General features: G+C 70.4%; 52 protein-coding genes and 1 tRNA gene (1 of these 53 only partly in view). 39 read left to right on the forward strand and 14 right to left on the reverse strand.

All coding sequences use genetic code 11. From position 1 onward, the window contains the following. Positions 1 to 2 precede the first annotated feature (2 nt). The 3 genes from ACFWFI_RS04590 to ACFWFI_RS04600 all read right to left on the reverse strand — a co-directional run bounded on the left by ACFWFI_RS04590 (position 3) and on the right by ACFWFI_RS04600 (position 4239). Positions 3 to 1685: a thiamine pyrophosphate-binding protein gene (locus ACFWFI_RS04590; protein WP_387385403.1), complete on the reverse strand. Its 1683-nt coding sequence runs from the start codon at positions 1683 to 1685 to the stop codon at positions 3 to 5. Beyond that, positions 1682 to 2650: an agmatinase gene (speB, locus tag ACFWFI_RS04595; RefSeq protein ID WP_387385405.1), complete on the reverse strand. Its 969-nt coding sequence runs from the start codon at positions 2648 to 2650 to the stop codon at positions 1682 to 1684. The genes ACFWFI_RS04590 and speB overlap by 4 nt, the downstream gene beginning before the upstream one ends. A gap of 128 nt (positions 2651 to 2778) precedes the next feature. Continuing rightward, a complete protein-coding gene (locus ACFWFI_RS04600; RefSeq protein WP_387385408.1) occupies positions 2779 to 4239 on the reverse strand; it encodes a sodium:solute symporter family protein in 1461 nt (486 codons plus the stop codon). A gap of 120 nt (positions 4240 to 4359) precedes the next feature. On the opposite strand from ACFWFI_RS04600, the gene ACFWFI_RS04605 reads away from it, so the two are divergent. Then, positions 4360 to 5853 carry a PucR family transcriptional regulator ligand-binding domain-containing protein gene (locus tag ACFWFI_RS04605; protein ID WP_387385411.1) on the forward strand — a complete coding sequence of 498 codons (1494 nt, stop codon included), beginning with the start codon at positions 4360 to 4362 and terminating at the stop codon, positions 5851 to 5853. 76 nt (positions 5854 to 5929) lie between these two features. Here ACFWFI_RS04605 and ACFWFI_RS04610 read toward each other — a convergent pair whose 3' ends face one another. Continuing rightward, a complete protein-coding gene (locus tag ACFWFI_RS04610; RefSeq protein WP_387385414.1) occupies positions 5930 to 6490 on the reverse strand; it encodes a hypothetical protein in 561 nt (186 codons plus the stop codon). A gap of 172 nt (positions 6491 to 6662) precedes the next feature. On the opposite strand from ACFWFI_RS04610, the gene ACFWFI_RS04615 reads away from it, so the two are divergent. After that, positions 6663 to 7298, forward strand: coding sequence for a TetR/AcrR family transcriptional regulator (locus ACFWFI_RS04615; protein WP_387385416.1), 636 nt, complete (start codon positions 6663 to 6665; stop codon positions 7296 to 7298). Positions 7299 to 7379: 81 nt separating this feature from the next. On the opposite strand, the gene ACFWFI_RS04620 is transcribed toward ACFWFI_RS04615, so the two are convergent. Then, on the reverse strand, positions 7380 to 7589 hold the full coding sequence (locus ACFWFI_RS04620; RefSeq protein ID WP_387385419.1) for a hypothetical protein: 210 nt from the start codon (positions 7587 to 7589) through the stop codon (positions 7380 to 7382). A gap of 252 nt (positions 7590 to 7841) precedes the next feature. Between ACFWFI_RS04620 and ACFWFI_RS04625 the strand changes: the two genes are divergently transcribed. From ACFWFI_RS04625 to ACFWFI_RS04650, 6 genes are read left to right on the forward strand one after another with little or no spacing between them, the layout of a single operon-like run. Then, entirely contained in the window at positions 7842 to 9134 is a 1293-nt protein-coding gene (locus ACFWFI_RS04625; protein ID WP_387385421.1) for an ABC transporter substrate-binding protein, read from the forward strand. Positions 9135 to 9165: 31 nt separating this feature from the next. Beyond that, on the forward strand, positions 9166 to 10107 hold the full coding sequence (locus ACFWFI_RS04630) for a carbohydrate ABC transporter permease (RefSeq protein ID WP_387385424.1): 942 nt from the start codon (positions 9166 to 9168) through the stop codon (positions 10105 to 10107). Positions 10108 to 10120: 13 nt separating this feature from the next. Continuing rightward, entirely contained in the window at positions 10121 to 10948 is an 828-nt protein-coding gene (locus ACFWFI_RS04635) for a carbohydrate ABC transporter permease (protein ID WP_387385426.1), read from the forward strand. After that, a complete protein-coding gene (locus tag ACFWFI_RS04640; RefSeq protein WP_387385428.1) occupies positions 10945 to 11997 on the forward strand; it encodes a LacI family DNA-binding transcriptional regulator in 1053 nt (350 codons plus the stop codon). The genes ACFWFI_RS04635 and ACFWFI_RS04640 overlap by 4 nt, the downstream gene beginning before the upstream one ends. Before the next feature lie 51 nt (positions 11998 to 12048). Beyond that, a complete protein-coding gene (locus tag ACFWFI_RS04645) occupies positions 12049 to 13983 on the forward strand; it encodes a cellulase family glycosylhydrolase (RefSeq protein WP_387385431.1) in 1935 nt (644 codons plus the stop codon). Positions 13984 to 14036: 53 nt separating this feature from the next. Continuing rightward, on the forward strand, positions 14037 to 16391 hold the full coding sequence (locus ACFWFI_RS04650; RefSeq protein ID WP_387385434.1) for a glycoside hydrolase family 3 N-terminal domain-containing protein: 2355 nt from the start codon (positions 14037 to 14039) through the stop codon (positions 16389 to 16391). Positions 16392 to 16461: 70 nt separating this feature from the next. Here ACFWFI_RS04650 and ACFWFI_RS04655 read toward each other — a convergent pair whose 3' ends face one another. From ACFWFI_RS04655 to ACFWFI_RS04665, 3 genes are all read right to left on the reverse strand, one after another. Next, on the reverse strand, positions 16462 to 17796 hold the full coding sequence (locus tag ACFWFI_RS04655) for an MFS transporter (RefSeq protein ID WP_387385531.1): 1335 nt from the start codon (positions 17794 to 17796) through the stop codon (positions 16462 to 16464). Positions 17797 to 17967: 171 nt separating this feature from the next. Further along, positions 17968 to 19275, reverse strand: a complete 1308-nt coding sequence (locus ACFWFI_RS04660; RefSeq protein ID WP_387385436.1) for a glucarate dehydratase family protein — start codon at positions 19273 to 19275, stop codon at positions 17968 to 17970. Beyond that, positions 19272 to 20252: a 5-dehydro-4-deoxyglucarate dehydratase gene (locus ACFWFI_RS04665; protein ID WP_387385439.1), complete on the reverse strand. Its 981-nt coding sequence runs from the start codon at positions 20250 to 20252 to the stop codon at positions 19272 to 19274. Before ACFWFI_RS04665 ends, ACFWFI_RS04660 begins: the two co-directional genes overlap by 4 nt. Before the next feature lie 88 nt (positions 20253 to 20340). Between ACFWFI_RS04665 and ACFWFI_RS04670 the strand changes: the two genes are divergently transcribed. Together ACFWFI_RS04670 and ACFWFI_RS04675 are read left to right on the forward strand one after the other, a co-directional pair. Further along, positions 20341 to 21135, forward strand: a complete 795-nt coding sequence (locus ACFWFI_RS04670; RefSeq protein ID WP_387385441.1) for an IclR family transcriptional regulator — start codon at positions 20341 to 20343, stop codon at positions 21133 to 21135. A gap of 14 nt (positions 21136 to 21149) precedes the next feature. Further along, positions 21150 to 21314, forward strand: a complete 165-nt coding sequence (locus ACFWFI_RS04675) for a hypothetical protein (RefSeq protein ID WP_387385443.1) — start codon at positions 21150 to 21152, stop codon at positions 21312 to 21314. A 78-nt stretch (positions 21315 to 21392) separates the two neighbouring features. On the opposite strand, the gene ACFWFI_RS04680 is transcribed toward ACFWFI_RS04675, so the two are convergent. Further along, complete coding sequence (locus ACFWFI_RS04680) at positions 21393 to 21830, reverse strand: Asp23/Gls24 family envelope stress response protein (RefSeq protein ID WP_387385445.1); 438 nt, start codon at positions 21828 to 21830, stop codon at positions 21393 to 21395. A gap of 279 nt (positions 21831 to 22109) precedes the next feature. Here ACFWFI_RS04680 and ACFWFI_RS04685 point away from each other — a divergent pair, with 279 nt between their 5' ends. The 4 genes from ACFWFI_RS04685 (at position 22110) to ACFWFI_RS04700 (ending at position 26522) form a co-directional block, all read left to right on the forward strand. Next, positions 22110 to 23267, forward strand: coding sequence for an acyl-CoA dehydrogenase family protein (locus ACFWFI_RS04685; RefSeq protein ID WP_387385447.1), 1158 nt, complete (start codon positions 22110 to 22112; stop codon positions 23265 to 23267). Positions 23268 to 23287: 20 nt separating this feature from the next. Continuing rightward, a complete protein-coding gene (locus ACFWFI_RS04690) occupies positions 23288 to 24163 on the forward strand; it encodes an acyl-CoA thioesterase (protein WP_387385449.1) in 876 nt (291 codons plus the stop codon). 28 nt (positions 24164 to 24191) lie between these two features. After that, positions 24192 to 25163 carry a cation diffusion facilitator family transporter gene (locus ACFWFI_RS04695; RefSeq protein WP_387385451.1) on the forward strand — a complete coding sequence of 324 codons (972 nt, stop codon included), beginning with the start codon at positions 24192 to 24194 and terminating at the stop codon, positions 25161 to 25163. A 126-nt stretch (positions 25164 to 25289) separates the two neighbouring features. Further along, positions 25290 to 26522: a cytochrome P450 family protein gene (locus tag ACFWFI_RS04700; RefSeq protein WP_387385454.1), complete on the forward strand. Its 1233-nt coding sequence runs from the start codon at positions 25290 to 25292 to the stop codon at positions 26520 to 26522. Positions 26523 to 26540: 18 nt separating this feature from the next. Here ACFWFI_RS04700 and ACFWFI_RS04705 read toward each other — a convergent pair whose 3' ends face one another. After that, positions 26541 to 27695 (reverse strand): epoxide hydrolase family protein, encoded by a 1155-nt coding sequence (locus ACFWFI_RS04705; protein ID WP_387385456.1) that lies wholly within the window; start codon positions 27693 to 27695, stop codon positions 26541 to 26543. A 63-nt stretch (positions 27696 to 27758) separates the two neighbouring features. Here ACFWFI_RS04705 and ACFWFI_RS04710 point away from each other — a divergent pair, with 63 nt between their 5' ends. Beyond that, positions 27759 to 28745 (forward strand): helix-turn-helix transcriptional regulator, encoded by a 987-nt coding sequence (locus ACFWFI_RS04710; protein WP_387385458.1) that lies wholly within the window; start codon positions 27759 to 27761, stop codon positions 28743 to 28745. Here the strand turns inward: ACFWFI_RS04710 and ACFWFI_RS04715 are convergent. Both ACFWFI_RS04715 and ACFWFI_RS04720 read right to left on the reverse strand, forming a co-directional pair. Beyond that, positions 28697 to 29494, reverse strand: coding sequence for a phosphatase (locus ACFWFI_RS04715; protein WP_387385460.1), 798 nt, complete (start codon positions 29492 to 29494; stop codon positions 28697 to 28699). The genes ACFWFI_RS04710 and ACFWFI_RS04715 overlap by 49 nt on opposite strands. A gap of 155 nt (positions 29495 to 29649) precedes the next feature. Next, positions 29650 to 30264 carry an SACE_7040 family transcriptional regulator gene (locus ACFWFI_RS04720; RefSeq protein ID WP_387385462.1) on the reverse strand — a complete coding sequence of 205 codons (615 nt, stop codon included), beginning with the start codon at positions 30262 to 30264 and terminating at the stop codon, positions 29650 to 29652. A 110-nt stretch (positions 30265 to 30374) separates the two neighbouring features. Between ACFWFI_RS04720 and ACFWFI_RS04725 the strand changes: the two genes are divergently transcribed. The 12 genes from ACFWFI_RS04725 to glmS all read left to right on the forward strand — a co-directional run bounded on the left by ACFWFI_RS04725 (position 30375) and on the right by glmS (position 45947). After that, the gene (locus tag ACFWFI_RS04725; protein WP_387385464.1) at positions 30375 to 31991 is read left to right on the forward strand and encodes a carboxyl transferase domain-containing protein; all 1617 of its coding nucleotides are present in this window, start codon (positions 30375 to 30377) and stop codon (positions 31989 to 31991) included. Positions 31992 to 32004: 13 nt separating this feature from the next. Continuing rightward, positions 32005 to 34053, forward strand: a complete 2049-nt coding sequence (locus ACFWFI_RS04730; RefSeq protein WP_387385465.1) for an ATP-binding protein — start codon at positions 32005 to 32007, stop codon at positions 34051 to 34053. Positions 34054 to 34070: 17 nt separating this feature from the next. Next, positions 34071 to 35000: a hydroxymethylglutaryl-CoA lyase gene (locus tag ACFWFI_RS04735; protein ID WP_387385533.1), complete on the forward strand. Its 930-nt coding sequence runs from the start codon at positions 34071 to 34073 to the stop codon at positions 34998 to 35000. Positions 35001 to 35006: 6 nt separating this feature from the next. After that, a complete protein-coding gene (locus tag ACFWFI_RS04740) occupies positions 35007 to 36173 on the forward strand; it encodes an acyl-CoA dehydrogenase family protein (protein ID WP_387385467.1) in 1167 nt (388 codons plus the stop codon). Between the two features lie 283 nt (positions 36174 to 36456). Beyond that, positions 36457 to 37485, forward strand: coding sequence for an ABC transporter substrate-binding protein (locus ACFWFI_RS04745; RefSeq protein WP_387385470.1), 1029 nt, complete (start codon positions 36457 to 36459; stop codon positions 37483 to 37485). Positions 37486 to 37555: 70 nt separating this feature from the next. Then, positions 37556 to 38407: a siderophore-interacting protein gene (locus ACFWFI_RS04750; protein WP_387385473.1), complete on the forward strand. Its 852-nt coding sequence runs from the start codon at positions 37556 to 37558 to the stop codon at positions 38405 to 38407. A gap of 162 nt (positions 38408 to 38569) precedes the next feature. Beyond that, positions 38570 to 40018 carry a pyridoxal phosphate-dependent decarboxylase family protein gene (locus ACFWFI_RS04755; RefSeq protein ID WP_387385476.1) on the forward strand — a complete coding sequence of 483 codons (1449 nt, stop codon included), beginning with the start codon at positions 38570 to 38572 and terminating at the stop codon, positions 40016 to 40018. After that, positions 40002 to 41288 carry a lysine N(6)-hydroxylase/L-ornithine N(5)-oxygenase family protein gene (locus ACFWFI_RS04760; RefSeq protein ID WP_387385478.1) on the forward strand — a complete coding sequence of 429 codons (1287 nt, stop codon included), beginning with the start codon at positions 40002 to 40004 and terminating at the stop codon, positions 41286 to 41288. Before ACFWFI_RS04755 ends, ACFWFI_RS04760 begins: the two co-directional genes overlap by 17 nt. Beyond that, entirely contained in the window at positions 41285 to 41860 is a 576-nt protein-coding gene (locus ACFWFI_RS04765) for a GNAT family N-acetyltransferase (RefSeq protein ID WP_387385480.1), read from the forward strand. The genes ACFWFI_RS04760 and ACFWFI_RS04765 overlap by 4 nt, the downstream gene beginning before the upstream one ends. Then, the gene (locus ACFWFI_RS04770; protein WP_387385483.1) at positions 41857 to 43638 is read left to right on the forward strand and encodes an IucA/IucC family protein; all 1782 of its coding nucleotides are present in this window, start codon (positions 41857 to 41859) and stop codon (positions 43636 to 43638) included. Before ACFWFI_RS04765 ends, ACFWFI_RS04770 begins: the two co-directional genes overlap by 4 nt. 146 nt (positions 43639 to 43784) lie before the next feature. Beyond that, positions 43785 to 44060, forward strand: a complete 276-nt coding sequence (locus tag ACFWFI_RS04775; RefSeq protein ID WP_031092215.1) for a hypothetical protein — start codon at positions 43785 to 43787, stop codon at positions 44058 to 44060. Between the two features lie 57 nt (positions 44061 to 44117). Then, positions 44118 to 45947, forward strand: a complete 1830-nt coding sequence (gene glmS / locus ACFWFI_RS04780) for a glutamine--fructose-6-phosphate transaminase (isomerizing) (RefSeq protein WP_387385535.1) — start codon at positions 44118 to 44120, stop codon at positions 45945 to 45947. 92 nt (positions 45948 to 46039) lie between these two features. Here glmS and ACFWFI_RS04785 read toward each other — a convergent pair whose 3' ends face one another. Further along, positions 46040 to 46561 carry a universal stress protein gene (locus tag ACFWFI_RS04785; protein ID WP_383114559.1) on the reverse strand — a complete coding sequence of 174 codons (522 nt, stop codon included), beginning with the start codon at positions 46559 to 46561 and terminating at the stop codon, positions 46040 to 46042. An 823-nt stretch (positions 46562 to 47384) separates the two neighbouring features. Here ACFWFI_RS04785 and ACFWFI_RS04790 point away from each other — a divergent pair. From ACFWFI_RS04790 to ACFWFI_RS04800, 3 genes are all read left to right on the forward strand, one after another. Then, entirely contained in the window at positions 47385 to 48617 is a 1233-nt protein-coding gene (locus tag ACFWFI_RS04790; RefSeq protein WP_387385486.1) for a helix-turn-helix domain-containing protein, read from the forward strand. Between the two features lie 10 nt (positions 48618 to 48627). After that, positions 48628 to 49233 carry an oligoribonuclease gene (orn, locus tag ACFWFI_RS04795; protein WP_387385489.1) on the forward strand — a complete coding sequence of 202 codons (606 nt, stop codon included), beginning with the start codon at positions 48628 to 48630 and terminating at the stop codon, positions 49231 to 49233. Positions 49234 to 49358: 125 nt separating this feature from the next. Further along, positions 49359 to 49431: transfer RNA gene (locus ACFWFI_RS04800), tRNA-His, on the forward strand. 103 nt (positions 49432 to 49534) lie between these two features. Here the strand turns inward: ACFWFI_RS04800 and ACFWFI_RS04805 are convergent. Further along, positions 49535 to 50284 carry a GbsR/MarR family transcriptional regulator gene (locus ACFWFI_RS04805; protein ID WP_387385492.1) on the reverse strand — a complete coding sequence of 250 codons (750 nt, stop codon included), beginning with the start codon at positions 50282 to 50284 and terminating at the stop codon, positions 49535 to 49537. A gap of 224 nt (positions 50285 to 50508) precedes the next feature. Between ACFWFI_RS04805 and ACFWFI_RS04810 the strand changes: the two genes are divergently transcribed. From ACFWFI_RS04810 to ACFWFI_RS04850, 9 genes are all read left to right on the forward strand, one after another. After that, entirely contained in the window at positions 50509 to 51177 is a 669-nt protein-coding gene (locus tag ACFWFI_RS04810) for a DUF4097 family beta strand repeat-containing protein (RefSeq protein ID WP_387385495.1), read from the forward strand. A gap of 374 nt (positions 51178 to 51551) precedes the next feature. Continuing rightward, positions 51552 to 51851 (forward strand): gas vesicle protein GvpO, encoded by a 300-nt coding sequence (locus ACFWFI_RS04815; RefSeq protein ID WP_387385497.1) that lies wholly within the window; start codon positions 51552 to 51554, stop codon positions 51849 to 51851. A gap of 57 nt (positions 51852 to 51908) precedes the next feature. Next, complete coding sequence (locus tag ACFWFI_RS04820) at positions 51909 to 52355, forward strand: gas vesicle structural protein GvpA (RefSeq protein WP_387385500.1); 447 nt, start codon at positions 51909 to 51911, stop codon at positions 52353 to 52355. Positions 52356 to 52358: 3 nt separating this feature from the next. Continuing rightward, entirely contained in the window at positions 52359 to 53072 is a 714-nt protein-coding gene (locus ACFWFI_RS04825; protein ID WP_387385502.1) for a GvpL/GvpF family gas vesicle protein, read from the forward strand. A 30-nt stretch (positions 53073 to 53102) separates the two neighbouring features. Beyond that, positions 53103 to 53360: a gas vesicle protein GvpG gene (locus tag ACFWFI_RS04830; RefSeq protein ID WP_387385504.1), complete on the forward strand. Its 258-nt coding sequence runs from the start codon at positions 53103 to 53105 to the stop codon at positions 53358 to 53360. A gap of 25 nt (positions 53361 to 53385) precedes the next feature. Next, entirely contained in the window at positions 53386 to 53997 is a 612-nt protein-coding gene (locus tag ACFWFI_RS04835; RefSeq protein ID WP_387385507.1) for a hypothetical protein, read from the forward strand. Next, a complete protein-coding gene (locus tag ACFWFI_RS04840; RefSeq protein WP_387385509.1) occupies positions 53990 to 55159 on the forward strand; it encodes an SRPBCC family protein in 1170 nt (389 codons plus the stop codon). Before ACFWFI_RS04835 ends, ACFWFI_RS04840 begins: the two co-directional genes overlap by 8 nt. 37 nt (positions 55160 to 55196) lie before the next feature. Then, positions 55197 to 55664, forward strand: coding sequence for a gas vesicle protein (gene gvpJ, locus ACFWFI_RS04845; protein WP_387385513.1), 468 nt, complete (start codon positions 55197 to 55199; stop codon positions 55662 to 55664). Continuing rightward, on the forward strand, positions 55661 to 56457 hold the 5' portion of the coding sequence (locus ACFWFI_RS04850; protein WP_387385516.1) for a GvpL/GvpF family gas vesicle protein. The gene runs 28 nt beyond the window's last position; the window shows 797 of its 825 coding nt (coding positions 1–797); the start codon lies at positions 55661 to 55663; the stop codon falls past the right edge of the window. Before gvpJ ends, ACFWFI_RS04850 begins: the two co-directional genes overlap by 4 nt.

Below are 56457 nucleotides of genomic sequence, written 5' to 3' on the forward strand. Positions count from 1 at the left end.
GCTCAGAGGTGCGTCGGCTCGAACATCTTCAGCAGTGCGGGGAGCACCACCACCGACGGACCGGGGGCCGCGAGGGCCTTGCCGAGGTCGGCGGCCAGGGATCCCGGGGTCGTACGGACCGCGGGGACGCCGAAGGACTCGGCGAGGGCGACGAAGTCCGGGCGGGAGAGCTCGGTCGCCGTGGCCTCGCCGAAGGCACCCGTCATGTACTCCCGCAGGATGCCGTAGCCGCCGTCGTCGACGATCAGCCAGGTGACGGGCAGGTCGTACTGCCGGGCGGTGGCGAGCTCGGCGATCGAGTACATCGCGCCGCCGTCGCCGGAGACCGCGAGCACCGGCTTCGTACGGTCGGCCGCCGCTGCGCCGATCGCGGCCGGGAAGCCGTAGCCGAGACCGCCCGCGCCCTGCGCCGAGTGCATCGTGTTGGGGTGGCGGGCGTCGAAGGCGGACCAGGCCCAGTAGGCCAGGATCGTCATGTCCCAGAAGCTGGGCGAGGTGTCGGGCAGCGCCTCGCGGACCGAGGCCAGCACCTGCTGCTCCAGGGTGAGGTCCTGGGCCGCGATCCGGTCGTGGACCTTCCCCAGCACCGTACGGACGCGGTCCGCAGCGCCCTCGTCCTCGCGGGTCTCCACGGCGTCCAGGAGGTCGTCGAGGGCCTCGCGGGCGTCGGAGTGGATGCCGAGCGCGGGGTGGTTGGACTCCAGCTTCCCGGCGTCGGCCTCGATCTGGATGACCCGGCCGCGCGGGGCGAACGTGTGGTAGTTCGAGGAGAGCTCACCGAGTCCGGAGCCGACGACCAGCAGTACGTCCGCGGACTCCAGGAAGTCCGTGGTGTAGCGGTCCTCGAGCCAGGACTGGAGCGACAGCGGGTGTTCCCAGGGGAAGGCGCCCTTGCCGCCGAAGGTGGTGACGACCGGGGCGCTGATCTTCTCCGCGAGCGCGCGCAGCTTGCCGGCCGCGTCGGAGCGTACGACTCCGCCGCCCGCGATGATCGCCGGACGCTCGGCGTTCGACAGGAGGTGGGCGGCCGCGAGGGTCAGCTCGGGGCGCGGGTACAGCTCACGCGGGGTGGCGTCGAGGGCGCTGACGACGGGCAGGACCGTCTCGGCGAGCAGCACGTCCTGCGGGATCTCCACCCAGACCGGGCCGTGCGGGGCGGTCAGCGCGGACTCCCAGGCGGCGGCGATCGCGGACGGGACCTGTGAAGCCGTGCGCACGGTGTGCACGGACTTCACGACGCCCCGGAAGGACGCCTGCTGGTCGCGGAGCTCGTGCAGATAGCCGTGGCGTCCGCCGCCGAGCCCGGCGGTGGGGATCTGGCTGGAGATCGCCAGCACGGGTGCCGATGCGGCCGCCGCCTCCTGGAGCGCGGCCAGGGAGGTCAGGGCGCCCGGACCGGTGGAGAGGAGCAGGGGCGCCACCTCACCGGTGATCCGGCCGTAGGCGTCCGCGGCGAAGCCCGCGTTGTTCTCGACGCGCAGTCCGACGTACGAGAGCGAGGAGCGGCGCAGCGCGTCGAACATGCCGAGCGCGTGCTGGCCGGGCAGCCCGAAGACGGTGGTGGCGCCGAGGCCCTGAAGGGTCTCGACGACCAGGTCGCCGCCGTTGCGGCCGGGCGGCGGGTTCAGCGCCGCCTCGGCCTGTGCGGCGGTGAGCTGCGGCCGGTCGTCGTGGTCGTGGCTCACTTGGTGCGGCCCTCCGCGATCTGGCGGGACATGATCGTCGTCAGCTCGTACGCCGTGTGCGAGGCGGCGACGGACGTGATCTCCGCGTGGTCGTACGCCGGGGCGACCTCGACGAGGTCTGCCGAGACGAGGTGGCAGGAGGAGAGCCCGCGCACGATCTCCAGGAGCTCTCGCGAGGTGAGGCCGCCGGCCTCGGGGGTCCCGGTGCCGGGGGCGTGCGCCGGGTCGAGCACGTCGATGTCGATGGAGATGTAGAGCGGCCGGTCGCCGATGCGCTGGCGCAGCTGGTCGGTGATCTCGTCGACGCCGCGCCGCATCACGTCGGCGGAGGTGACGATGCCGAAGCCCATCTTGGCGTCGTCGGTGAGGTCCTGCTTGCCGTAGAGCGGGCCGCGGGTGCCGACGTGGGACAGCGCCTCCGTGTCGAGGATGCCCTCCTCGACGGCGCGGCGGAACGGGGTGCCGTGGGTGTATTCGGCGCCGAAGTAGGTGTCCCAGGTGTCCAGGTGGGCGTCGAAGTGGAGCAGGGCGACGGGGCCGTGCTTCTTGGCGACGGAACGCAGCAGGGGCAGCGCGATCGTGTGGTCGCCGCCGAGCGTCATGAGCCGGGCGCCGGTGCCGAGCAGGTCGTCGGCGGCGGCCTCGATGGTCTCGACGGCCTGGTTGATGTCGAAGGGGTTCGCCGCGATGTCACCCGCGTCGGCGACCTGGGCGAGGGCGAAGGGAGAGGCGTCCTGCGCCGGGTTGTAGGGGCGCAGGAGGCGTGAGGCCTCCCGGATCGCGTTGCCGCCGAAGCGGGCGCCGGGGCGGTAGGAGACACCGGTGTCGAAAGGCACGCCGACGACGGCGACGTCGGCGGTGCCGACCTCGTCGAGCCGCGGCAGCCGGGCGAACGTCGCGGGTCCGGCGTACCGCGGGACGCGGGAGGAGTCGACGGGGCCGCGCGGCGTTTCGTTGCTGCTCATGGGTGCGGGTGCCTTTCGTTCAGCCATGCACGCCTTGTGGGCGTTCATACGGTATTCAGTCTGTCAGGGGCCGAATCGTGGTCCGGACGGCGGTCGGACCACGATTCGGCGGGGTCGGGCCCGGACGGTCAGACGGTGACCGGGTCCGGGGTGGCCGGATCGTCGGCGCCCCGTCCGGCGAGCCTCTCGCGCCAGGCCGTCAGTACGGCCGCGTCGGTCGGCTTCGTCGCCAGCGAGACGATGACGTACACCGCGAGCGAGGCGATCAGTCCGTAGTAGACCGGCTCGTTGGCGAGGATTCCGTAGCCCGCCATCAGCCCGATCACCGACGCACCGCCGACTGCCACGGCGGCCAGCGCGCCCGGCGCCGTGCCCCGGCGCCAGAGCAGACCGCCGAGGATCGGCACCAGCAGCCCGCCGACCAGCAGGTTGTAGGCGACGGTCAGTGCCTCGACGACGTTGTTGAGCGCGATGGCGATCACGATGACGGCGACGCCCATGATGAGGATGAAGGCCCGGTTGCCCTTCACCTCGTCCCGCTCCTCGCCGTCCTTGGAGACCACGCCCCGCAGCCGCGACCAGATGTCGTTGTTGGCCACGGTCGCGCAGGCGATCAGCGCACCGGAGGAGGTGGACATCACCGCGGCGAGCGCCGCGGCCAGCACCAGTCCTCGTACACCGACCGGCAGTTCGTCCTTCACGATCGTCGCGAACGCCGCGTCGGCGCTGGGCAGCTTCGGGTACATCACCTTGGCGGCGGTGCCGATGACGGCACCGGCGAGCGCGTACACCAGGCAGTACGTGCCGGCGACGGTGCCGCCCCAGCGTGCCGTGCGGTCGCTGCGGGCGGTGAACACGCGCTGCCAGATGTCCTGGCCGATCAGCATGCCGAAGGTGTAGATCAGGACGTACGTGAAGATCGTCTCGCCGCCGATGCCCAGCGGGTCGAAGTACTCCGTGGGCAGCTTCGCCTTCATCTCGCTGAAGCCGCCGGCCTTGACGACGGCGATCGGCAGGAGGAGGAGAAGGACACCGATCGTCTTCACGACGAACTGCACCATGTCGGTGATCGTGATCGACCACATGCCGCCGAGTGTCGAGTACGCGACGACGATGGTGCCGCCCAGGATGATCGCGACGGTCCGGTCCACGTCGAACAGGACGTCGAAGATGGTGGCGTAGGCGATGGTCGAGGTGACCGCGAGCATCAGTGTGTACGCCCACATGACGACACCGGAGATGACTCCGGCCCGGCCGCCGTAGCGCAGGTCGAGCATCTCGGAGACGGTGTAGACCTTCAGCCGGGCGATGCGGGCCGAGAAGAAGACGGACAGGGCGAGCAGCCCGAGGCCGATGGTGAAGACCATCCAGGCGCCGGAGAGCCCGTACTGGTAGCCGAGGCCCACGCCGCCGATCGTCGAGGCACCGCCGAGGACGATCGCGGCCATGGTGCCGGAGTACATCCAGGGGCCGAGCCGCCGCCCGGCGACCAGGAACTCGCTCTTGGACTTGGCGCGGCGCATGCCCCACCAGCCCATGGCGAGCATGCCGGCCAGATAGACGACGATCACCGCGTAGTCGACAGCCATGGGCTTCCTCCGTCTCGTTTCCACTCAGGGGGTGTGGTGATGAAGACGGTAGGTGGCCGGAAGCCGACGCTGAAGTGTACGTTTCCTCCATCCTCAACCCACGAAGTGGATGGACCATCCATGCCGGACTCCCCCGCCGGGCCTCCCGCCCCTCCCATCCCCCTGGCCGAACTGCTGGGCCGTGAGGAGCTCGGGCTGCGCCGGATCGCGGGCCCGGAGCACGCGGACCTCCTCTGGGTGCACACCTCGGAGATGGCCGACCCGTATCCGTATCTGCTCGGCGGTGAGCTGCTGCTGACCGCCGGGGTCCAGCTCGCGGACGCGGACACCTATGTCGCCCGGCTCGTCCAGGCGGGGGCGGCCGCGCTCGGCTTCGGGGTGGCTCCGGTGCACGACACGGTGCCGGCGGCCCTGGTGGAGGCGTGCGACCGCCACGGGCTGCCCCTGCTGGAGGTGCCTCCCGAGACCCGCTTCACGGCGGTCGCCCGGGCGGTGTGGCGGCTCATGGCCGAGGCACGGCACCGCGAACTGCGCCGGGTGACCCGGGCGCAGCAGGCCCTGGCGACGGCGGCGGCCCGACCCGACCCGGTGCCCGCGGTGCTGCGGCAGCTCGCCGTACAGCTGGAGGGCCGGGTCGCGCTCCTCACGGCGGACGGCGGGGTGCTGCACGCGGCGGGCGGGCGCTCGGCACCGGATGTACAGACGGCACTGGCCCGGCTGGCCCGGATGGTGACCCCCGCCGTGCCCTCCGGCGGCGCGGGCTCCGCCCCCGGCCGGAAGCCGAGCCCTTCGTCGGCGACCGACACCCGGGGCGGCACCCATCTGTTCGCGTACGCCCTCGGCGGCGGGCAGGGGCTGGCCCTCGCCCTGGCGACACCCAGGCGCGATCTCGGCGACCACACCGTCGCGGGAATCGCCGTCGTGCTGCTCTCGCTGCTGACCGCCCCGCACCAGGGCGCCGACGCGGCGGGCCGTTCGGCGGCGCTCGTACGGCTCCTGCTGGGCGCGGCCCCGCAGGACGTGGCCCCGCTGCTGAGCGACGGCGACGACTGGACGGTGGTGCACGCCCGCCGCGCCGACGGCGCCCCGGCGGACCCGCTGAACGCCGGGGCCCTCGGCGCGGCACTGGGCTCCGCACTGTCGGACGTGGACCGCGAGACGGTACGGGTCCTGATCCCCGGCCGCCACGAGGCGGTGGGCCCGCAGCCCGGCTGGACCCTCGGCGTCTCCGGACCCGCCCCGGTCACCGCCCTGCCCGACGCCGACACCCAGGCATCCCGCGCCCTGGGCCACGCCGAGGCGACCCGCACCCCGCTGACCGCACACCGCCCCGGCATCGGAGGCCTGGCCGGCCTGATCCCGGCCGACCGCGCCGAGGCCCACGCCCGCGCCCTGCTGGCCCCGCTCACCGAACCGCTGGCCGATACCCTGCGCTGCTGGCTGAGCCTCCACGGCAGCTGGGACCGCACGGCGGTGGCACTCAAGGTCCACCGCAACACGGTCCGCCAGCGCATCGCCCGCTGCGCGACGCTGCTGGACATGGACCTGGACGACATGGACGTGCGGACGGAGCTGTGGTTCGCGCTGCGGGACCGCAGGCCCTCACCGAGGTGACAGGGCGTATCCGCCCGGCAGTTGCACCAGCACCGACGCGCCCCGGTTTCCAGGACGGAGCGCGTGAGCGGTGGGGTCATGCCCCGCGGCGGGCGCGGTTCAGCCGGAGTGCCGAGACGAGGAAGAACACGCCTCCGAGGAAGGCGTAGCCGGCGAGGTTCACCAGCGTGGGGTCGTCGCTGCCGGCCTGCGTGAAGAAGGACGTGCCCGCGAGAACGGAGATGGCGCCACTGATGATCATCGGCCATTGGCCGCCCAGTTCCCGGCGAACGGCGCCCGCGACGAGCTGGACGAGCCCGGAGGCGACAGCCCAGGCTCCCCAGATCCGGAGGACGTCCGGGATACCGGACGTGACGGCGACCGCCAGGCCGATGACCGCCAGCGAGCTGATCGCGATGTTCACGTAGAGGGCTGGAGCCGTACCGCCGTTCGCCTTGGCGGACCGGACGTCGACGATCGCGGCCGCCACGTCGAACAGGGGGTAGACGACCAGCAGCGTCACGCCGATCGGTCCCAGCGTGCCGGCGGTCGCGAAGAGGAGTCCGGCCCACACGGCGGCGAACGCGAAGCGCACGAAGTACAGCTTTCGCAGGGTCACGGGAACGCTGGGGGACGGAGCGCTGACGAGGGTGTCCACAGGAGTGCCTTTCGGTGGCGGCGTGCGGGATGCGGAACGGTCAGGACATCGCGTGCCGTAGTCCGCTCCCACCCGATGGAGGGAGAACGTTCGGTCTCATTTGATTAAGGCCCTTGCCTCGGACCTTGTCAAGACCGAACGTTCTACCTCCAGGACTTGGTAGCCTGGCAGCATGAGCCGGAGCCCAGAAGGCCGCAGCACGTCCGAAGCGCGGGCGCGGCTGCTCAGCACAGCGACCAGGATTTTCTACGCCGAGGGGATCCACTCCGTCGGCATCGACCGGATCACCGCGGAGGCGCAGGTGACCCGGGCGACGTTGTACCGGCACTTCTCGGGCAAGGAAGAACTCGTCCTCGCGTATCTGGACCAGGCGGACCAGGGAATCCGGGGGCAGATCGCCGCCGCGCAGGCCGGCGACCCGTCGGCCGCCGACAGGGTCCGGGCCACGGCCAGGGCCATCACCGAGGGCATCCGGTCCCCCGGTTTCCGCGGCTGCGCCTTCCTCAACGCGGTAGCCGAATACCCCGATCCCGCCCACCCGATCCACCAGGCCGTCCTGGCCCACCGGCAATGGTTCCTGAACACCGTCACGGACCTGCTGGCACGGACCGGCGACGCCCCCGCCGGCCCGGACGCCCGGCATTTCGTCATGCTCCGGGACGGAGCCATGGCAGCCGGCTGCCTCTTCGACCCCGGGCTGGTCTCCGAAACCTTCCTGCGGGGCGTCGAAGGAATCCTCCACGCGCGCACCGGCTCAACTCCCGTGCCGGACACGACCGTCTCCGACACCACGGGCACCGCACCCTGAGCGCCCGCGTATCCGGCACGCGCAGGTTCGCCGTTCGGGCGCGCGCGTCGTACTGCGGGCAGAGCCCGGAGACTCCACGGTTCAGGCGGCGTACGCCGCGGTGAACCGCTCGGCGGCGTCCCAGAGTTCGCCTTCGCGCGTGGAGTACGCGGTACGCCCGCCGACGGCGGTGTCCGGCTCGGGGAAGGCGCCCGGACGGGCGAGGACGTCCGGGGACTTCCATGCCGGACCGGGCACCATGCCGATGTCGCGCTTGAACCTCCTGCGCGTCACCGGCGGCCGTACCGCCACCGCACGCCCCTGACACCGGTCCCGGCACCGGCACCGGCACCGGCACCGGCACCGGCGAGACGCCGTACGTCATCGCCTGCGGGTACGGAATCCACCGTGACATTCCCGGCCCGCGGCGAGGGCGAAATGTCCGCCTATTCAGCATGCGCAACCAGGGGTTGACCATTTCCTCCCCCGCCCCTAAGTTTCTCGCAACCCGCTGGTACATCGATTAACCACTCTGGTTAACGTCCTGGTTGGAGACATCCCGCTGTGCGCTCACCCCTGAGTCGGCGCGGTTTCCTTGCCGCTGGTTCCGGCCTCGCCGCCGCTACCGCGCTGCCCGCCCTGTCCGGCTGCTCCACGCTCGCCTCGGCCGATTCCGACCCCGGCTCGCTACTCGTCCACACCCAGCTCGGGACCACCGCGCCGGGCTCCCCCACCTACACCGCCGTCGTCAAGGCCTTCGAGAAGGAGAACCCGGGGATCCGGGTCAAGAACCTCGTCAACGGCGACGACCTCCCCCAGGTGTACGAGACCTCCCGGCTGGCCCGTAAGGAGCCGGACGTGGTCATGGTCAACCTGTACGACAAGACGCTCGCCTGGACCGACGTCGGTGCCACCGTCGACGTCAAGGGCTACCTCGACGACTGGGGGCTGCGCGACCGCGTCCTGCCCGCGGCCCTGACCGAGTGGACCGACGACAAGGGCAGGCTCCGTGCCTTCCCCTACTTCGCCACCAACTGGCCCGTCGCCTACAACACCCACCTGCTCGACCGCGCCGGCATCGGCTCCGTCCCCACCACCGGGGACCAGCTCATCGGTGCAGCACGGAAGTTGCGGGCCAAGGGCATCGCACCCGTCACCGTCGGCGGCAACGACTGGACGGGGCAGAAGCTGCTGGCCCAGATCATCCAGACCTTCCTCACTCCCGAGGAGGCCCGGAAGGTCTACACGACCGGCGACTTCAGCGGCAGCCGGGGCGCCCGCGAGGGCATCGACTACTTCGTGACGCTGCGGGACGCCGGTGTCTTCGCCGACAAGGCGCAGGGGCTGACCTCCGACACGATGACCACGCAGTACAACACCGAGGCGGCGGCCATCCAGTCCGCGATGTCCTCCGCACTGGCGAAGGTGCCGGCCAAGGCTGCCGGGCACACCGAGATCGGTGGCTGGCCGCTCGCGCCGGGGGCCGCTCACGAGAGGCCGACAATCCTGCGCTCGTACACCCTCATCGGCTTCTGGATCAGCCCCAACGGCGTCAAGAAGCTGTCCTCCGTCGAGAAGTTCCTCCGCTTCATGTACCGCCCCGACGTGGTGTCGCGCTTCATCACCGAGAGCGGCCGGGACATGGCGCTGGTGACCGACACGGTCAGCAAGGACTTCCCTCTGGTGGCCAAGGCCCAGCAGCTCGGCGACCGGGTCGGCCAGGCGCTCCTGCCCGACCTCTACGTCCCGCCGACCGCCACCCAGCCGCTGATCACCGCGACCAGCACCGCCTTCACCCGGGGAACGAGCGCGGCCTCCGTGCGCTCCGCCCTGGAATCCGCCTACCGCACGGCCTGATCCGCGCGCCCGAGCCTTTGCGAGTCCTCCCATGACGATGCTCTCGTCCGCCCCGGGCGGCGCCTCGGTCCGCGGACCGGTCCCTCCCCCGCCGTCCGCCTCCACCACGAAGCGCCGTACGCAGGGCGGGGTCATCCTCGCCGTGCCCGCGCTGGTCTGGTACCTGGTCTTCATGGTCGGCCCGCTGGTCGCCATCTTCGTCATCGCCGCCCTGCACTGGCCCGGCATGCTCCAGCCGGTCTCCTTCGCCGGCACCGGCAACATCAGTGCGGTCCTGGACGACCCGGTCTTCTGGGACGCGGTGCGCAACACCGCCGTACAGCTCGTCGTGGCCGTACCCCTGATGATCATCGGGGCGTACATGCTCGGGTACTACGTCGCACAGAAGCCACCGGGGCACCGCGTCCTGCGGTATCTGCTCTTCATCCCCGGGCTGATCTCCACCCCCGCCAAGGCGATGGTGTTCTACGCGGTCCTCTCCCCGGACGGCCTCCTCAACGGCGCTCTGGACAAAGTCGGTCTGGGCTCGATGACCGACGCCTGGCTCGCCTCGCCCTCCACCGCGCTCGGCTCCCTCATCCTCCTCGACGTGTGGAGCGGCATCGGGTTCACCGCCGTGCTGTTCGCGGCCCGGCTCGGCAGCGTCCCGGACGAGATCGGTGAGGCCGCGCAGCTCGACGGCGCCGGCCACTGGCGCGCCATGTGGCGCATCCACTTCCCCGTCATCCGCGACTTCGTCGGCGTCGTGACGATGCTTCAGTTCCTCTGGACGCTGTTCGGCTCCGCGCAGAACGTCCTGCTGCTGACCCAGGGCGGCCCGGGAAGCTCGTCGACAACGTTGTCCTTCCTCGTCTACCAGAAGGCGTTCATCGCGGCCGACCTCGGCTACAGCCAGACAGTCGGCGTGGTCCTCTTCCTGGTCGGCCTGGCCGGGCTGCTGACCATCCGTCGAGTCTTCCGCCAGAACTACTGATCGGAGCGGTTCCATGAAATTCGGAAGGTCCTGGCTGCCGGCGCACATCTTCGCCTGGCTTTACATGGTGCTGCTGGTCGTCCCCCTCTACTACCTGCTGGTCTCGGCGTTCAAGACGAACGATCAGATCTTCGGGAGCCCGTTCTCCCTGCCGACCTCGCTCTCCACGGCCAACTTCACCGAGTCGTTCTCCTCCGCGCACCTCGGGCCGGCCGTCCTCAACTCGATGCTCGTCACCGTACTGGCGCTGGTCCTCACCCTGGCGCTCGCGGTACCGGCGGCCTTCGCCATCGCCCGCACCGAGGGACGCCTCGGGGCCCTGGTGGAGCGGGTGTTCTCGCTGGGCTTCCTGGTCCCCACGTTCGCCGCGCTCTTCCCCACCTTCCTGCTCGCCGCCGCCACCGGGCTGTTCCACACCCGCGCGTTCATGGTGCTGTTCCTGCCGGCGACGGCGATGCCGCTGTCCGTCGTGATCCTGGTGCAGTTCATGCGGACCATCCCGCGCGAGATGGAGGAGGCGGCACGGATGGACGGGGCGTCCACCTTCGCCGTCCTTCGGCACGTCTACACACCGATGTGCATGCCGGGGATCGCGACCATCCTGCTGCTGAACTTCCTGACCTTCTGGAACGAGTACCTCTACTCGCTCGTCATCATCGGCCCCGACCCCGACCAGCGGACCGTGCAGGTCGCCCTGCCCACGCTCAAGTCCCTGACCGGTACGGACTACGGCATCCTTACGGCGGGCACGGTGCTGACCCTGGTCCCGGTCTGGGTGGTCTACACCGTGCTCCAGAAGCGGATGCAGCAGGCTCTCGTCAGTGGGGCGGTAAAGATGTGAACAAGCGTCTCGAAGGGCGTACCGCAGTACGCCCCACGATCAAGGCCGTGGCCGCCGCGGCCGGGGTGTCGACCGCGGCGGTCTCCCAGGCCGTCAACGGCACCGGCCGGATCTCGGAGGCCACCCGCCGCCGGGTCCTGGACGCGGCCACGGAGCTCGGCTGGTCCCCCAGCGCCTCCGCGACCGCGCTGCGCCGGGCCCGTACCCGCACGATCGCGCTCGTCGTCCGGCGGCCCACCGATGTGCTCGGCTCCGACCCGCACTTCAGCGAGCTGATCACCGGTCTGGAGGGCGAGCTCGCGCCCCGCGGCTACGGTCTGCTGCTCCACCTGGTCGCCGACATGGCGCAGGAGAACGCGCTGTACGAACGTCTGGTCGCCGAGGGCCGCATAGACGGCGCCGTCCTCACCGACGCCCGCGCCGACGACCCGCGCCCGGACCTGCTGCGCGGCCTCGGGCTGCCAGCCGTCCTGCTGGGCGCCCCCGACCCCGGATCGCCCGTGCCCCGGGTGGGCCTCGGTCAGCAGGGAGCGGGCATACGGGAGGCGGTCGGCCATCTGCTGGAGCTCGGCCACCGGCGCCTCGCCTACGTCGCGGGCCCGGCCGAACTGCTGCACACCCGGCTGCGCCTGGCCGCGTTCGAGGAGGCGCTCGCCGAGGCGGGGCTGAGTCCCGTAGCCGTACGGCACAGCGACTTCACCGAGCAGGCGGCCGTCGACGTCACCGAGGAGCTGCTCTCCCTGCCCGACCGGCCGACCGCTCTCGTGTTCCCCAACGACTCCATGGCCGTCTGCGGCATCGGCACGGCGCAGCGCGCCGGACTCCGGGTGCCGGGCGACCTGTCGGTGGTCGGTTACGACAACCTCTCGCTCGGCCGCTGGGTCCATCCCCGGCTCACCACCGTCGACCAGCAGGTGCAGCGCGTCGGCGCGGCCGCCGCCCGCACCCTGCTCGCCGGCTGCGGCGAGGACGTACCCCCACCCGTGCTGGACGGCCGCCCCCGTCTGGTCGTACGGGAGTCGACCGGCCCCCTGCCGTCCCCGACCTGAACCGCCGCACCACCCCTGCACCCCCGCACATCGAAGAGGACCTGTAGAACCATGCGACGCCACAGCGCCCAGCTCTCCCACGACTCCGCCGTCCTCCCGTGGCTCGGCGCCAACTTCTGGTCCCGCACCGGTGGTCCGCTGATGTGGCGGAACTACGAGCCGAAGACGGTGCGCGAGGAGCTGGCCGTGCTCCGGGAGCACGGTCTGAACATGACGCGGTCCTTCTTCTACTGGCCCGACTTCCACCCCGAGCCCGGACGCATCGACGAGGAACTCTGCGACCGGTTCCGGGACTTCCTGGACGCCCACCACGAGCTGGGCATGGGCACGGTCCCCACCTTCATCGTCGGTCACATGTCGGGCGAGAACTGGGACCCGGCCTGGCGCGGTGACCGGGACCTCTACGAGGACGTGTGGCTCGTCGGCCGGCAGGCGTGGTTCGTCTCCCAGATGACCCGCCGCTTCAAGGACCACCCGGCGGTCACGGGCTGGCTGATCACCAACGAGATGCCCGGCTACGGCCGGATCTACCAGGTCGACCCGCCCTCCAGCGATGTCGTCACCGCCTGGGCCCAGTTCATGTGCGACGCCGTGCGCGCGGCGGGCGGCACCCAGCCGGTGTCGCTCGGCGACGGCGCGTGGGGCATCGAGGTGACCGGCCGCGACAACGGCTTCTCGCTTCGGGAGACCGCCGAGTACGTCGACTTCGTGGGGCCGCACGTCTACCGCTCCGACACCGACCGGCCGCGCCAGCACTACCGGGCCGCGTTCGAGTGCGAACTCGCCGCCGTGACCGGTCAGCCGGTCGTCCTGGAGGAGTTCGGGCTCTCCACCGACACGGTCTCGGCCGCGAACGCGGGGATCTTCTACCGGCAGACCCTGCACAACTCGCTGCTCGGCGGGGCCACCGGCTGGATGGCCTGGAACAACACGGACTACGACGACCTGTGGGAGCAGTCGCCGTACGACCACCACCCCTTCGAGATGCACTTCGGGATCACCGACAGTGCCGGACGCCCGAAGGAGCCGCTGCGTGAACTGGCGTCCTTCGCGAAGGTCCTGGAGCAGGTCGACTTCCCGCGCTGCCGCCGCACCGACGCGGACGCGGCTCTCGTCGTGCCCGCCTTCCTGGAGCGCGGATACCCCTACAGCCGTCCCGCCGACCGCCCGCTGATCTTCACCTCGCTGCACCAGGGCTATGTGGCGGCGCGCGGCGCCGACCTGCCGGTGGCGTTCGCGCGGGAGGCGGACGGGCTGCCGGAGGACGCCTCGCTGTATCTGCTGCCCTCGACGCGTCAGCTGACCACCCGCACCCGCCGCGCGCTGGAGCACAGGGCCAGGGAGGGGGCCACGGTCTATCTGTCGTTCTGCTCGGGTGAGTACCCGACGACCCGCGGCCCGTGGTTCCACGACCTCGACGGGCTGTTCGGGGTGGAGCTCCAGTTGTCCTACGGGGTCGCCGAGCCGATCGAGGACGACGTCCTGGAGATGACGTTCACCGAGGACTTCGGCTCGATAGCCGCGGGCGAGGTCCTGACGTTCCCGGTCGCGGGCAACGAGGACAGCCGCGCCTATCTGCCCGTCGTCCCGGACGGCGCACGGGTCGTCGCCACCGACGCGCACGGCCGCCCGGCGCTGCTGCGCCACGAGACGGGCGCGGGCCGCACCGTCCTCGCCACGTATCCGCTGGAGCACATGGCCGCCCGTACGGCCCGCGCCAACCCTGAGCAGACCCACCGGCTGTACGCGGCGCTGGCCGAACTCGCGGGAGCGGCAAGGCCGGTGACCGTCGACACCCCGTACGTCAGCGCCGACACCCTGGTGCGCGAGGACGGCACGCGCTTCCTGTGGCTGGTGAGCCAGTCCGGCGAGGAGCTGACCGTGTGCCCGGCGGCGGACGGGGAACTGCGCGAGCTGGCAGGCGGGGACCCGGTGCGGGACGTGACCCTGCCCCCGTACGGCGTGCGCGTGCTCGAACTGCGCTGACCGCACACCGTCCCCTCCGCCCCCTTGCAGCCGACCCCGAGGTGGTCCACCCGATGTCCGAGCCACTGTTCCGCGACCCCGAGGCGCCTGTCGCCGAACGGCTACGCGATCTGCTGTCGCGGATGACGCTCACCGAGAAGGTGGGCCAGGTCAACCAGCGGATGTATGGCTGGGACGCGTACGAGCGCACCGCTTCCGGACACCGGCTGACGGACGCGTTCCGTGCGGAGGTGGCGGCCTGTGACGGGATGGGCGCACTGTACGGACTCCAGCGCGCCGATCCCTGGTCCGGCGTGACGGCGGAGACGGGGATCGGCGCCACGGACGGGGCGCGGGTCTCCGACGCCGTGCAGCGGCACGTCGTCGAGAACACCAGGCTCGGTATCCCCGTCCTGCTCGTCGAGGAGATGCCGCACGGCCTGCAGGCCCTGGACGGGACCGTGCTGCCGGTCAACCTGGCGGTCGGCGCCACCTGGAATCCGGAGCTGTACGAGGAGGCGGCCGCCCTCGCGGCGGCCCAGCTCCGTGCGCGTGGCGGCCATGTCGCGCTGGTCTCCGCGCTCGACCTGGTGCGGGATCCGCGCTGGGGCCGCGCGGAGGAGTGCTTCGGCGAGGACCCGTATCTGGCGGCGCGGTTCACCGAGGCTCTGGTGCGCGGTGTGCAGGGTCCGGCCGGGGACCGTATCGGGCCGGACCACGCGGCCGTCGTCCTCAAGCACTTCGCCGGGCAGGGGGCGACGGTGGGTGGCCGCAACAGCGCGGCCACCGAGCTGGGCGAGAGGGAGCTGCACGAGATCCATCTCGTGGCGGCGCTGGCCGGAGTGCGGGCCGGAGCCGCGGGCCTCATGGCCGCGTACAACGAGTTCGACGGCGTCCCGTGCGTGGCGAACCGCCGTCTGCTGACCGGGATCCTCCGGGAGCAGTGGGGCTTCGGCGGCCTGGTGATGGCCGACGGGCTCGCGATCGACCGTCTGGTCCGGATGGCCGGTGATCCGGTGGCGGCCGGTGCGCAGGCGCTGCGGGCGGGGACAGACCTGAGCCTGTGGGACGACTGCTACCCGCGGCTGGCGGAGGCGGTCCGGCGGGGGCTGGTCGAGGAGGCCACGCTCGACACGGCGGTGGGACGTGTCCTCGCGCTGAAGTTCCGCCTCGGCCTCTTCGAGCATCCGTACGCCGCCGGGAGGACGCCCGCCCCAGGACCGGACCCCGCGCGCATGGAGCTGATGAGCGAGCGCGTCGCCCGCGAGTCCGTCACCCTGCTCGAACACGACGGGGTGACCCTGCCGCTCGCGGGCCGCCGTGTCGGGACCGTCGCGGTCATCGGGCCGAACGCCGATTCCGTACCGCAGCAGATCGGCGACTACACCGCACCGCAACGGCCCGGCACGGGCAGCAGTGTGCTCGCCGGTATCCGGGCCGCGGCGCCGGAGGGAACCGACGTCACGTACGCCCGGGGCTGCGGCCTCGTCGGCGGCGATGTGCCGGATCTGCCCGAGGCGGTGGCGCTCGCGTCCGCCGCGGATGTGGCGGTGCTGGTCCTCGGCGGATCGAGCGCACGCGAGTCGGGTACGCGTTTCGACGCCAACGGGGCGGCCGTCGTCGCCTCCGGCAATCCGGTGGAGATGACGTGCGGAGAGGGCGTCGACCTGGCCGAACTGGGGCTGCCGGAAGGGCAGTCGGCTCTGCTGGACGCAGTCGCCGCGACCGGGACCCCGGTGGTCGTGGTGCTGGTCCAGGGCCGGCCGCACGCCCTGCCGGACCTCACCGGCAAGGCGGCCGCGGTGCTGAGTGCCTGGTATCCGGGCCCGTGGGGCGGAAGGGCGGTCGCGGACGTGTTGTTCGGCGCGGCCGAGCCACAGGGCCGGCTGCCCGTCTCCGTGCCTCGTTCGGCTGCCCAGCTGCCCGTCTTCTACAACGGGAAGGACCACGGCTACCGCGGCTACGTCGACCAGCCCGCCACCGCCCGGCATCCCTTCGGCCACGGGCTGGCCTACACGACGGTCGAGTACGGCACGCCCCGGCTGTCCCTGCCGTCCGTGCCGGCGGACCGGTTCGACGGGACGGAGCAGCTGAGCTGCACGGTCCGCGTCGCCAACACGGGCGGCCGGGCGGTGCGGGAGACCGTTCAGCTGTACGTACGCCGCCTGATCGGCGGGACCTCGTGGCCGCGGGTGCGCGAACTGCGCGGCTTCGTCCGGGTGGAGCTGGCACCCGGCGAGAGCACCGAGGTCACCTTCCCGGTGGACGCGCACACCCTCGCCTCGTTCACGCATGCGGGGGAATGGGCAGTGGAACCGGGTGGGTTCACCATCGGGACGGGGCCGTCGTCGCACCGCACCCAGGAGGCCCGGCTCACGGTGACGGCGGTGCCTGCGACCGGCGCCCCGGCCGTCGATGAGCGTGGCTGACATGTAGGGCGTCCTCCGGGAGGACCCGGCGGCAGGTCGCTCTCCGCCGGGCCCGGTCGCCCACGTCCGCTCAGGCCGTCCCGGGCCCCGGCCGCGCGGTGGAGCCCGCGCCCTGTACCGCTTCCGGCGCGGGCTCCACCGGCCCCCTCGCCGTACGGGTGCGGATGCGGTCGTTGCGCCCGCCGCCGCGCACCAGCAGCACGCTCACGGCGGCCAGGAAGCCGACGACGGTGAGGCCGACCAGCCCGCCCTTCGTCGAGCCGGTCGTGTCCTCGATGATCCCGAAGGCGGTGGGGGCGACGAACCCGCCGAGGTTGCCGATGGAGTTGACCAGCGCGATGCCGGGAGCGGCGGCCCGGGCGTCGAGGTAGCTCTGCGGGATCGTCCAGAAGACGGGAGAAGCCGGCTTGAACCCCACCGCGGCCAGGCACAGCGCGCCGAGGCCCACCCAGGGCGACACGAAGACCGCGAGCAGCGTGCCGCAGCCGCCGATGAGGAGCAGGACCATCAGGACCGGCCGCCGTTTCCCGATGCGGTCCGAGATCCGCCCGCTGACGTACACGGCGGCGATCGCGCATATCCACGGCACGGATGTCAGCAGCCCCACCTGGAAGTCGCTCAGGCCGCCGATGTCGTCGACGATCGAGGGCAGCCAGAACGTCACCGCGTACAGGGCGACGTTGATCGCGAAGTAGATCCACAGGAAGAGCAGCATCTGGGGGTCGGCGAGCAGCTTCCAGCGGGAGACCCGGGCGCTGGTGCCGCGCTGTGCGTCCCGCGCGTCCTGTTCGGCGTCGATGGTGGTGACGAGGCCGGCCTTCTCCTCGTCGGTGAGCCAGGTGGCCTGCTCGATGCCGGAGTCGAGGTAGCGGTAGACGACGAAGCCGAGGACCACGGAGAAGACGCCCTCCACGAAGAACATCCACTGCCAGCCGGAGTGGCCCCAGAGCCCGTGCATCTCCAGGAGCGCCCCGGAGACGGGGCCGACGATGACGGTCGCCGTGCCGGAGCCCATCAGGAAGACGGAGGTGGCCCGTCCGCGGTGGGAGTCGGGCAGCCAGCGGCTGAAGTAGTAGATGACGGCGGGGAAGAAGCCGGCCTCGGCGACGCCCAGCAGGAAGCGGAGCGCGTAGAACATGCCCGGGCTGTTGACGAAGGCCATCGCGGTGGCGACGACACCCCAGCTGATCATGATGCGGGTGAGCCACACCTTGGCCCCGAACCGCTCCATCAGCATGTTGGAGGGGACCTCGAAGATGGCGTACGCGATGAAGAAGATGCCCGCACCGAGTCCGAAGGCGGCGGCGGACAGCCCGACGTCGGCGCGGAGCTGGTCCTGGGCGAAGCCGAGGTTGACGCGGTCCATGTAGTTCGCGACGAACATCACGAAGAAGAGGGGGACCACGCGGCGGAAGATCTTGCGGATCGCCGACTGCACGACGGCAGGGTGCTGGACTTCGGGGGTGGGGGGAACTGCGGACACGAGCGGCACTCCTTTGTGCGGCCGGACCACCGCCGCTCTCGCGGCGGTGGCTGCTCGCCGTCGGTGCGGTGGGGGCGAGGAGGCGGGGAACGGTTACCAGCGCGGCACGGACGGGGCGGCCCACTGCGGGTCGGTGACTCGCATCGCGGCCTCGTCGTCGCGGTCCTTGTACGTGCCGTCGTCGTCGAGCCATCGCTGGTGGAGGAACGCGAGCCTGTCGCGGTCGAGTTCGACCCCGAGGCCGGGCGCATCGGAGACGGTGACCTTGCCGCCCTCGAAGGTGAGACGCTCGGTGAGGACGTCCTCGGACTGCCAGGGGTAGTGGGAGTCGCAGGCGTGGTGGAGGTTCGGGACGGTGGCGGCCACGTGGGTCATCGCGGCGAGGCTGATGCCGAGATGGGTGTTGGAGTGCATCGACACACCGACACCGAACGTCCGGCATATGGCGGCCAGTTGCTGGGTGTTGCGCAGACCGCCCCAGTAGTGGTGGTCGGAGAGGACGACCTGCACGGCGCCCCGGGTGAAGGCCTCCTTGATCTCGGCGAAGGTCGTGACGCACATGTTGGTGGCGAGCGGTACGCCGGACTTCGCGGCGACCTCGGCCATGGCGGGGACACCGAGCGCAGGGTCCTCCAGGTATTCGAGGACGTCCCGGAGCTCCTCGGCCGCCTCGAGGGAGGTCTCCACGGACCAGGCGCCGTTGGGGTCGAGGCGCAGCGGGTGGCCGGGGAAGGCGGCGGCGAGGGCCTTGATCGCGGCGATCTCCTCGTCCGGAGGGAAGACGCCGCCCTTGAGCTTGAAGGAGGTGAAGCCGTAGCGCTCGGTGAAGATGCGGGCCTGCTCGACGATCCCCGCGGGATCGACGGCGGGGCCCCAGGCGTCCTGCTCGCCGGACTTCTCGCCGGACGGGCCCTCCGGATGGCCGGCGTACTTGTAGAAGAGGTAGGCGCTGTACTCGACGGCGTCGCGGACCTTGCCGCCGAGCAGCGTGTGCACGGGCAGGCCGAGCGCCTTGCCGAGGGCGTCGAGGCAGGCGACCTCGAAGGCGGAGACGACGGACAGGCGCAGCTTGTCGGCGGTCTGGACGCCGCGCAGGCCTCCGACGTCGACCTGGCCGGTGACCCGTGAGGCATCGACGGCCACCTCGTCCGCCGCGAGGAACAGGCCGTTGAGGTCGTCGGCCTGTCGGCCTATCAGCTGTTCGGCGAGGGGCCGGGCCAGCTCCAGGTACTTGGTGTCGCCGTAGGTCTCACCGAGGCCGGTCGTCCCGTCGGCCGTGACCACCTCCACGATCAGGCGGGGCGTGTACGGCTGGTGGACACCCGCGGTGTTCAACAGCGGCGGGTCGGCGACCAGGATCGGGGTCAGCGTCACGTCCGTGATGGTGAGGTCGCGGGTCACAGGGCGGCTCCTACGAGGTCGAGTCCGGTGGTGAGCAGGGTCTTGAGTTCGGCGAGGTCGGTGGCCGAGGGGTCGGTGAGCGGGGCTCGCACGGGTCCGACCCGTCGGCCGCGCAGCCGGGCCGCGGCCTTCACCAGCGACACGGCGTATCCGGGGACTCGGTCACGGAGTTCGACGAGCGGGACGTAGAAGTCGCGCAGCAGCTTGTCGACCGTCCCGTTGTCGCCGTCGCGCAGGGCGGCGAAGAAGGCGTTCGAGATCTCGGGGGCGAAGGCGTGGACGGCGGAGGAGTAGGCGGGGACACCGACGGTGGCGTAGGCGCGGGCCTGGATCTCCGCGGTGGCGGCGCCGTTGAAGAAGAGGAAGTCCTCGGGGGCGGCGAGGGTCAGGCGCTGGAGGCGGTCGAGGTCGCTGTGGCCGTCCTTGACGCCGATGACGCCGGGGATGCGGGCGATGCGGCGGAGCGAATCGGCGGTGTAGGCGACCTGGCCGCGCTGGTAGGCGATGAGCGGGAGCCGGGTGCGCGCGGCGACGTGCCGGAGCTGGGCGACCAGTCCGTCCTGCGGCGCGGCGGTGAGGTAGTGCGGCAGGACGAGGAGCGCGTCGGCGCCCGACTCCTCGGCGATGCGGGCGAACCGGGCGGCCTGCGCCCAGCCGTAGCCGGTGCCGGCCACGACCGGGAGGCGGCCGGCCGCCTCCTCGACGGTGATCGAGACGACCTGCCGGTACTCGTCCTCGTCCAGTGAGAAGAACTCACCGGTGCCGCATGCGGGGAAGACGGCGCCCGGGGCGGTGGCGAGCCGTTCCGCCACGTAGCCGCGGAAGCCGTCCGGGTCGAAGGACCCGTCCTCGTGGAAGCTGGTCAGCGGGAAGGACAGCACACCGCCCGCCATCCCTTTCCGCAGCCGTCGCGCCACGTCCTCCGAGGCCTCTGTGCCGGTGTCGAGACTCACGCCATCTCCCCATGTAGACGTCATCCATGTATGAAGATGGAGGCTAGAGAGGCGGACCTCGGGGCGTCAATGGGTATGCACCGCGGTTCTCCGGCCCGATTACGATCGGCGCATGTCAGAGACAAGGGGCGAGGCGGGCGGCGTCCGCGAGGTGAAGTCCGCGGCACGCACGGTCGAGCTGCTGGAGGTACTGGCCGCACGCGGCGACCGTCCGGCGCGGCTCCAGGAGCTGGCGGACGAACTCGGCGTGCCGCGCAGCTCGATGTACGCGCTGCTCCAGACGCTGATATCGCGCGGCTGGGTCCGCACGGACCTGACCGGCTCCCTGTACGGAATCGGCATCCACGCCCTGCTCACCGGCACCAGCTATCTCGATTCCGATCCCCGGCTGCGGGTTGTACGGCCGTATCTCGACGAGGCGTCCGAGGCGCTGGGCGAGACCATCCACATGGGCCGGCTGGACGGGCGGGACGTGGCGTACCTGGCCACGCGGGAGTCGCACGAGTACCTGCGGACGATCAGCCGCGTCGGGCGGCGGCTGCCGGCACACGTGGGTGCGCTGGGCAAGGCGCTGCTGGCCGAGCGGCCGGACGAGGAGCTGCCCGAGGGCCCGTACGAGGCACTGACACCCAACACCCACACGGACAGGGGCGCCCTGCTGGCCGACCTCGCGGAGATCCGGGCGCGCGGGTACGCCGTGGACCGGGAGGAGGGCGTATCGGGGCTCGTCGGCTTCGGCTTCGCGCTGCGGTACGACAACCCGCCGCAGGACGCCGTCAGTTGCTCGGTCCCCGTGGCCCGGCTGACGCCGGAGCACGAAGGGCGGATCGTGGCGGTGATGCGGGAGATCCGGGCGAAGGCGGAAGCCACGGGTCCGGCCGGCAGCGGGTCCGCGCACTGGCGTTAACGGCCTGCGGCGCAATGGACACGCACTCGCACCGCACCGGGGCGGTCCGCCTCGCGCCGAAGGACTGCGGCAGGAGAGCCGGCGCGTCGATCCGCGTCTCCATGGTCCCGCCGGGATTCGTGGCCACCGGCTCCGCCGACCCGGCCCGTCACCCCGTCGGGCCGCCGTTCACCCGGTGACCCGTAGGGCCCCGACGGTCCACCACGGCACCGACAGTGCCGGGCGCCCCGGTGGTGGGCACGGGGACGCGGGGGCGGTCACTGCACGCGCGCGGAGGACCGGCCGCCGTCCTTTTCGTCGTCGTCATCGTCACCCGGGATGTGGACGTCGAAGACGTTGATGTTGATCTCGACGACCTCCAGGCCCGTCATCGTCTCCACCGCGTCGGTCACATGGGTCCTGACCTTGTCGGCGAGCTCGTGGATCGGAATGCCGTACTCGACCTCGATGTCGACGTCGACAGCGGTCTGCTTCTCCCCCACCTCCACCTTCACGCCCCGCCCGCCGCCGGAGGACCCGCCCACGCGGCCCGCGACGGCGCCCATCGCCTTGGACGCGCCGCGGCCCACCGAATGCACACCCTCGGTCTCACGGATGGCGATTCCGGCGATGGTGGCCACCACTCCGTCGGCGATGGTGGTCCTGCCACGCGTCTTCTCACCCGAACTTCCGCCCGAGGTCTCGAATTCAGCCATGACTGCCTCACAGAGAGTTGATGCGGCGAGGCTGCTCGCGTCCTCACCGGCTCCTCATTTCACTGTGCGCCTGCCCGCCGTCCCCCGCCATCGAGGCATACACAGCGCTCGCCGCGGCCACGCTCCGCGACCGGCAGCCCGCCGACTCCCCGTCGAGGAGCCGGGCGTGCTCAGCATCACCCTGGACAGCCACCGTGACCGCCGGGTAACTTTTGCCCAGGACTGAGCAAGCGCTTAGCCACTGCGACCGAAGCCGAAGCTGACACCAGGAGGCACCCCGTGCGCCGTACGGTTTACAACGAGGACCACGAGGCGTTCCGGGAGACCATCCGCGCCTTCATCGAGGCCGAGGTCGTTCCCGTCTACGACGAGTGGTTCGCGGCGGGCCAGGCGCCTCGCGACTTCTACTACAAGCTGGCCGAGCTCGGCATCTTCGGCATCGAGGTGCCCGAGGAGTACGGCGGCGCCGGCGAGGAGTCCTTCAAGTTCGAGGCGGTCCTGTACGAGGAGACCGCGCGCGCGGGCATCTCCTTCGGCGGTTCCGGGGTGCACGTCCTGCTCTGCCTGCCGTACCTCAAGGCGTACGCCACCGAGGAGCAGAAGAAGCGCTGGCTGCCGGACTTCGTCTCCGGCAAGTCCATGTACGCCATAGCCATGACCGAGCCGGGCACCGGTTCGGACCTGGCCGGCATGAAGACGACCGCCAAGCTCTCCGAGGACGGCACGCACTACGTCCTCAACGGCTCCAAGACCTTCATCACCGGTGGTGTGCACGCCGACAAGGTCATCGTCTGCGCCCGCACGGACGCCCCCAAGGCCGACGACCGCCGCCACGGCATCTCGCTCCTGGTGGTCGACACCAAGTCCGAGGGCTACTCGGTCGGCCGCAAGCTCGACAAGCTGGGCCTGAAGGTCTCCGACACCGCCGAGCTGGCCTTCGTGGACGTCAAGGTCCCCGTCGACGACCTGCTGGGCGAGGAGAACAAGGGCTTCTCCTACCTCGGCCAGAACCTGCCGCAGGAGCGTCTGGGCATCGCCGTCGGCGCGTACGCGCAGGCAGCCGCCGCCGTGCGGTTCGCCCAGCAGTACACGCAGGACCGCACCGTCTTCGGCAAGACCGTCGCGTCGTTCCAGAACACCAAGTTCGAGCTGGCCGCCTGCAAGGCCGAGGTCGACGCGGCCGAGGCCGTCTGCGACCGGGCGATCGAGGCCCTGGACGCCGGTGAGCTCACGCCCGCCGAGGCCGCCTCGGCGAAGCTGTTCTGCACCGAGGTCGCGCACCGCGTGATCGACCGCTGCCTCCAGCTGCACGGCGGCTACGGCTTCATGAACGAGTACCCGATCGCCCGCCTGTACACGGACAACCGTGTCAACCGCATCTACGGCGGCACCAGCGAGGTCATGAAGTCCATCATCGCCAAGTCCATGGGCCTCTGAGAGCGGCTACGTTCTCATCCATGAGCGCAGCACTTGACTCCCTGCTCGATCTGCTCGACCTGGAGCGGATCGAGCAGGACATCTTCCGGGGCATGAGCCGTTCGGCGGTCGTGCCCCGCGTATTCGGCGGCCAGGTCGCGGCACAGGCCCTGGTCGCCGCCGGGCGTACGGTCCCCGAGGACCGGGGCGCCCACTCCCTGCACGCGTACTTCCTGCGCCCCGGGGACCCGGGCGCGCCGATCGTCTACAGCGTGGACCGGATCCGCGACGGGCGGTCCTTCACCACCCGCCGGGTCGTCGCCGTCCAGCACGGCAAGCCGATCTTCCACCTCTCGGCGTCGTTCCAGGTCCACGAGGAGGGCATGGACCACCAGGCGGTCATGCCCCCCGCCCCGGACCCGGAGACCCTGCCGACGGCGGCGGAGATGCTGCCCCGGTACGCGGACCGCTTCACCGACCCGCGCATGGTGGACCGGCTGCTGGAGGCCCGGGCCGCGGTCGACCTGCGGTATGTCGACGCCCCGCCGTTCGCCACCGCCGGCGAACCGCGCGAGCCGCGCTCCCAGGTCTGGTTCCGGACGCACGGCAAGCTGGCGGACGATCCACTGCTCCATGTCTGCATGGCGACGTACGTCTCCGACATGACCCTGCTCGACTCCGTGCTGCTCGCCCACGGGCGCGGCGGCTGGTCGGTCGGCGACGTGGTGGGCGCCAGCCTGGACCACGCGATGTGGTTCCACCGCCCCTTCCGGGCCGACGAGTGGCTGCTGTACGACCAGGAGTCGCCGTCCGCGTCCGGCGGACGCGGTCTCGGGCAGGCCAGGATCTACACGGCGGACGGGAGGCTGGCCATCACGGTCATCCAGGAGGGCCTGGTCCGCGTCCCGAGGGACTGAAGCCACACATTCGGACATACTGCCCACCATGAGTGACGCCACGAGTGACGAGCAGACCGGTGGCAGCGAGTCCACGTTCACCGTCGTCGTCGCGGCGGCCGCCAATCTCGGTATCGCGGTGGCGAAGCTGGTGGCGGGCCTGATCAGCGGTTCGAGCGCGATGCTCTCGGAGGCCGCGCACTCGGTCGCCGACACCGTCACCGAGCTCATGCTCCTCACCGCGCTCAAGCGCAGCGGGAAGCCGCCCGACGAGGACCACCCGCTGGGTTACGGCCCCGAGCGGTACATCTGGGCGATGCTCGCCGCCGTCGCGACGTTCGTCGGTGGCGCGGTGTTCTCCCTGTACGACGGCATCCACACCCTGATCCGGGGTGAGGAGCTCGGCGATCCGCTGGTCTCGTACCTCGTGCTCGCGGTCGCCTTCCTGCTGGAGGGCTTCTCGCTGCGTACGGGCGTCCGGCAGGTGCGCGGTGAGGCCGCGCGGCTCCGGATGCCCGCGCCGCACTATCTGCGCCGGACCCCCGACACGGCGGTCAAGGCCGTGGTCATGGAGGACTCGGCGGCCCTTGCCGGGCTGCTGCTGGCGGCCGGTGGCCTGCTCGGCGGGCAGCTGACCGGATCCGCGGTGTGGGACGGCGTCGCATCGATCCTCATCGGCGTACTGCTGGTGTACGTGGCGTGGGTGCTCTGCCGGGCCAACGCCCAGCTGCTGATCGGCCGGCCGCTGCCCGCCGAGATGCGGACCGGGGTGCGCGAGGAGCTGCTGTCCGTGCCGCACATCGTCGAGGTGGTGGAGCTGACCACGCTGATCCAGGGTCCCTCGGAGCTGCTGGTCGCCGCGAAGATCGACTTCCGGGACGCGTCGACGGCCGCGCAGATCGAGTGGGCGTGCGAGGAGGCGGAGCAGCAACTGCGGGAGCGCTACCCGTCGATCCAGCGGGTGTACCTGGATCCGACTCCCGGGCGCGCCCAGCGGCTCGCGGCGCGCTCCGGCGGCTGATCCGGGCGCGCACTGGAGGGCCGTACAACCGGATGTGAGGGTTTGGCGAGGGCGTGGGTCCGGAGGCCGGCCGCTGGGTAGGCCGGTGCCGATCACGCCGCCCGAGCCGACCGAGGTGTCCTCGCCATGACCCAGCCCGCAGCCCCCATCGTCCTCGATCCGGCCGCCCGCGACGCGGACGCCGAACACGAACGGTTACGCGCCCAGGGCCCCGCCACGCGAATCGACATCCTCGGTGTGGAGGCCTGGTCCGTGACCGACCCGGCCCTGCTGAAGGAGCTCCTGACCAGCCCGGACGTCTCCAAGGACGCCCGCCGGCACTGGCCCGGCTTCGAGGAGGCCGTCCAGACCTGGCCGCTGGCCCTGTGGATCGCCGCCACGAACATGTTCACCGCCTACGGAGGCGACCACCGCCGCCTGCGCCGCATCGTCGCCCCGGCGTTCAGCGCCCGGCGCGTCGCCGCGCTGAGGCCGACCGTCGAAGGCATCGTGGAGAAGCTCCTGGACTCCCTGGAGACCACTCCCCCGGGCGAAGTCGCCGACATCCGCGACCTGTTCGCCTATCCGCTGCCCATCACGGTCATCGGCCGGCTCCTGGGTGTTCCCGACGACCGGGCCAACGAGTTCCGTGCCCTCGTCAACGACGTGTTCTCCACGACCCTGACCCCCGAGGAAGCCGCCTCCAACACCGAGCAGTTGTACGCAATGCTCGACGCACTCATCGCCGCCAAACGGGCCGAGCCGGGTGAGGACATGGCGTCCGTGCTGATCGCCCTGGGCGAGGAAGGCATGGACGGGCAGGGGCTGGCCGAGGAGGAGCTGCGCGACACACTGCTCCTGATGATCAACGCCGGCTACGAGACCACCGTCAACCTGATCGACCAGGCCGTGACGAACCTGCTCACCGACCCGGGCCAGCTCGCCCACGTGCGTGAGGGCCGCGCGTCGTGGTCGGACGTCGTGGAGGAGACCCTGCGCCATTCCCCACCGGTCAAGCACCTCCCCCTGCGGTACGCCGTGGCCGACATCCCGCTGCCCGACGGACGGACCATCGCCAAGGGCGAGGCGATCCTCGCCTCCTACGCGGCGGCCAACCGGCATCCCGGCTGGCACGACGACCCGGACGCCTTCGACGTCACCCGGATCACCAAGGAGCACCTCGCCTTCGGTCACGGGATCCACTTCTGCCTCGGTGCGGCACTGGCCAGGATGGAGGGCGAGATAGCGCTGAGCGCCTTCTTCGACCGATTCCCCGACGCCGAGATCGCCCCCGGGGAAGGGGACATGGGACCGGTGGCCTCGCTGATCAGCAACGGCCACCGGTCACTGCCCGTACGCCTGCGCCCGAGAGAGTCCTGACCGGGCGCGGGCGGCGTCTCAGCCGAGGCTCGCGAAGAACTCCCGTACGTCCTCGGTCAGGAGTGCCGGCTGCTCCAGGGCGAGGAAGTTGCCGCCGCGGTCGAACTCGGTCCAGCGCACGACGTGGTGGTCGCGCTCGGCGAAGCGGCGGATCGCCACGTCGGACGGCAGCGCGACGGCCACCGCGGTGGGTACGGTGCCGGGCTCCTTGGGCGCCCAGGCGCTCGGGTCGTGGGCCATCTCGTAGTAGAGGTGGGCCGAGGATCCCGCCGTACCGGTGAACCAGTACAGGCTGACGTTGGTGAGCAGGGTGTCGCGGTCCACCGCGTCCTCGGGCAGTTCCTTGGCGGTGTCCGTCCACTCCTTGAACTTCTCCACGATCCAGGCCAGCTGGCCGGCCGGTGAGTCGTTCAGCCCGTAGGCCACCGTCTCGGGGCGGGTCGACTGGATGGCGTTGAAGCCCATCTTGTCGTCGCGGAACTGCTGCAGCCGCTCCAGCCTCGTCCGCTCGCCGTCGGTGAGCCCTGCGAAGTCCGCGGGGTCGTCCGAGGGGAAGGTGACCAGGCCGTTCACATGGACGCCCTTCACCCGCTCCGGGGCGACCCGGCCCATCTCGCCCGCGATCCAGGCCCCGCCCCCGTTGCCCTGAACCCCGTAACGGTCGTAGCCGAGACGGGACATGACCACGGTGAACGCCTTCGCGATCCGGCCGGTGTTCCAGCCCGCCGACGTCAGGGGGCCGGAGAAGCCGACACCCGGCGTCGACGTGACGACGACGTGGAAGTCACGCGACAGCGGCTCGATGACGTCGATGAACTGGACGAACGATCCCGGCCAGTCGTGGATCAGCAGCAGCGGGGTGGCGTCCGCGTTGTCGGAGCGGACGTGCGCGAAGTGGATGTCCTGCCCGTCGACCTCCGTGACGTACTGCGGGAACGCGTTGAGCCGCTCCTCCGCCTTGCGCCAGTCGAAGCCGTCCGCCCAGTACGCGGCGAGCTCCTTCAGATAGCCGGCGGGAACGCCTCGCGACCAGTCGTCGACGCCCTGCACCCCGGTGTTCCAACGGGTCCTGACGAGGCGGTCGCGCAGGTCGTCGAGGTCCGCCTGCGGGATGTCGACCCGGAAGGGACGGACGGAGGTGTCTGCGGCTGCGGTCTTGCTGCTGTTCTCCATGAATGAAATCCTAGGATCGCTATAGGCACGGTTCATTCCTATTGGGACGGCGGGCGTCGAACGATGCTGGATACCTCCGCACGTCTGCTGCGACTGCTTTCCCTGCTCCAGTCACCCCGCGAGTGGCCGGGGTCCGAGCTCGCCGACCGGCTCGGGGTGAGCGGCCGGACGGTGCGCAACGACATCGAACGCCTCCGCACCCTCGGCTATCCGGTGGACGCCACTCGCGGTTCGACGGGTGGGTACCGGCTCGCGGCGGGCAGCGCGATGCCCCCACTGCTCCTGGACGACGAGGAGGCCGTCGCGGTGACGGTCGCCCTGCGCAATGTGGCACAGAGCGCGCTCGCCGGGATGGAGGACACCTCGAGCCGCGCCCTCGCCAAGCTGGAGCAGGTGCTGCCCTCGCGCCTGCGCCGGCGCGTCCGCACCCTGCAGCGGTACGCCGTGCCCGTACCGGCGGACCGGCCCGCGCCGGAGACGGACACGGAGCTGCTCATGACGCTGACGGCCGCCTGCCGTGACCACGAGCGCCTGCGCCTGGACTACCGCGACCACTCCGGTACGTCGGCCCGCCGGCTGGTCGAGCCCCAGCGCGTCGTGAACTGGGGACGCCGCTGGTACCTCGTGGCGTGGGACGTGGACCGCGACGCCTGGCGCACCTTCCGCGTGGACCGGATCACGCCCCGGCTGCCGGCCGGCCCGCGGTTCGCGCCCCGCGAGGACCCGGACGGCAACGCCGCGGCGTACGTCGCCGGCAGGGCGTCGGCCGCCGCCTGGCGTCACCACGCCCGGGTGACGGTCCACGCGCCCGCTCCGGCGGTGCTGGAGCGGATCAACCCCGCGGTGGGCACGGTCGAGACCGTCGACGCGGAGACCTGCGTCCTGGACACCGGGGCCGATTCCCTGGACTCGCTCGCGGTCCACCTGGGCATGCTCGGCTTCGACTTCACTGTGACGGAGCCGGCCGGCCTGGTCACCCACCTGAGGGAACTGGCGGCGCGTTACGCCCGATCGACGGAGGGGAGCAGCCCGGCCGCGTCGAGCAGGTAGTCGGTCATCGGGTCGTAGTAGCGCGGGTCGGCGACATGGTCGTCCAGCGGCACGGTCACCTGGAGGGTGCCCTCCGCCTCGCCCAGGAACAGCGCGGGGTCGTTGCAGTCCGCGTAGCCGATCGAGTCGATCCCGCGCTGCCCCGCGCATCCGGCCCAGCCGTGGTCGGCCACGACCAGATCGGGCCGCGGCCGGCCCTCGCGCTCCAGGCCGTCGAGGATGGCGGCCATCGGGACCGGCGAGTGCGTGTGCCACAGGGTCGCGCCGCGCTCCAGTACGGCGACGTCGGCGAACTGGAAGACCATGCCCTCGTCGGCCATCAGGCCGCCGGGGATCCGTACGATCTCGCACCCGGCGTCCCGCAGGGCGTTCGCGGTCTGCCGGTGCACGTCGAGCAGACCGCCCGGGTGCCCGGTCGCGAGCAGCACCCGCTCGCCGTCCGCCGCCGCCTTGCGCAGCCGGGCCGCCATCCGGTCGAGGGCGTCGACCGTCAGTTCCGGGTCGATGGTGTCCTGTCCCTGCCGGTGCTCGGGGTCGTCGTTGACCCCGCATCTCTCGGCCATCACGGCAAGCACGTCCTGCTCGTCACGCCAGCGGTCGCCGAGCTCCAGCCCCAGCCAGAAATGGCGGTTGCCGTTGGCGAGCTGGCGGTAGTGGGAGAGGTTGTTGTCGCGTGGAGTGGCGACGTCGCCCGCGATACGGGTGCGGACGAGGTGCTCGACGAGGGCAGCACGGCTGGGTATCGGCATGCACCCATTGTGCCGTCGGGGACGCACTGTGTGCCCGGTGTCTCGAACGGCGGAATCCCGCCACGGCGTCGCGGAGTGGCCCGGACCGAGCGCCACCGGCCTGACCTGCCCCGGCTTCGTGGCGGCGGTGGCCCCGGGTGCGCAGACCGCCCCGGTTACGAGGCCGCCGCCTCGAAGGCGCCCCGCGCCAGCCGGTGCAGCAGGGCGGCCGTGGCCGTGCGGTCCGGGAGGGCCTCGGGGCGGGTCAGATGGGGGGTGGAGTTCAGCAGGCCGAACACCGCGTGGACGGTGACCCGGGCCTCGCTCTCCACGAGGGCCGGGTAGAGGGCCCGGACGACCTCGACCCAGACCTCCACGTACTGCCGCTGGAGCTGGCGCACACGCTTGCGGTCCGTGTCGCGCAGGCGGTCCAGCTCGCGGTCGTGGAGGGTGATCAGAGGGCGGTCGTCGAGGGCGAAGTCGATGTGGCCCTCGATGAGGGCGTCCAGGAGGGCGTCCGGGGAACCGTCCCGGGAGGCGCCGTCCTCGGTGACGCGCAGCCTGCCGCCGGCCAGCAGGCGCTCGCTGATACCGACGAGCAGTTCGGCGAGCATCGCGTCCTTGCCGGGGAAGTGGCGGTAGAGGCCGGGGCCGCTGATACCGACCGCCGCCCCTATCTCGTCGACCCCGACACCGTGGAAGCCGCGCTCGGCGAAGAGGCGGGCCGCCTCTCTGAGGATCTGCTCGCGGCGGGTGGGAGCCGCGACACGGGCGGCGGCATGGGTGCTCATGAGGATTCATTCTAGACAGGCGGGTTAGCGCTCGTTAACCTGAGCGCAATGCGTTAACGCTCATTAACTACCGTCCGACTACCGCGGTACGGGCAAGGGGGCTCGACAGGATGCAGCAGGCACCGGTCCTGGTGAGCGCGGCCGATCCCGCCTCGGAGGCCTGGCAGGCCAACGAGGCGGCGCATCACGCGCTCGCCGAGGAGCTGCGCACGCGGCTCGCCACGGCACGGCTCGGCGGGGGTGAGAAGGCCCGCGCCCGGCATGTGGCGCGCGGCAAGCTGCTGCCCCGCGAGCGGGTGGACACGCTGCTCGATCCCGGCTCGCCGTTCCTGGAGCTGGCGCCGCTCGCGGCCGAGGGGCTGTACGGGGGCTCGGCGCCGGCGGCCGGGGTGATCGCCGGAATCGGGCGGGTCAGCGGCCGTGAGTGCGTGATCGTCGCCAATGACGCGACCGTCAAGGGCGGCACGTACTACCCGATGACCGTGAAGAAGCACCTCCGTGCCCAGGAGGTGGCCCTGGAGAACCGGCTGCCGTGCCTCTATCTGGTGGACTCGGGGGGCGCGTTCCTCCCGATGCAGGACGAGGTGTTCCCCGACCGGGACCACTTCGGGCGGATCTTCTACAACCAGGCCCGGATGTCGGGCGCCGGCATCCCGCAGATCGCGGCGGTGCTCGGTTCCTGCACGGCGGGCGGCGCGTATGTGCCGGCCATGAGCGACGAGGCCGTCATCGTCCGGAACCAGGGCACGATCTTCCTGGGCGGCCCCCCGCTCGTGAAGGCGGCCACCGGTGAGGTCGTGACGGCGGAGGAGCTGGGCGGCGGTGAGGTGCACTCCCGCACGTCCGGGGTCACCGACCATCTCGCCGAGGACGACGCGCACGCGCTGCGGATCGTACGGAACATCGTCGCGACGCTCCCCGCCCGCGGCCCGCTCCCCTGGTCCGTGGAGCCCGCCGAGGAGCCGAAGGCGGATCCCGCGGGCCTCTACGGAGCGGTGCCCGTCGACTCGCGTACGCCCTACGACGTGCGGGAGGTCATCGCCCGGGTGGTGGACGGCTCGCGCTTCGCCGAGTTCAAGGCGGAGTACGGCCAGACGCTGATCACCGGCTTCGCCCGCATCCACGGCCATCCCGTCGGCATCGTCGCCAACAACGGGATCCTGTTCTCGGAGTCCGCCCAGAAGGGCGCCCACTTCATCGAGCTGTGCGACCAGCGAGGCATCCCGCTGGTGTTCCTCCAGAACATCTCCGGCTTCATGGTCGGCCGGGACTACGAGGCCGGCGGAATCGCCAAGCACGGCGCCAAGATGGTGACGGCCGTGGCCTGCACGAGGGTGCCGAAGCTGACGGTCGTGGTCGGCGGGTCGTACGGCGCCGGGAACTACTCCATGTGCGGCCGGGCGTACGGGCCGCGCTTCCTGTGGATGTGGCCGAACGCCAAGATCTCGGTCATGGGCGGCGAGCAGGCCGCCTCCGTGCTGGCCACCGTCAAGCGGGACCAGATCGAGGGCCGCGGCGAGGAGTGGCCCGCCGAGGAGGAAGAGGCCTTCAAGGATCCGGTCCGCGCGCAGTACGAGCAGCAGGGCAACGCCTACTACGCCACGGCCCGGCTCTGGGACGACGGCGTGATCGACCCGACGGAGACCCGGCAGGTGCTGGGGCTCGCCCTGACCGCGTGTGCCAACGCCCCGCTGGGCGAACCCAGTTTCGGCGTCTTCCGGATGTGATGTGAGGACTTCCATGTTCAGCACTGTTCTGGTCGCCAACCGTGGCGAGATCGCGGTCCGGGTCATCCGGACCCTGCGCGAGCTCGGCGTGCGGTCGGTCGCCGTCTTCAGCGACGCCGACGCGGACGCCCGGCACGTACGGGAAGCGGATACGGCGGTACGGATCGGGCCCGCCCCTGCCGCGGAGAGCTATCTGTCGGTGGAACGGCTGCTGGACGCCGCCCGCCGCACGGGCGCCGAGGCCGTCCATCCGGGATACGGCTTCCTCGCCGAGAACGCGGGCTTCGCCCAGGCCTGCGCGGAGGCGGGGCTGGTCTTCATCGGGCCGCCCGCTCCGGCGATCTCGCTGATGGGCGACAAGATCCGCGCCAAGGAGACCGTCGCCGCGGCCGGGGTCCCGGTGGTGCCAGGTTCCTCCGGGAGCGGCCTCACCGACGCGCAACTGGGCGCGGCCGCACGGGAGATCGGCATGCCCGTGCTGCTGAAGCCGTCGGCGGGCGGAGGCGGCAAGGGCATGCGGCTGGTGCGCGAGGAGGCGCTGCTGGCCGACGAGATCGCGGCGGCCCGGCGCGAGGCGCGCGCCTCGTTCGGGGACGACACGCTCCTCGTCGAGCGGTGGATCGACCGGCCGCGCCACATCGAGATCCAGGTCCTGGCCGACGCACACGGCAATGTGATCCATCTCGGAGAGCGCGAGTGCTCGCTCCAGCGCCGCCACCAGAAGATCATCGAGGAGGCGCCCTCGGTCCTGCTCGACGAGCGCACCCGTGCGGCGATGGGTGAGGCGGCCGTGCAGGCGGCACGATCCTGCGGGTATGTCGGCGCGGGGACGGTCGAGTTCATCGTCCCGGGCAACGACCCCTCCTCCTACTTCTTCATGGAGATGAACACCCGCCTCCAGGTCGAGCACCCGGTGACCGAGCTGATCACCGGCCTGGACCTGGTCGAGTGGCAGCTGCGGGTCGCATCCGGCGTTCGACTGCCCTACGGCCAGGCCGACATCACACTCACCGGGCATGCCGTGGAGGCCCGTGTCTGCGCGGAGGACCCGGCGCGCGGCTTCCTCCCGTCCGGCGGCACGGTGCTGGCGCTGCACGAGCCGCAGGGCGGCGGGCTCCGGACGGACTCGGGGCTCAGCGAGGGCGTGCCGGTCGGGAGTACCTACGACCCGATGCTCTCGAAGGTCATCGCGTACGGCCCCGACCGGCCCACGGCGCTGCGCCGGCTCCGCGCGGCGCTGGCGGACACGGTGGTGCTGGGCGTGCCGACGAACGCGGGGTTCCTGCGGCGGCTGCTGGCCCATCCGGCGGTGGCCGCGGGCGACCTGGACACCGGCCTCGTGGAGCGGGAGGCGGCCGGCCTGGTGCCGGACGGGGTGCCGGAGGAGGTGTACGCGGTGGCGGCGCTGCTGCGGCAGGCGTCCCCCACGCCGTCCGCCGGGTGGGTCGATCCGTTCTCGGTGCCCAGCGGCTGGCGGCTGGGCGGCACACCCGCGGAAACCTTCCACCACTTCCGGGTCCCGGGCCACGACCCGGTGCGCGTGGGCCTGCGTACGGGCGCGGAGGGCTCGGTCGCGCTGACGTTCGGCCACGCCGGGGACCGGGAGGGGCAGGCGGACCCGTGCGGTCCGGTGCCCCCGCTGCCCGGCGCGGAGAGCTCCCGGCTCGTCGAGGCGTCGGGGCGGCGTGTCGTCGTCGAACTCGACGGCCTCACCCACACGTTCAGCCGGGCATCGTCCCCGGACGGGGTCTGGCTCGGCCGGGACGGCGACACCTGGCACGTCCAGGACCACGACCCGGTGGAGGCGTCCCTCGGCAACGCCGCCCGTTCGGGCGCGGACACGCTCGCCGCGCCCATGCCCGGGACCGTCACGGTGGTGAAGGTGGCGGTCGGGGACGAGGTCGTGGCCGGGCAGAGCCTGCTGGTCGTCGAGGCGATGAAGATGGAGCACGTCATCTCGGCCCCGCATGCCGGGACGGTGACCGAGCTGGACGTCACCGCCGGTGCCACGGTCGCCATGGACCAGATCCTGGCTGTTGTGGCCCCGAAGGAGGAATCGTGACCGACACCGGACTGCCCATGACGGTGCCCGTGCCGGGACTGCCGGCCCGGGTCCGTATCCATGAGGTCGGCGCCCGCGACGGACTGCAGAACGAGAAGTCCGTCGTACCGACCGAGGTGAAGGCGGAGTTCGTCCGCCGGCTCGCGGAGGCCGGGCTCTCCACGATCGAGGCGACCAGCTTCGTGCACCCCAAGTGGGTGCCACAACTGGCGGACGCGGAGCAGCTGTTCCCGATGCTCGGCGAGATCGCGGACGTCGGGGACGTGGCGCTCCCCGTCCTCGTGCCGAACGAACGCGGCCTGGACCGGGCGCTCGCGCTCGGTGCCCGCCGGATCGCCGTCTTCGGGTCGGCGACCGAGTCGTTCGCCGCCCGAAATCTCAACCGCACGGTCGACGAGTCACTCGCCATGTTCGAGCCGGTCGTCGCCCGCGCCAAGGCGGACAAGGTGCATGTCCGCGGCTATCTGTCGATGTGCTTCGGCGACCCGTGGGAGGGGCCCGTCCCCGTCCACCAGGTCGTCCGGGTCGCCAAGGCGCTGATGGACCTCGGCTGCGACGAGCTCTCCCTCGGCGACACCATCGGCGTCGCCACCCCCGGCCATGTGCAGGACCTGCTCTCCGAGCTGAACGAGGAGGGCGTGCACACCAACAGCATCGGAGTGCACTTCCACGACACGTACGGCCAGGCGCTCTCCAACACCCTGGCCGCGCTCCAGCACGGGGTGGCGACGGTGGACGCCTCGGCGGGCGGCCTGGGCGGCTGCCCCTACGCGAAGAGCGCCACCGGAAACCTCGCCACCGAGGATCTCGTGTGGATGCTCGACGGCCTCGGCATCGAAACCGGGGTCGACCTCGGCGCACTCACCGCCACAAGCGTGTGGATGGCCGAACACCTGGGCCGCCCGAGCCCGTCCCGTACCGTCCGCGCGCTGTCCCACAAGGAGTGAAGCACCATGTCCCTTGACCACCGGCTGACCGCCGAGCACGAGGAACTGCGCCGCACCGTCGAGGAGTTCGCACACGATGTGATCGCCCCGAAGATCGGCGACTTCTACGAACGCCACGAGTTCCCCTACGAGATCGTGCGGGAGATGGGCCGGATGGGCCTGTTCGGGCTGCCCTTCCCGGAGGAGTACGGCGGCATGGGCGGCGACTATCTCGCCCTCGGAATCGCCCTGGAGGAGCTGGCCCGGGTCGACTCGTCCGTGGCGATCACGCTGGAGGCCGGGGTCTCGCTCGGCGCCATGCCGGTCTACCGCTTCGGGACCGAGGAGCAGAAACAGCGGTGGCTGCCGAAGCTCTGCTCGGGCGAGGCGCTCGGCGCGTTCGGGCTGACGGAGCCGGACGGCGGCTCGGACGCGGGCGGCACCCGGACGACGGCCGTGCTGGACGAGGCCACCGGCGAGTGGGTGATCAACGGCTCCAAGTGCTTCATCACCAACTCCGGTACGGACATCACGGAGCTGGTGACGGTGACGGCCGTCACCGGCCGCAAGGACAACGGCGCCCCGCGCATCTCCGCGATCATCGTCCCTTCCGGCACCCCCGGCTTCACGGTGGCCGCCCCCTACTCCAAGGTCGGGTGGAACGCCTCGGACACCCGCGAGCTGTCCTTCTCCGACGTCCGCGTCCCGGCGGCGAACCTGCTGGGCGAGGAGGGCCGCGGGTACGCGCAGTTCCTGCGGATCCTGGACGAGGGCCGGATCGCCATCTCGGCGCTGTCGACGGGTCTGGCCCAGGGCTGTGTGGACGAGTCGCTGAAGTACGCGAAGGAGCGGCACGCCTTCGGGAAGCCGATCGGCGCCAACCAGGCGATCCAGTTCAAGATCGCGGACATGGAGACGCGGGCGCACATGGCCCGGATCGGCTGGCGCGACGCGGCCTCGCGGCTCGTGGCGGGCGAACCGTTCAAGAAGGAGGCGGCCATCGCGAAGCTGTACTCCTCGACGGTGGCGGTGGACAACGCCCGTGAGGCGACGCAGATCCACGGCGGGTACGGCTTCATGAACGAGTACCCGGTGGCCCGGATGTGGCGCGACTCCAAGATCCTGGAGATCGGCGAGGGCACGAGCGAGGTCCAGCGGATGCTGATCGCCCGGGAACTGGGCATGGACGCCTGACGGACGGACTTCGAGGCTCACCGTGCCGCATATGGACGATGACTTCGGCGTGATCGCCAAGGTGTGCCCGGACATCGACATGCTGCGCCTCCAGCCGGTCACCGGCTGAGCCGGACGCCCGCGGCAGCCGCCTTCCCTCGTCACGGGAAGGCGGCTTTCCCATGCGCGGTAACGGAACGGCCGCTCCCCCTTGCCCTCCCCGATCGCAGTGTGTGAGGTTAGGCTAGCCTTCCCTCGAATCGTCAGCGGGCGCCCTGGGGCGCGTACGAAAGCAGACACACTCATGCCCAACCTCCGGACCAGCTCACTCTCCCGCCGCGGCCTGCTGGCCGCCGGTGGCGCCGTCGGTCTCGGTGCCGTCCTCGCGGCATGCGGCGACAGCGACGAGAAGAGCTCCACCTCGGGTTCGGGTGCGGAGAAATCCGGCCCCTGGTCCTTCAAGGACGACCGCGGGCAGACGGCCGAGGCCGATTCCGCGCCGAAGAACATAGTCGCGTTCATCGGTGTCGCCGCCGCACTCCACGACTACGGCGTCGAGGTCAAGGGCGTCTTCGGTCCCACGAAGACCTCCGACGGCAAGGCCGACGTACAGGCCGGCGACCTCGACATCAGCAAGGTCGAGGTGCTCGGCAACGTCTGGGGCGAGTTCAACGTCGAGAAGTACGCCGGTCTCGCACCGGAGCTCCTCGTGACCGCCATGTGGGAGAAGGACGCCCTCTGGTACGTGCCGGACGAGTCCAAGGACAAGATCCTCAAGCTGGCCCCGAGCGTCGCCCTGTGGGCCGCGCAGACCACGGTCCCCAAGGCGATCCAGCGCCACGAGGACCTCGCCGCCTCCCTCGGCGCCGACGTCAAGGCCAAGAAGGTCACCGACGCCAAGGCCGCCTTCGAGAAGGCCGCGGCCCGGCTGCGCGCCGCCGCCAAGTCCCAGCCGAACATCAAGGTCCTGGTCGGCTCGGCCAGCCAGGACCTGTTCTACGTCTCGCTCGCCAAGACGTCCGCCGACACCCTGTACTTCCAGGAGCTCGGCGTGCAGTTCGTCGAGCCGAAGGTCAACGAGGCCGGCTTCTTCGAGGAGCTGAGCTGGGAGAACGTCGACAAGTACGACGCCGACATCATCATGATGGACAACCGCTCCTCGGCCCTGCAGCCCGACGCCCTGACCTCGAAGCCGACCTGGGCCGGACTGCCCGCCGTGAAGGCCGGTCAGGTCATCCCGCGTACGACGGAGCCCATCTACTCCTACGACAAGTGCGCACCGATCCTCGACGCCCTCGCCGAGGCCATCGAGAAGGCCAAGAAGGTCGGCTGACCCCCGTGCCCGGCCCGGAGCATCTCCGGGCCGGGCCGCCGCTGTTCCGGTTCCCGGGAGGACCCCTCACATGACGACCGCTGCCGCACCCGCCATCGCCCCCTTCTGGTTCTTCGGCCTGACGGTCCTGCGGACCGGCCGGCTGAGCCCGTCGATGCGGAGAATCACTCTCGGCGGACCGGGAAGCGACGGCTTCGTCGCCGGAGGCAGGGACCAGAGCCTCTCGATCTTCCTGCCGCATCCGGGTCAGACCGAGGCAGTGGTCCCGGTCGACGAGAACGGCGAGTGGTTCGCGGCCTGGCGGGCCCTGCCCCCGGACGTCAGGGCGGTCATGCGCTCGTACACCGTGCGCGCCCAGCGGTGGGCCGAGGACGGCTCGACCGAGATCGACATCGACTTCGCGCTGCACGAGGACGGCGGGCCGGCCTGCCGCTGGGCGGAGGCCGCCGTGCCGGGGCAGCGGCTCACCGTGCTGGGTCCGACCGGCGAGGGCAACAACGGAGTCCGCTTCCAGCCGCCGCAGGACACCGGATGCGTGCTGATCTGCGCCGACGAGACGGCCCTGCCCGCCGCCTCGGCCGCTCTGGAGTGGCTCCCGGCCGGGACGAAGGCCCACGTCTGGCTGGAGGTCCCGCACTCCCAGGACCGGTTGGAGATCCGCACCGAGGCCGACGTGCGCATCACCTGGCTGGTGCGGGACGAGGACGCCCCCTCCGCCGTGGACGCCGTGCGCACCGCCGAACTGCCCGAGGGCACTCCCTATGTCTGGATCGCCGGCGAGTCGTCCGGGGTCAAGGCGCTGCGCCGCCACTTCGTCCAGGAGAGGCTGCTCGACCGCAGGCGGGTCACCTTCGTCGGCTACTGGCGGCGCGGGCTGAGCGAGGAACAGCTGAGGGAGGAAGCGGCGCGCGTGGCCGCGTAACGCGCCTGCGTGCCTTGTGGGGTTCCTGTGACGGTTCCCCCGGGGGGCGAGGAGCACGATCGTTGTTAGGTTAGGCTTCCCTAACTTAACCGTCGCGCCCTCGTCCCCCCTTTCTTCTGCCCGGAGGGCCGCGACGACATCCCCGCCCGGGAGGCCCCCCACATGCGTTCCCACCTGCTCAACCACACGACGGCGGAGGACTACCGTCGCTCCGTCACCGCGGGAGTCGAACAGGTCGCAGCCAAACTCGCCTCCACCGTGCAGCCGTTCAGCGGCATGGGCGTCGACGCCCTCACCCCCGTGGTCGACGCCATCGACCTCGACCGGCCGCTCGGCGACACCGCCGCCGTACTGGATGAGCTCGGCGAGGTCTATCTCCGCGACGCCGTGTACTTCCACCACCCCCGCTACCTCGCCCACCTCAACTGCCCCGTGGTCATCCCCGCGGTGGTCGGCGAGGCCGTGCTCTCCGCGGTCAACTCCTCCCTGGACACCTGGGACCAGAGCGCGGGCGGCACGCTGATCGAGCGCCGGCTGATCGACTGGACGGCCGCCCGCATCGGCCTCGGCCCCGCGGCGGACGGCGTCTTCACCAGCGGTGGCACGCAGTCCAACCTGCAGGCACTGCTGCTGGCCCGCGAGGAGGCCAAGCTCCGCCCGGAGGAGTTCACCCGGCTGCGGATCTTCACCTCGGAGTGCAGCCACTTCAGCGTCCAGAAGTCCGCCAAACTCCTCGGCCTCGGCCCTGATTCCGTCGTGTCCGTCCCCGTGGACCGTGAGAAGCGCATGCAGACCGTCGCGCTGGCCGCGGCCCTCGAACGCTGCGCGGACGAGGGCACCGTACCGATGGCGGTCGTCGCCACCGCGGGGACCACGGACTTCGGCTCCATCGACCCGCTGCCCGAGATCGCCGCCCTCTGCGAGCGGTACGCCGCCTGGATGCACGTCGACGCCGCCTACGGCTGCGGACTGCTCGCCTCGCCCACCAGGCGCGGACTCATCGACGGGATCGAGCGCGCCGACTCGGTCACCGTGGACTACCACAAGTCCTTCTTCCAGCCGGTGAGTTCGTCCGCCGTACTGGTCCGCGACCGGGCCACGCTGCGCCATGCGACGTATCACGCGGAATACCTCAATCCGGAGCGGACCGTCGAGGAGCGCATCCCCAACCAGGTGGACAAGTCCCTGCAGACAACCCGCAGGTTCGACGCGCTCAAACTGTGGATGACGCTGCGCACCATGGGCGCCGACGGCGTCGGTGAGCTGTTCGACGAGGTGTGCGACCTGGCCGCCGAGGGCTGGCGACTGCTGGCCGCCGACCCGCGCTACGACGTCGTCGTGGAGCCGCAGCTCTCCACCCTGGTGTTCCGCTACGTCCCGGCCCGTGTCCGGACGTCCGCCGACATCGACCGGGCCAACCTGTACGCCCGCAAGGCCCTCTTCGCCTCCGGTGAAGCCGTGGTCGCCGGCACGAAGGTCGGCAGCAGCCAGTACCTGAAGTTCACCCTGCTCAACCCCGAAACGACCGCGGCTGACATCACCGCAGTCCTCGATCTGATCGCCGGCCACGCCGAGCAGTACCTGGGAGAGTCCCTTGACCGCGCTTCCTGAGCCCCTCGCCACCCCGTACGACTTCATCGGGATCGGGCTCGGCCCGTTCAACCTCGGACTCGCCTGCCTGACCGAGCCCATCGAGGAGCTGAACGGGCTGTTCCTGGAGTCCAAGCCGGACTTCGAGTGGCACTCGGGGATGTTCCTCGAAGGGGCCCACCTCCAGACGCCGTTCATGTCGGACCTGGTCACGATGGCCGACCCGACCTCCCCGTACTCCTTCCTGAACTACCTGAAGGAGCGGGGCAGGCTCTACTCGTTCTACATCCGGGAGAACTTCTACCCCCTGCGCACCGAGTACAACGACTACTGCCGGTGGGCAGCGGCCCGACTGAGCAGTATCCGTTTCAACCAAACCGTACAGTCGGTTACCTACGACGAGGGCGACGGTCTGTACACCGTCCGCACCGCCGACAGCGCGTTCCGCGCCCGCCACCTCGTCCTGGGCACCGGCACCCCGCCGCACATCCCGGAGGCCTGCCGGGGCCTGGGCGGCGATTTCCTGCACAACTCCCGTTACCTGCAGGAGAAGGCCGCGCTGCAGGCCAAGAAGTCCATCACCCTGGTGGGCAGCGGGCAGAGCGCGGCGGAGATCTACTACGACCTGCTCTCCGAGATCGATGTACACGGCTACCGGCTGAACTGGGTGACGCGCTCCCCCCGTTTCTTCCCGCTGGAGTACACCAAGCTCACGCTCGAGATGACCTCGCCGGAATACGTGGACTACTTCCACGCCCTGCCCGAGGACACCCGCTACCGGCTGGAGTCCGGCCAGAAGGGCCTCTTCAAGGGCATCGACGGCGAACTGATCGACTCGATCTTCGACCTGCTCTACCAGAAGAACCTGCCGGGCCCCGTGCCCACCCGCCTCCTCACCAACTCCGCTCTGAACAGCGCGCGTTACGAGGAGTCGACGGGGACGTACACACTGGGGCTCCGCCAGGAGGAGCAGGGCAGGGACTACGAGCTCGACAGCGAGGGCCTGATCCTCGCCACCGGCTACCGGTATGCCGCGCCGGCCTTCCTGGAGCCCGTCACCGACCGGATCCGACACGACTCCCGAGGCCGATTCGACGTGGCCCGCAACTACAGCATCGACACCACCGGACGCGGGATCTTCCTTCAGAACGCCGGGGTGCACACCCACTCGATCACCTCGCCCGACCTGGGCATGGGTGCCTACCGCAACGCGTACATCATCGGCGAACTGCTCGGCCGTGAGTACTACCCGGTCGAGAAGTCCGTCGCCTTCCAGGAGTTCGCAGCATGACCAGCACGAAAACGATCGGGACGTTCTCCGTACGCCCCATGGACCCCTCCCCCGGCCGGGCAGGCCGGAGGTCCGACGCCGAACTGGTGCACGAGTGGGTCACCCACCCCAGGTCGGCCTTCTGGATGATGGGCGACGCCCGGCTGGAGGACGTCGAGCGGGAGTACATGGCGATAGCCGCCCACCCGCACCACGACGCCTTCATCGGTCTGCACGACGAGCGGCCGGCCTTCCTGATGGAGCGCTACGACCCCACCGAGGTCGAGCTCAAGGGGCTGTACGAGGCGGAGCCAGGCGACATCGGGATGCACTTCCTGGTCGCCCCGCCCGAGACCCCTGTGCACGGCTTCACCCGCGCCGTGATCACCACCGTCATGGAGGAGCTGTTCGCCGATCCGCAGGTGCGCAGGGTCGTCGTCGAGCCGGACGTCACCAACTCCGCGGTGCACGCGCTGAACAAGGCCGTCGGCTTCGAGGTGATCCGCGAGATCACCAAGCCGGAGAAACAAGCCCTGCTCAGCGCATGCACCCGCGAGCAGTTCGAGGCCGCGACCACTGGAGCCGACCGATGACCACACACCCCGCCACCGCCGCCGTCGGCCACCTGACCCCCGAGCGCTGGGCCGTCGCCGACCGGCTGCTGATCCGCAAGGCACTGGCCGAGTTCTCCCACGAACGGCTGCTGGCCCCCGCCCCGCTCGGTGACGGCCGCTACAGCGTGCACAGCGACGACGAGACGGTCGAGTACCGCTTCGCCGCCCGACGCTTCGCACTGGACCACTGGCAGGTCGACGCCGGGTCGATCACACGCCACCGGCACGGCTCGGACCTCCCGCTGGACGCCCTGGAGTTCTTCATCGAGCTCCGCACCACGCTGGGACTGTCGGCCGAGGTCCTTCCCGTGTACCTGGAGGAGATCTCCTCCACACTGGCCGGAACCGCGTACAAGCTGACCAAGGAACCGACCACCTCGGCGCAGCTCGCCGTGGCCGGTTTCCAGGCCATCGAGACCGGGATGACCGAGGGCCACCCCTGCTTTGTCGCCAACAACGGGCGGCTCGGCTTCGGAGTCGGCGAATACCGGGCCTACGCCCCCGAGGCCGCGACCGGAATCCGGCTGGTCTGGCTGGCGGCCCGGCGCGATCGCGCCACCTTCACGGCGGGTGCCGGGCTGGACTACCCCACCCTCATAGCCGGCGAGCTCGGCGAGGAGGCCCTCGGCAGGTTCGCCGCGACGATGACGGACCTGGGCCTCGACCTCGACGACTACCTGCTGATCCCGGTCCACCCCTGGCAGTGGTGGAACAAGCTCGCCGTCACCTTCGCCGGCGAGGTGGCTCGGCAGCACCTGGTCTGCCTGGGCGAGGGCGAGGACGCCTATCTGGCCCAGCAGTCGATCCGGACCTTCTTCAACGCCGACCACCCCGAGAAGCACTACGTGAAGACGGCGCTGTCCGTGCTGAACATGGGCTTCATGCGGGGGCTCTCCGCCGCGTACATGGAGGCCACTCCCGCGATCAACGACTGGCTGGCCGGTCTGATCGAGCGCGACGAGCTGCTGCGCGGCGCCGGGTTCTCGATCATCCGGGAGCGGGCCGCGATCGGCTACCGCCACCGGGCCTACGAGACGGCGACCGCCAAGGGGTCCCCGTACCTGAAGATGCTCGCCGCACTCTGGCGGGAGAGTCCCGTCCCGGCCCTGGCCGGGGGCGAGCGGCTCGCGACGATGGCCTCGCTGCTCCACACCGACGACGAGGGCCGCTCTGTGGCGGGTGCGCTGATCGCCGAGTCGGGCCTGGACCCCGCCGACTGGCTGCGGCGCTACCTGGACGCGTACCTGGTGCCGGTGCTGCACAGCTTCTACGCGTACGACCTGGTGTTCATGCCGCACGGTGAGAACGTGATCCTGGTCATCGAGGACGGCGTCGTACGCCGGACGGTCTTCAAGGACATCGCCGAGGAGATCGCGGTCATGGACCCGGACGCGGTGCTGCCGCCCCAGGTCGAGCGGATCCGCGCCGACGTCCCCGAGGACATGAAACTGCTGTCGGTGCTCACCGACGTCTTCGACTGCTTCTTCCGCTTCCTGGGGGCCGGTCTGGCCACGGAGGGGATCCTCGACGAGGAGACCTTCTGGCGGACGGTCGCCGCGTGCGTCCGGGGCTACCAGGACTCGGTGCCGTACCTCGCGGACAAGTTCGAGCAGTACGACATGTTCACGGAGGAGTTCGCACTGTCCTGCCTGAACCGGCTGCAACTGCGGAACAACCGGCAGATGGTCGATCTGGACGACCCGGCGGGTGCGCTCCAGCTGACCGGCACGCTGCGGAACCCGATCGCGGAGTACTGAACCCTGTGTCCGGCCCCGTCCTCATGGGCGGGGCCGGATGAGAACCTAAGGGGCATTTCCGACATTAGAGCCCCACTGGATGAGATTTCTGCCCGATTTCGGGCAGATTTCTTGCGTAGCGAGACCGATCCACGCAATATCGACGAGTGCTCGAACGCCGCCAGACGCATGACGACCTCATCGACCACCTCGTACGCTCCACCGCGCTCCAGCGCGGCGAGGCCGCCAGGGTGATCCTCGACGTGCTGGCGTACTTCGACGAGACGACCGAGGACTTCGTCCGGCGCCGCCACCGCGAACTGCAGGCCGGCGGCCTGGTGAACACGGAGATCTTCGAGCGGATCGCGGCCGAGCTGCCGCACCGCGCGGTGGCGCCGCAGGAGCTCTCGCTCCGCCAGCTGCGCCGCATCGTCTACGGCTGAGCAGGACGGCGGGCCGGGCACCGGACTTTTTGTACGTCGATGGAGGGGCAGAAATCCATGTGCGGGATCGTCGGTTACATCGGGAAGCGTGACGTGGCTCCGCTGCTGCTGGAGGGCCTGCAGCGGCTGGAGTACCGGGGATACGACTCCGCGGGCATCGTCATCACGGGCAAGGCGCCGGCGGGCAAGCCCGGCGCCCTGAAGATGGTCAAGGCCAAGGGCCGGGTCCGCGAGCTGGAGGCCCGCGTGCCCAAGCGGTTCGCCGGCACCACCGGCATCGCCCACACCCGCTGGGCCACCCACGGCGCCCCGAGCGACGAGAACGCGCACCCGCACCTGGACGCGGAGAGCAAGGTCGCCGTCGTCCACAACGGCATCATCGACAACGCCTCCGAGATCCGCGCGAAGCTCGTCGCGGACGGCGTCGTCTTCCTCTCCGAGACCGACACCGAGGTGCTGGTCCACCTGATCGCCCGGGCACAGGCCTCCACCCTGGAGGAGAAGGTCCGCGAGGCACTGAAGTCCGTCGAGGGCACGTACGGCATCGCCGTCCTGCACGCCGACTTCAACGACCGCATCGTCGTCGCCCGCAACGGCTCCCCCGTCGTGCTCGGCATCGGCGAGAAGGAGATGTTCGTCGCCTCGGACGTCGCCGCGCTCGTCGCCCACACCCGCCAGATCGTCACCCTGGACGACGGCGAGATGGCCACCCTCAAGGCCGACGACTTCCGTACGTACACGACGGAGGGCTCGACCACGACGGCCACGCCCACCACCGTGGAGTGGGAGGCCGAGTCCTACGACATGGGCGGCCACGACACGTACATGCACAAGGAGATCTCCGAGCAGGCCGACGCCGTGGACCGCGTGCTGCGCGGCCGCATCGACGACCGCTTCTCCACCGTGCACCTGGGCGGCCTGAATCTGGACGCCCGCGAGGCCCGCGGGGTCCGCCGGATCAAGATCCTCGGCTGCGGCACCTCGTACCACGCGGGCATGATCGGCGCCGGCCTCATCGAGGAGCTGGCCCGCATCCCCGCGGACGCGGAGCCCGCGTCCGAGTTCCGCTACCGCAACCCGGTCGTGGACCCCGACACCCTGTACGTCGCCGTCTCGCAGTCCGGTGAGACCTACGACGTGCTGGCCGCCGTGCAGGAGCTCAAGCGCAAGGGTGCGCGCGTCCTGGGCGTCGTGAACGTCGTCGGCTCTGCGATCGCCCGTGAGGCGGACGGCGGCATGTACGTCCACGCCGGCCCCGAGGTCTGCGTCGTCTCCACCAAGTGCTTCACCAACACCGTCGTCGCCTTCGCCCTGCTCGCCCTGCACCTGGGCCGCATCCGCGACCTCTCGGTCTCCGACGGCAAGCGGATCATCGAGGGCCTGCGCAAGCTGCCCGAGCAGATCGGCCAGATCCTCGAGGCCGAGGACGAGATCAAGAAGCTGGCCGAGGAGTACGCGGGTGCGCAGTCGATGATGTTCATCGGCCGCGTCCGGGGCTACCCCGTCGCGCTGGAGGCCTCCCTGAAGCTCAAGGAGATCTCCTACATCCACGCCGAGGCCTACCCCGCCTCGGAGCTGAAGCACGGCCCCCTCGCGCTCATCGAGCCGGCGCTCCCCACGGTCGCGATCGTCCCGGACGACGACCTGCTGGAGAAGAACCGCGCCGCGCTGGAGGAGATCAAGGCCCGCAGCGGCCGCATCCTCGCCGTGGCCCACCGTGAGCAGGAGAAGGCCGACCACACGATCCTCGTCCCGAAGAACGAGAACGAGCTGGACCCGATCCTGATGGGCATCCCGCTGCAGCTGTTCGCGTACCACACGGCGCTGGCCATGGGCCGTGACATCGACAAGCCGCGCAACCTGGCGAAGTCCGTCACCGTCGAGTAGTCGTCGAAGTCACCGGCGAGCAGTCCCCGTCCGCTCCGCCGCGGACAGGCGCGTGAAGGGCCCCTGACGCCACGTCAGGGGCCTTTCGGTGCTCAGGGGATGACGATGACCGGGCGCTGGGCGCGGCGCGCGAGACGGCCGGCCACGGATCCGAAGATCCGGCCCACGATGCCGTGCGTGGAACCGACGACGATCGCGTCGGCCGAATACTCCCGGCCGACCTCCTCCAGCTCGTGACAGATGTCCCCGCCGCGCTCCACGAGCACCCAGGGCACCTCGGTGAGATAGTCCGCGCACGCCAGCTCCAGACCGAGGACCTCGGTGCGGTGGTCGGGCACATCGACGAAGACGGGCGGCTCGCAGCCCGCCCAGACCGTGGTCGGCAGCCGGTTGGCCACATGGACGATGATCAGTCCGGAGCTGTGCCGACTCGCCATTCCGATGGCGTACGCGAGAGCTCGTTCGCTGGACATGGAGCCGTCGAATCCGACCACGACGCCATGCCGGAAGGCGGGATCGCAGGAAGGGCGCGACTCTCCGACCGTCTGCGGTTCCGACCCGGGGTCGGCTACCTGCTTGCGGTCTGCGGGTTCAGGGATTTCGTGACCGGCCATCGGTGTCTCGGCGAAGAGAGTCCTCGTGAGGAGAGCGGTTTGGAGGTGTGCCTGTGAGCGGTGAAGCTGTGTCCGGGAAACATCTTCCCAACCCCCTACCCCCAAGGGTACGGCGCCACTCCTCCACTGCCCAGCCCTCGCACAGCGCATACGGCGATGGAGGGAGCATGCCGGAGACCGCCCCGGTATGGCAATGCCGGTTGCGTCGTACATCCAGCTCGTGGACGCTCTGACGGGTTCCGGTCGCGCCCTCCGGCCGCCCCTCGCGGCGACCCCGGCAAGTCGGCCGAATGCACCACCCGCATCTCGGGTCCGGGTCGTCACACCCCGCCATCGCGCAACTGCGCATCGTTCACCTCCGGAGTCCGGACGGCCGGGAGAGGCTCCTGAGGCGCATGGGGGCTCCTGGGGCCAGGGGGCGTACGCCGGTCGCATGACTGGAATACGCGCACGCAACCATCGGTTTTCGGCCAACTTCACCTCCACCCCCTTCTCTTGCTCCCACGGCCGCCCAACCCACGTGCCACCAGGCAGGAATAGACCGCGCGGTACGCTTTGACCCTATGGGGACGGGCCATGATCGCGATGCGCACTTCCCTGTGGGGCTCGCGAGTGAAACGCTTCGTGATCGAACGCTTCGCGCCAAGTTGCCTTGTCGACATAGTGCCGGTGGGGGAACGTGTCACGTCGGCACCACGGGACGCAGTAGATTCGATCATGAGTGTCGAGGACTGGGGACGCGTGCGATACCGAGGGGAAACGTGCAGGAGCGACAGGCCCGTAGGGACCAGGAAGACGCGAACACCGAGGGGGGCTTAGCGTCATGAGCCAGGACTCCGCCACCGCAACGGAGGCCGCACGGAAACTGACCGGGCGGCGACGCCGGGAAGTCGTAGCCGTACTGCTGTTCAGTGGCGGCCCTATCTTCGAGAGCTCCATTCCGCTCTCAGTTTTCGGAATCGACCGGCAGGACGCGGGCGTTCCGCGCTACCGCCTGCTGGTCTGCGGGGGCGAGGAAGGACCGCTGCGCACCACCGGCGGGCTCGAACTCAGCGCGCCGTACGGCCTGGAGGCGATCAGCAGGGCCGGCACCGTCGTGGTGCCCGCCTGGCGGTCCATCACCTCCCCGCCGCCCGCAGAAGCACTGGACGCGCTGCGCCGCGCCCACGAGGAGGGTGCCCGCATCGTCGGCCTCTGCACGGGGGCCTTCGTCCTCGCCGCAGCCGGCCTGCTGGACGGCCGCCCGGCCACCACGCACTGGATGTACGCACCGACGCTGGCCAAACGCTATCCGTCGGTGCACGTCGATCCGCGTGAGCTGTTCGTCGACGACGGCGATGTGCTCACCTCGGCCGGGACGGCGGCCGGAATCGATCTGTGCCTCCACATAGTCCGTACCGACCACGGCACCGAGGCGGCCGGGGCCCTGGCCCGCCGGCTCGTCGTACCGCCGCGGCGCAGTGGCGGTCAGGAGCGCTACCTCGACAGGTCTTTACCTGAAGAGATCGGCTCCGACCCGCTCGCCGAGGTCGTGGCCTGGGCACTGGAGCATCTCCACGAGCAGTTCGACGTGGAGACGCTGGCCGCGCGCGCCTACATGAGCCGACGGACCTTCGACCGCAGGTTCCGTTCGCTCACGGGCAGCGCACCGCTCCAGTGGCTCATCACCCAGCGCGTGCTGCAGGCGCAGCGGCTGCTCGAGACCTCCGACTACTCGGTCGACGAGGTGGCGGGCCGCTGCGGCTTCCGCTCGCCGGTCGCGCTGCGCGGGCACTTCCGCCGCCAGCTGGGGTCCTCCCCCGCCGCGTACCGGGCCGCCTACCGGGCACGCCGCCCGCAGGGCGGGGCGTTGGAGAGCGTCACCACGGTTATCGAGACGTCCGTGCCCGTCCAGGGCACGGCATCGAGCCGGCGGGCCGCAGCCGCGGCCTCCCCCGGCCCGTCCCCGGTCACCGCGACGACGGCTCCGGGTGGCGCCATGGAGCGCCTCGGACCGGGTCCCGAGGCGTATGTTCCGGGTCGCCCGACCCTGCCGGGGCAGCGCAGCGCCCCGTAGGGTGGGGCCCATGAACGACCGCATGGTGTGGATCGACTGCGAGATGACCGGGCTCTCGCTGACGGACGACGCACTCATCGAGGTGGCCGCACTGGTCACCGACTCGGAACTGAACGTGCTCGGCGAAGGGGTGGACATCGTGATCCGCCCGCCGGACGCGGCCCTGGAGACCATGCCCGAGGTGGTGCGGCAGATGCACACCGCCTCGGGCCTCCTCGACGAGCTGGCCAGGGGCACGACCCTGGCCGACGCGGAGGAACGGGTCATGGCCTACATCCGCGAACACGTGAAGGAGCCGGGCAAGGCCCCGCTGTGCGGAAACTCCGTCGGCACCGACCGGGGCTTCCTGGCGCGTGACATGCCGTCGCTGGAGGGCTACCTCCACTACCGGATCGTCGATGTGTCCTCGGTCAAGGAGCTGGCGCGCCGCTGGTACCCGAGGGCGTACTTCAACAGTCCGGACAAGAACGGCAACCACAGGGCTCTGGCCGACATCCGCGACTCCATCACGGAGCTGCGTTACTACCGGGACGCGGTCTTCGTGCCGCAGCCCGGCCCGGACTCGGCCCGCGCCAAGGAGATCGCGGCGCGCCACACGCCGGCCGCCGGACAGTAGCCGCACAACCGCTGGTCACGGGCCCTCCGGGGCCCGTGCACCCGTCCTGAAGAACTCGGGCGCGAGCACCCGCTCGGACCCTGTACACTTTTTCTCGGCCGGTCAGAAAGCGACCGGGCGACATGGTGGGTATAGCTCAGCTGGCAGAGCACCTGGTTGTGGTCCAGGATGTCGCGGGTTCAAGTCCCGTTACTCACCCTGATCGATCAGCCCCTGACCTGGAAACAGGTCAGGGGCTGATTTCTTTTTTCCGCCCCGCCGGACGTGTGCCGCCCGTCACATGCGCGGTCGGCGCAGCCGTCTATCCGTTGTCAGGCCCGGCGGCACCGTCCGAGTCCGTTTCGGGTTTCGCGTAGAGGACCTCGCGGGCCTGCTCCGCGGCGCGGGTCGTGCTCTCGCTGACGAAGTCGAGGAAGCGGGCGATGTTCTCCAGGCGCGCGGCGGCCGGGGTGCCGGGACCGAGGATCCCGACTCCCTCCCGTGCGGTCTCTATGACCTGGACGAGGGACCGGGCACTGGAGATCGTCGCCTGGTACCAGACGTCGTCGTCGACGATGTAGCGCTCGCGGCGGCGTTCGTCGCGTTCACGGCGCACGAGGCCCTGGCTCTCGAGGAACGTGATCGCCTTGGAGATGGACGCCGGGCTGACCTGGAGGCGCTGGACGAGTTCGGACGCGGTAAGGCTTCCCGCGTCCGTGATGTAGAGGCACGCCATCACCCGGGCCATCATCCTGGGCGCGCCCGTGCCCATGAGGACGGTGGTGAACACCTCCTCGTACTCACTCACCGCCTGGGCGTCACGCCCATGGGGTTGCGGGGACACGTCCGCCCCCCGGGGCGCGGTCTGCCTGCGGCGGTGGGTGCGGTGTTCGGTGGCGCGGTGGGCGAGGTCGGCGCGGTAGGCGGTGGGGCCTCCGTTGCGCATCACCTCGCGCGTGACCGTCGAGGTCGGACGGTCGAGGCGCCTGGCGATCTCCGCGTAGGGGAGGCCGTCGCCCAGTCCCAGCGCGATCTGCTGACGTTCCTGCTGGGTGAGTCTGCCTCCCGGCATGGCGATCTCTCCTTCACATGGTCCGTGGTGCCCACACCATAGCGTTCACCTCCAACCGGTTGCAACGAGCGAAGCCTGGAGTGTTGCATTAGATTCAGATCCATTGCAACGAAAAACCATCTTGGACCTGCATGGATTGCGAAAACACGCAACAAGCACGTTGCCTATACCTCGAACGCAACGTAGCGTTTCCATCAACAGAAACACGGACGAAGGAGCGCACGATGCAGAAGTTCGACACCCCCGGCCCGGTCTCCGCCACCCTCGACATCCCCGCCGGCCGCATCCGGTTCATCGCCGCCGACCGGACCGACACCACCGTCGAGGTCCTGCCCGCGAACGCCTCCAAGAGCCGCGACGTGAAGGCGGCCGAGCAGACCGAGGTCTCCTACGACGGCGGTGTCCTGCGGATCGAGGCCCCGGCTGCCACGGCCCGGGTCCTGGGCGCTTCCGGATCCGTCGAGGTGACCGTCCATCTGCCCGCCGGCTCGCACATCGGGGCGAAGACGGCCGCCGCGGAGTTCCGGGGCGTCGGACGGCTCGGTGACGTCGCCTTCGAGGGCGCGGCGGGCTCTGTCGAGCTCGACGAGACCGCGAGCGCCCGCCTCACCCTCCAAGCCGGCGACATCTCGGTCGGCCTCCTGGGCGGCCCCGCCGAGATCACCACCCAGCAGGGCGACATCCGAATCGCCGAGGCCGTCGGCGGCACCGTCACGCTGCGCACCGAGGCCGGCGACATCTCCGTCGGCGCCGCCCCCGGAGTCTCCGCCTCCATGGACGCCGGCACCGCCTACGGCCGGATCCACAACGCACTCAAGAACACCGACGGCGACGCCGGCCTGAACATCCGAGCGACCACCGCCCACGGCGACATCACCGCCCGCAGCCTCTGACCCACATCCTCCGAGAAGCAGGCGACCGTCAACGTCGTCCTCGTCGGCGCCATCGGCTGCCGCGTGCGCGATGCGGGCCGATGCGACCCGCTCAGTGACACCCGCCACACAGAATCCCTCGCCGCATGGCGAGCGGCGGACCGGGCATCCGGTCCCACGGGCCCTGCCGCGCTGTCCCCCGACGCGGCAGGGCCTCTTCGCGCCCGCTCGACGGCCGGGTCGTTGCACGCCGAATATCCGCAGCTGTGTGGAATACGTGACGAGGCATCATGCATACGTTCGGATCGCATGGGCACGCGCAGTGCAGCCCCGAACGGATGGCTGACCGAACGAAGCCGACAGGAAGTCCCAATGACGCGCGGCAGGTGAACCACATGGCGACTACCGGAAACACCAAGAGCGATCAAGGCAGTAGCGGCAGGGTCGATGTCTCCACGGCGATGCGGAACGCAGCCGAACAACTTGCCCAACTTCTCCAGCGCGAGCCCGATTCGGTTTCTTCACTGAATGCGACGGACGACGGCTGGACGGCGAATGTGGAAGTTGTCGAGATCGAGAAGATCCCGGACACCATGAGCGTGATGGCCTCCTATCGCGTGAGCCTCGACGGCCAGGGCCAACTCGTGGGTTACGAACGAATTCGACGGTACGCCCGAGGACAGGTCGACCGCTGACCTGCTCGCTGAGCAACCGTGACCGCAGCAAACCACTCATTGGAAGGACGACCGACCATGAGTCTCGTACAGCAGAGCAACGCCTCCAACAGCGGGGGCGGATCCGGAAATCTCTACGACGTTCTTGAGCTCATTCTCGACAGGGGGCTCGTCATCGATGCCTTCGTTCGTGTCTCGATCGTCGGAATCGAGATCCTCAAGATCGATGTACGTGTCGTCGTGGCCAGCGTGGACACGTATCTGCGCTTCGCCGAGGCGTGCAACCGGCTGGACCTGGAGTCGGGCCGCAAGGCTCCGACCCAGCTCACCGACATAGTCGGCGACACGGTGGAAAGCGGCGCCAAGGGCAAGTCGAAGGGAGCGCTGACCGGCGCGGTCGAAGCCTTCACGGACTCCTTCCAGGGTGGCCGTGACGACTCCGACGACAAGGAGAAGGAGAAGCGGCCGGCGCGCAAGACCTCCGCTTCGAGCAGCCGCCGTACGTCCCAGCGCGGGGAGGAATAACCCATGCCGACCTACATCTACGCCATCACGGCGGCGGACCACCCACTGCGGCTGGACGGCCTGTCCGGTGTCGGGGAACCGGCGTCGGACCTGCGCACCGTCAAGACGGGGGCGCTCGGCGCGGTGGTCAGTGACACGCCGCCCGAACTGCGGGCCAAGCGACGGGATCTCGTCGCCCACCAGAGCGTGCTGGAGCGGCTGATGGCCGACGGCGCGGCGCTGCCCATGCGATTCGGTCTGGTGGGGCCGGACGACGAACAGGTCCGTGCCGCGCTCGAGCAGGGGAAGGACACCTACACGACCCGTCTTTCCGAACTCGACGGCCGGCTCGAGTACAACGTCAAGGTCTCGCGCGAAGAGGAGAGCCTGCTGCGGGAAATTCTCACGGAATCGCCCGAGGCCCGACGGCTCAGCGAGTACACCCGGGAGAATCCGGCGGCACAGGACCAGAAAATGGCCCTGGGCGAGCTCGTGTCGCACGAGATCCAGGCCAGGCAGGAAGCGCTGGGAAGGGAAGTGGCGACCGTACTGGCGGCCGCCGCGGAAAGGGTCTCCGAAGGAGAACCCACGAAGACTCACTTCCTGAACGTGTCCTTTCTGGTGCGGCGTGACGAGGCGTCCGCTTTCTCGCAGACGGTCCACGAAGAGGCCGAGCGCAGGGGCGACGAATACACGTTCGCACTCAACGGCCCGCTCCCGCCCTACAGCTTCGTCTGACGTACAGCCCTCGCAGATGGGAGGTACCCCATGGGCCTCATTTCGCAACTGCTCACCTTTCCGCTGGCCCCGGTGCGCGGTACGGCGTGGGTTCTCGATCAAGTGGTGCTGGCCGCAGAACGCGAGCACTACGACCCGGGACCCGTACGCACGCAATTGGCCGAGCTGGAACGTGAACTCCTGAGCGGAAACATCGACGAGGAAGAGTTCGACCGCCGCGAGGACGAACTGCTGGATCGGCTCGCCGAATGCGAGACCTATCAGAAACGTCTGAACGACAAATCTTGATCTTGGAGACTGAGGTGCTCAACAGATGACCGTCAACGCGAAGATAGGTGCGGCCCTCGTAGGTGGCTACCTACTTGGACGCACGAAGAAGGCCAAGCTGGCGATCGGCTTCGGGATGTTCCTGGCGGGCAAGAAGCTGAGCCTGGACCCGAAGCAGCTCGGCAGGATGCTGGCCGACTCGCCACTCCTCGGCACCCTCAACGACCAGGTCCGCAACGAGCTGGTGGGCGCCACGAAGACGGCCGCCACCAACGCCCTGACGCAGCGGGCGACCGGCCTCGCCGACTCCCTCCGCAAGCGCACCCTGGAACTCGACGATCCGTCCGGCGCGCAGGCGCGGGACGAGGAGGACGAGGGCGACGAGGAGGACGACCTCGACGCGCGCGACGCGCAGGACGACGAGGACGACGAGGAATCGGGCAGCGAGGGCGCGGAGGAGAAGCCGGCCCCGCGCCGCAAGGCAGCGGCCAAGAAGGCGTCCAACCCCGCATCCAAGACCGCGGGCGCCGCCTCCGGAGCCCGTCGTACCGCCTCGGGCGGTGCCCGGAAGAAGACCGGTTCGGCCACCCGCAAGACCGCCTCCGGGACCCGCAGGACGGCTTCGTCGAACGCGCGCCGGGGTGACAGCAATGGCTGACACGGCTTTCAGCAAGCTCAAGGACGACGTGGCGAAGAACCCCGCCACGGACCGCCTCAAGGAAGAGCTGCAGAACTACGTCAGGGCCCGCGCCCAGCACGCGGTCACCAACCTCGGCCACAAGCTCGGCGAGGGGGTCGGCAGACTCGCGGACGGCAAGGACTCACCCGGCGGTGCGGTGAAGACCCTCGCCAAGGGCGGCAAGGCCCTCAGCGAGGGCAAGTCACCGGCACAGGCCGCCGTGAGTGCCGGCGCCTCCCATGTGAAGGACGCCATCAAGGACAAGGTGAAGGGGTTGTTCGGCAAAGGCCGCAAGGGCGGCGGAGGCAAGTCGAAGAGCGTCACGATCTCCGAGGACATCGACGTAGGCGTCCCGGTGCGCGAGGCCTACGACCAGTGGACGCAGTTCCAGGAGTTCAGCACCTTCGCCAAGGGCGTCGTGAGTGTCGAGAAGTCCGACGACACCAGCAGCAACTGGAAGGTGAAGGTCGCCAAGTCCACACGCAGCTGGAAGGCGAACGTCACCGAACAGGTTCCGGACGAGCGGATCACCTGGACCACCGAGGGCGCCAAGGGAACGGTCAAGGGGGTGGTGACATTCCATGCCATCACCGACAACCTGACGCGGGTCCTGCTCGTCCTCGAGTACTTCCCCAAGGGGCTGTTCGAGAAGACCGGCAACATCTGGCGCGCCCAGGGCCGCAGGGCCCGCCTCGACCTGAAGCTCTACCGCAAGTTCATCATGATGCGCGGCGAGGCCACCGACGGCTGGCGCGGGGAGATCCGCGACGGCGAGGTCGTCCTGGAGCACGACGAGGCCGTCGAGGAGGAAGAGGCCCGCGCCGAGGAGGAGAACGGCTCCGAAGCGGAGGAATCCGAGTCCGGCGAGGCCGAGGCGGAGTCCGGGCACCCCGATGAGGACGACGACGAACTCACCGACGGGGAGGAAGAGGAACCCGCCGAGGACGACGACGAGGAGCTTCCCCCGGAGGACGAGGTCTACGAGGACGAGGACGAGGAGGAAGCTCCCGCCGACGAGCCCAGGGCCGAGGACGACTACGAGGACGAGGACGAGGAGGAGGAGGAGCCCCTCGATGACGAGGAAGAGACCGAGGAGCCGGCCCCCCGTTCCCGGCGCCGTACCGCCTCCGCACGCAGCTGACATGCTCCGCCCACAGCACGGATGGGACTGATCCGACGTGACCGATTCACTGGCCGGCCGTATGGGGGCCTCTTCGGCGGCGTCCCCGTACGGACAGCAGCAGTCCTCCGCGAATCTGGCCGACATCCTCGAACGGGTCCTGGACAAGGGCGTCGTCATCGCGGGTGACATCCAGATCAACCTGCTCGACATCGAACTCCTGACGATCAAGCTTCGGTTGCTCGTCGCTTCCGTGGACAAGGCCAAGGAGATGGGCATCGACTGGTGGGAGCACGATCCCTCGCTCTCCTCCCGGGCCCGCCCCGGACAGAGTTCGCAGGTGCGCGGCGCACAGGACGATTCGGCGGTGGATCAGGTGGAGGCGGAGAACGCACGGCTGCGGGCCGAGATAGCCGAGCTGAGGGCAGCCGTGGGGCTGCCCGGCGCATCGGCCGCCGGGGCGGGCCAGGACGCGCTTCCCGGGCGTACCGAGGCGGAGAACACGGAAGGTGAGGAGTCGAAGTGACTGCGGAAGTGGACCGGGCGACGGGTTCGGCGATGTCCTACGTCTACGCCGTCGGCCGCGCCGGAACACCTCTGGAAACGGCACTCGCGGCACAGCCGGGTCTGGAGGGAACCCCCCTGCGCACGGTCCGTGCCGGGGAGCTCGTGGCCCTGGTCTCGTCCGTACCGTCCGCCTTGTACGGGACCGAGGGCGTGAAGGCGCAGATGGAGGATCTCGACCGGCTCGAAGTGCTGGCCCGTACCCACCACGCGGTCGTCGAGGCGGCGTACGAGCACACGACCGTACTGCCCATGCGCCTGGTGACCGTCTACCTGGACGACGAGCGCGTGCGGGACATGCTCGGCGACCGCGAGGCCGAGTTCTCCGCTCTGCTCGGCCGCCTCGAAGGTCATGTCGAGCTCGGCGTCAAGGTCTACGCAGACCCGCGCGAGGCGGTCACGGTGAGCGGCCGCGGGCCGGAGGCGGACGCGGCGGCCGGCCCCGGGCGGGCCTACCTCCAGAGGCGCCGCGCCACGCAGCAGAGCCACCGCGAGACCTATCGGTCGGCGGGAGCGGTGGCCGCCGAGGTGCCCGCCCTGGTGGCCGGCTTCGCCAGCGCGCACGTCACGCACCGTCCGCAGCAGGGCGATCTGGCCCAGGCCGCGGGCGAGAACATCGTCAACGACGCCTACCTGGTCCATGGCACCCGGGCCGACGCGTTCCGCGCGGCGCTCACGGGGCTCGCCGACGGCGTACCGGGCGTGCGCGTCGAGATCACCGGCCCTTGGGCGCCGTACTCCTTCGCCACGCCGCC

It is taken from the genome of Streptomyces sp. NPDC060209, from assembly GCF_042728155.1.
Lineage (GTDB): Bacteria > Actinomycetota > Actinomycetes > Streptomycetales > Streptomycetaceae > Streptomyces.

Coding starts and splice junctions, on each gene's coding strand:
- ACFWFI_RS04745 (WP_387385470.1), top strand. CDS start 36,457: ATGCCCAACCTCCGGACCAGCTCACTCTCCCGCCGCGGCCTGCTGGCC.
- ACFWFI_RS04705 (WP_387385456.1), bottom strand. CDS start 27,695: ATGGAGAACAGCAGCAAGACCGCAGCCGCAGACACCTCCGTCCGTCCC.
- ACFWFI_RS04820 (WP_387385500.1), top strand. CDS start 51,909: ATGAGTCTCGTACAGCAGAGCAACGCCTCCAACAGCGGGGGCGGATCC.
- ACFWFI_RS04805 (WP_387385492.1), bottom strand. CDS start 50,284: ATGCCGGGAGGCAGACTCACCCAGCAGGAACGTCAGCAGATCGCGCTG.
- ACFWFI_RS04755 (WP_387385476.1), top strand. CDS start 38,570: ATGCGTTCCCACCTGCTCAACCACACGACGGCGGAGGACTACCGTCGC.
- ACFWFI_RS04740 (WP_387385467.1), top strand. CDS start 35,007: ATGTCCCTTGACCACCGGCTGACCGCCGAGCACGAGGAACTGCGCCGC.
- ACFWFI_RS04665 (WP_387385439.1), bottom strand. CDS start 20,252: ATGACGTCTACATGGGGAGATGGCGTGAGTCTCGACACCGGCACAGAG.
- ACFWFI_RS04730 (WP_387385465.1), top strand. CDS start 32,005: ATGTTCAGCACTGTTCTGGTCGCCAACCGTGGCGAGATCGCGGTCCGG.
- ACFWFI_RS04770 (WP_387385483.1), top strand. CDS start 41,857: ATGACCACACACCCCGCCACCGCCGCCGTCGGCCACCTGACCCCCGAG.
- ACFWFI_RS04735 (WP_387385533.1), top strand. CDS start 34,071: ATGACGGTGCCCGTGCCGGGACTGCCGGCCCGGGTCCGTATCCATGAG.
- ACFWFI_RS04790 (WP_387385486.1), top strand. CDS start 47,385: ATGAGCCAGGACTCCGCCACCGCAACGGAGGCCGCACGGAAACTGACC.
- ACFWFI_RS04710 (WP_387385458.1), top strand. CDS start 27,759: ATGCTGGATACCTCCGCACGTCTGCTGCGACTGCTTTCCCTGCTCCAG.
- ACFWFI_RS04675 (WP_387385443.1), top strand. CDS start 21,150: ATGGACACGCACTCGCACCGCACCGGGGCGGTCCGCCTCGCGCCGAAG.
- ACFWFI_RS04825 (WP_387385502.1), top strand. CDS start 52,359: ATGCCGACCTACATCTACGCCATCACGGCGGCGGACCACCCACTGCGG.
- ACFWFI_RS04720 (WP_387385462.1), bottom strand. CDS start 30,264: ATGAGCACCCATGCCGCCGCCCGTGTCGCGGCTCCCACCCGCCGCGAG.
- ACFWFI_RS04700 (WP_387385454.1), top strand. CDS start 25,290: ATGACCCAGCCCGCAGCCCCCATCGTCCTCGATCCGGCCGCCCGCGAC.
- ACFWFI_RS04815 (WP_387385497.1), top strand. CDS start 51,552: ATGGCGACTACCGGAAACACCAAGAGCGATCAAGGCAGTAGCGGCAGG.
- ACFWFI_RS04725 (WP_387385464.1), top strand. CDS start 30,375: ATGCAGCAGGCACCGGTCCTGGTGAGCGCGGCCGATCCCGCCTCGGAG.
- ACFWFI_RS04715 (WP_387385460.1), bottom strand. CDS start 29,494: ATGCCGATACCCAGCCGTGCTGCCCTCGTCGAGCACCTCGTCCGCACC.
- ACFWFI_RS04635 (WP_387385426.1), top strand. CDS start 10,121: ATGAAATTCGGAAGGTCCTGGCTGCCGGCGCACATCTTCGCCTGGCTT.
- ACFWFI_RS04650 (WP_387385434.1), top strand. CDS start 14,037: ATGTCCGAGCCACTGTTCCGCGACCCCGAGGCGCCTGTCGCCGAACGG.
- orn (WP_387385489.1), top strand. CDS start 48,628: ATGAACGACCGCATGGTGTGGATCGACTGCGAGATGACCGGGCTCTCG.
- ACFWFI_RS04695 (WP_387385451.1), top strand. CDS start 24,192: ATGAGTGACGCCACGAGTGACGAGCAGACCGGTGGCAGCGAGTCCACG.
- ACFWFI_RS04605 (WP_387385411.1), top strand. CDS start 4,360: ATGCCGGACTCCCCCGCCGGGCCTCCCGCCCCTCCCATCCCCCTGGCC.
- glmS (WP_387385535.1), top strand. CDS start 44,118: ATGTGCGGGATCGTCGGTTACATCGGGAAGCGTGACGTGGCTCCGCTG.
- ACFWFI_RS04690 (WP_387385449.1), top strand. CDS start 23,288: ATGAGCGCAGCACTTGACTCCCTGCTCGATCTGCTCGACCTGGAGCGG.
- ACFWFI_RS04840 (WP_387385509.1), top strand. CDS start 53,990: ATGGCTGACACGGCTTTCAGCAAGCTCAAGGACGACGTGGCGAAGAAC.
- ACFWFI_RS04835 (WP_387385507.1), top strand. CDS start 53,386: ATGACCGTCAACGCGAAGATAGGTGCGGCCCTCGTAGGTGGCTACCTA.
- ACFWFI_RS04750 (WP_387385473.1), top strand. CDS start 37,556: ATGACGACCGCTGCCGCACCCGCCATCGCCCCCTTCTGGTTCTTCGGC.
- ACFWFI_RS04785 (WP_383114559.1), bottom strand. CDS start 46,561: ATGGCCGGTCACGAAATCCCTGAACCCGCAGACCGCAAGCAGGTAGCC.
- ACFWFI_RS04670 (WP_387385441.1), top strand. CDS start 20,341: ATGTCAGAGACAAGGGGCGAGGCGGGCGGCGTCCGCGAGGTGAAGTCC.
- ACFWFI_RS04645 (WP_387385431.1), top strand. CDS start 12,049: ATGCGACGCCACAGCGCCCAGCTCTCCCACGACTCCGCCGTCCTCCCG.
- ACFWFI_RS04810 (WP_387385495.1), top strand. CDS start 50,509: ATGCAGAAGTTCGACACCCCCGGCCCGGTCTCCGCCACCCTCGACATC.
- ACFWFI_RS04630 (WP_387385424.1), top strand. CDS start 9,166: ATGACGATGCTCTCGTCCGCCCCGGGCGGCGCCTCGGTCCGCGGACCG.
- ACFWFI_RS04680 (WP_387385445.1), bottom strand. CDS start 21,830: ATGGCTGAATTCGAGACCTCGGGCGGAAGTTCGGGTGAGAAGACGCGT.
- ACFWFI_RS04765 (WP_387385480.1), top strand. CDS start 41,285: ATGACCAGCACGAAAACGATCGGGACGTTCTCCGTACGCCCCATGGAC.
- ACFWFI_RS04830 (WP_387385504.1), top strand. CDS start 53,103: ATGGGCCTCATTTCGCAACTGCTCACCTTTCCGCTGGCCCCGGTGCGC.
- ACFWFI_RS04600 (WP_387385408.1), bottom strand. CDS start 4,239: ATGGCTGTCGACTACGCGGTGATCGTCGTCTATCTGGCCGGCATGCTC.
- speB (WP_387385405.1), bottom strand. CDS start 2,650: ATGAGCAGCAACGAAACGCCGCGCGGCCCCGTCGACTCCTCCCGCGTC.
- ACFWFI_RS04615 (WP_387385416.1), top strand. CDS start 6,663: ATGAGCCGGAGCCCAGAAGGCCGCAGCACGTCCGAAGCGCGGGCGCGG.